The organism is Streptomyces sp. NPDC001070, from assembly GCF_053598835.1.
The window spans coordinates 171,483-227,480 of sequence record NZ_JBSFLB010000009.1; the positions used below are offsets into that span (position 1 = coordinate 171,483).

At 73.3% G+C, this 55,998-nt stretch carries 51 protein-coding genes (1 of these 51 cut by a window edge); 14 read left to right on the forward strand and 37 right to left on the reverse strand.

All coding sequences use genetic code 11. The features are described from left to right. Positions 1–457 precede the first annotated feature (457 nt). Positions 458–3,010: an FtsX-like permease family protein gene (locus tag ACWDAS_RS13825; RefSeq protein ID WP_450389507.1), complete on the forward strand. Its 2,553-nt coding sequence runs from the start codon at positions 458–460 to the stop codon at positions 3,008–3,010. Between the two features lie 520 nt (positions 3,011–3,530). Here the strand turns inward: ACWDAS_RS13825 and ACWDAS_RS13830 are convergent. Beyond that, positions 3,531–4,535, reverse strand: a complete 1,005-nt coding sequence (locus ACWDAS_RS13830; RefSeq protein ID WP_450389509.1) for an LLM class flavin-dependent oxidoreductase — start codon at positions 4,533–4,535, stop codon at positions 3,531–3,533. 336 nt (positions 4,536–4,871) lie between these two features. On the opposite strand from ACWDAS_RS13830, the gene ACWDAS_RS13835 reads away from it, so the two are divergent. Next, positions 4,872–5,369, forward strand: a complete 498-nt coding sequence (locus ACWDAS_RS13835; RefSeq protein ID WP_450389511.1) for a DUF1877 family protein — start codon at positions 4,872–4,874, stop codon at positions 5,367–5,369. A gap of 233 nt (positions 5,370–5,602) precedes the next feature. Here ACWDAS_RS13835 and lepB read toward each other — a convergent pair whose 3' ends face one another. Continuing rightward, positions 5,603–6,286, reverse strand: a complete 684-nt coding sequence (gene lepB / locus ACWDAS_RS13840; protein WP_450389513.1) for a signal peptidase I — start codon at positions 6,284–6,286, stop codon at positions 5,603–5,605. Positions 6,287–6,399: 113 nt separating this feature from the next. Here lepB and ACWDAS_RS13845 point away from each other — a divergent pair, with 113 nt between their 5' ends. After that, positions 6,400–7,875 carry a glycosyltransferase family 39 protein gene (locus ACWDAS_RS13845; RefSeq protein ID WP_450389515.1) on the forward strand — a complete coding sequence of 492 codons (1,476 nt, stop codon included), beginning with the start codon at positions 6,400–6,402 and terminating at the stop codon, positions 7,873–7,875. A gap of 551 nt (positions 7,876–8,426) precedes the next feature. Here ACWDAS_RS13845 and ACWDAS_RS13850 read toward each other — a convergent pair. From ACWDAS_RS13850 to ACWDAS_RS13920, 15 genes are all read right to left on the reverse strand, one after another. Further along, positions 8,427–9,182, reverse strand: coding sequence for a sirohydrochlorin chelatase (locus ACWDAS_RS13850; RefSeq protein ID WP_450389517.1), 756 nt, complete (start codon positions 9,180–9,182; stop codon positions 8,427–8,429). A gap of 2 nt (positions 9,183–9,184) precedes the next feature. Beyond that, a complete protein-coding gene (locus ACWDAS_RS13855; protein ID WP_450389519.1) occupies positions 9,185–10,078 on the reverse strand; it encodes an ABC transporter permease in 894 nt (297 codons plus the stop codon). Then, positions 10,065–10,859 carry an ABC transporter ATP-binding protein gene (locus tag ACWDAS_RS13860; RefSeq protein ID WP_450389521.1) on the reverse strand — a complete coding sequence of 265 codons (795 nt, stop codon included), beginning with the start codon at positions 10,857–10,859 and terminating at the stop codon, positions 10,065–10,067. Before ACWDAS_RS13860 ends, ACWDAS_RS13855 begins: the two co-directional genes overlap by 14 nt. A 53-nt stretch (positions 10,860–10,912) precedes the next feature. After that, positions 10,913–12,040, reverse strand: a complete 1,128-nt coding sequence (locus ACWDAS_RS13865; RefSeq protein ID WP_450389523.1) for an ABC transporter substrate-binding protein — start codon at positions 12,038–12,040, stop codon at positions 10,913–10,915. Positions 12,041–12,265: 225 nt separating this feature from the next. Further along, the gene (locus tag ACWDAS_RS13870; RefSeq protein ID WP_450389525.1) at positions 12,266–13,615 is read right to left on the reverse strand and encodes a sulfate adenylyltransferase subunit 1; all 1,350 of its coding nucleotides are present in this window, start codon (positions 13,613–13,615) and stop codon (positions 12,266–12,268) included. Between the two features lie 2 nt (positions 13,616–13,617). Further along, complete coding sequence (gene cysD / locus ACWDAS_RS13875) at positions 13,618–14,553, reverse strand: sulfate adenylyltransferase subunit CysD (protein ID WP_450389527.1); 936 nt, start codon at positions 14,551–14,553, stop codon at positions 13,618–13,620. Positions 14,554–14,698: 145 nt separating this feature from the next. Next, entirely contained in the window at positions 14,699–15,277 is a 579-nt protein-coding gene (gene cysC / locus ACWDAS_RS13880) for an adenylyl-sulfate kinase (RefSeq protein WP_450389529.1), read from the reverse strand. Beyond that, a complete protein-coding gene (locus ACWDAS_RS13885; protein WP_450389531.1) occupies positions 15,277–15,984 on the reverse strand; it encodes a phosphoadenylyl-sulfate reductase in 708 nt (235 codons plus the stop codon). The genes cysC and ACWDAS_RS13885 overlap by 1 nt, the downstream gene beginning before the upstream one ends. Continuing rightward, positions 15,981–16,160, reverse strand: a complete 180-nt coding sequence (locus ACWDAS_RS13890) for a hypothetical protein (protein ID WP_450389532.1) — start codon at positions 16,158–16,160, stop codon at positions 15,981–15,983. Before ACWDAS_RS13890 ends, ACWDAS_RS13885 begins: the two co-directional genes overlap by 4 nt. Then, positions 16,157–17,851 (reverse strand): nitrite/sulfite reductase, encoded by a 1,695-nt coding sequence (locus tag ACWDAS_RS13895; protein WP_450389534.1) that lies wholly within the window; start codon positions 17,849–17,851, stop codon positions 16,157–16,159. Before ACWDAS_RS13895 ends, ACWDAS_RS13890 begins: the two co-directional genes overlap by 4 nt. A gap of 170 nt (positions 17,852–18,021) precedes the next feature. Then, a complete protein-coding gene (locus ACWDAS_RS13900; RefSeq protein ID WP_450389609.1) occupies positions 18,022–18,105 on the reverse strand; it encodes a putative leader peptide in 84 nt (27 codons plus the stop codon). Positions 18,106–18,198: 93 nt separating this feature from the next. Beyond that, positions 18,199–19,236 (reverse strand): carbohydrate kinase family protein, encoded by a 1,038-nt coding sequence (locus ACWDAS_RS13905; RefSeq protein ID WP_450389536.1) that lies wholly within the window; start codon positions 19,234–19,236, stop codon positions 18,199–18,201. A gap of 26 nt (positions 19,237–19,262) precedes the next feature. Further along, positions 19,263–19,841 (reverse strand): GNAT family N-acetyltransferase, encoded by a 579-nt coding sequence (locus tag ACWDAS_RS13910; RefSeq protein WP_450389538.1) that lies wholly within the window; start codon positions 19,839–19,841, stop codon positions 19,263–19,265. 85 nt (positions 19,842–19,926) lie between these two features. Next, positions 19,927–21,219: a GAF domain-containing protein gene (locus ACWDAS_RS13915; protein WP_450389539.1), complete on the reverse strand. Its 1,293-nt coding sequence runs from the start codon at positions 21,217–21,219 to the stop codon at positions 19,927–19,929. 356 nt (positions 21,220–21,575) lie between these two features. Then, a complete protein-coding gene (locus ACWDAS_RS13920) occupies positions 21,576–23,225 on the reverse strand; it encodes an acyl-CoA dehydrogenase family protein (RefSeq protein WP_450389541.1) in 1,650 nt (549 codons plus the stop codon). Between the two features lie 18 nt (positions 23,226–23,243). On the opposite strand from ACWDAS_RS13920, the gene ACWDAS_RS13925 reads away from it, so the two are divergent. Beyond that, on the forward strand, positions 23,244–24,401 hold the full coding sequence (locus tag ACWDAS_RS13925) for a YihY/virulence factor BrkB family protein (RefSeq protein WP_450389543.1): 1,158 nt from the start codon (positions 23,244–23,246) through the stop codon (positions 24,399–24,401). 42 nt (positions 24,402–24,443) lie between these two features. After that, positions 24,444–25,124 carry a helix-turn-helix domain-containing protein gene (locus ACWDAS_RS13930; protein WP_450389545.1) on the forward strand — a complete coding sequence of 227 codons (681 nt, stop codon included), beginning with the start codon at positions 24,444–24,446 and terminating at the stop codon, positions 25,122–25,124. A 46-nt stretch (positions 25,125–25,170) separates the two neighbouring features. On the opposite strand, the gene ACWDAS_RS13935 is transcribed toward ACWDAS_RS13930, so the two are convergent. From ACWDAS_RS13935 to ACWDAS_RS13955, 5 genes are all read right to left on the reverse strand, one after another. Continuing rightward, positions 25,171–25,563: a VOC family protein gene (locus ACWDAS_RS13935; RefSeq protein WP_450389547.1), complete on the reverse strand. Its 393-nt coding sequence runs from the start codon at positions 25,561–25,563 to the stop codon at positions 25,171–25,173. Between the two features lie 156 nt (positions 25,564–25,719). Then, the gene (locus tag ACWDAS_RS13940) at positions 25,720–26,205 is read right to left on the reverse strand and encodes a hypothetical protein (protein ID WP_450389549.1); all 486 of its coding nucleotides are present in this window, start codon (positions 26,203–26,205) and stop codon (positions 25,720–25,722) included. After that, positions 26,189–26,692, reverse strand: a complete 504-nt coding sequence (locus ACWDAS_RS13945) for an RNA polymerase sigma factor (protein ID WP_450389611.1) — start codon at positions 26,690–26,692, stop codon at positions 26,189–26,191. The genes ACWDAS_RS13940 and ACWDAS_RS13945 overlap by 17 nt, the downstream gene beginning before the upstream one ends. 100 nt (positions 26,693–26,792) lie before the next feature. After that, a complete protein-coding gene (locus ACWDAS_RS13950; RefSeq protein WP_450389551.1) occupies positions 26,793–27,428 on the reverse strand; it encodes a class F sortase in 636 nt (211 codons plus the stop codon). Then, positions 27,425–27,754 carry a sortase-dependent protein gene (locus ACWDAS_RS13955; protein ID WP_450389553.1) on the reverse strand — a complete coding sequence of 110 codons (330 nt, stop codon included), beginning with the start codon at positions 27,752–27,754 and terminating at the stop codon, positions 27,425–27,427. The genes ACWDAS_RS13950 and ACWDAS_RS13955 overlap by 4 nt, the downstream gene beginning before the upstream one ends. A 782-nt stretch (positions 27,755–28,536) precedes the next feature. Between ACWDAS_RS13955 and rsgA the strand changes: the two genes are divergently transcribed. Continuing rightward, entirely contained in the window at positions 28,537–29,658 is a 1,122-nt protein-coding gene (gene rsgA, locus ACWDAS_RS13960) for a ribosome small subunit-dependent GTPase A (protein WP_450389554.1), read from the forward strand. Positions 29,659–29,701: 43 nt separating this feature from the next. Here the strand turns inward: rsgA and ACWDAS_RS13965 are convergent, their stop codons facing one another. From ACWDAS_RS13965 to ACWDAS_RS13985, 5 genes are all read right to left on the reverse strand, one after another. Next, positions 29,702–29,830 (reverse strand): hypothetical protein, encoded by a 129-nt coding sequence (locus ACWDAS_RS13965; protein ID WP_450389556.1) that lies wholly within the window; start codon positions 29,828–29,830, stop codon positions 29,702–29,704. Between the two features lie 212 nt (positions 29,831–30,042). Further along, on the reverse strand, positions 30,043–31,449 hold the full coding sequence (locus ACWDAS_RS13970; protein ID WP_450389558.1) for a GH1 family beta-glucosidase: 1,407 nt from the start codon (positions 31,447–31,449) through the stop codon (positions 30,043–30,045). 601 nt (positions 31,450–32,050) lie between these two features. Further along, positions 32,051–32,965 carry a carbohydrate ABC transporter permease gene (locus tag ACWDAS_RS13975; RefSeq protein ID WP_450389560.1) on the reverse strand — a complete coding sequence of 305 codons (915 nt, stop codon included), beginning with the start codon at positions 32,963–32,965 and terminating at the stop codon, positions 32,051–32,053. After that, complete coding sequence (locus tag ACWDAS_RS13980; protein WP_450389562.1) at positions 32,962–33,921, reverse strand: carbohydrate ABC transporter permease; 960 nt, start codon at positions 33,919–33,921, stop codon at positions 32,962–32,964. Before ACWDAS_RS13980 ends, ACWDAS_RS13975 begins: the two co-directional genes overlap by 4 nt. 127 nt (positions 33,922–34,048) lie before the next feature. Further along, entirely contained in the window at positions 34,049–35,353 is a 1,305-nt protein-coding gene (locus ACWDAS_RS13985) for an ABC transporter substrate-binding protein (RefSeq protein WP_450389563.1), read from the reverse strand. A 482-nt stretch (positions 35,354–35,835) separates the two neighbouring features. Between ACWDAS_RS13985 and ACWDAS_RS13990 the strand changes: the two genes are divergently transcribed. From ACWDAS_RS13990 to ACWDAS_RS14000, 3 genes are all read left to right on the forward strand, one after another. Next, positions 35,836–36,867 carry a MarR family transcriptional regulator gene (locus ACWDAS_RS13990; RefSeq protein WP_450389565.1) on the forward strand — a complete coding sequence of 344 codons (1,032 nt, stop codon included), beginning with the start codon at positions 35,836–35,838 and terminating at the stop codon, positions 36,865–36,867. Positions 36,868–36,927: 60 nt separating this feature from the next. Continuing rightward, the gene (locus ACWDAS_RS13995; RefSeq protein WP_450389567.1) at positions 36,928–37,362 is read left to right on the forward strand and encodes a roadblock/LC7 domain-containing protein; all 435 of its coding nucleotides are present in this window, start codon (positions 36,928–36,930) and stop codon (positions 37,360–37,362) included. Positions 37,363–37,456: 94 nt separating this feature from the next. Further along, a complete protein-coding gene (locus ACWDAS_RS14000) occupies positions 37,457–37,846 on the forward strand; it encodes a hypothetical protein (protein ID WP_450389613.1) in 390 nt (129 codons plus the stop codon). A gap of 14 nt (positions 37,847–37,860) precedes the next feature. Here ACWDAS_RS14000 and ACWDAS_RS14005 read toward each other — a convergent pair whose 3' ends face one another. The 4 genes from ACWDAS_RS14005 to ACWDAS_RS14020 form a co-directional block, all read right to left on the reverse strand. Continuing rightward, positions 37,861–38,910 (reverse strand): LacI family DNA-binding transcriptional regulator, encoded by a 1,050-nt coding sequence (locus ACWDAS_RS14005; RefSeq protein ID WP_450389569.1) that lies wholly within the window; start codon positions 38,908–38,910, stop codon positions 37,861–37,863. A gap of 133 nt (positions 38,911–39,043) precedes the next feature. Beyond that, a complete protein-coding gene (locus tag ACWDAS_RS14010) occupies positions 39,044–39,868 on the reverse strand; it encodes a polysaccharide deacetylase family protein (RefSeq protein ID WP_450389571.1) in 825 nt (274 codons plus the stop codon). A gap of 166 nt (positions 39,869–40,034) precedes the next feature. After that, positions 40,035–40,517 (reverse strand): DUF456 domain-containing protein, encoded by a 483-nt coding sequence (locus ACWDAS_RS14015; protein WP_450389573.1) that lies wholly within the window; start codon positions 40,515–40,517, stop codon positions 40,035–40,037. 80 nt (positions 40,518–40,597) lie between these two features. Beyond that, on the reverse strand, positions 40,598–41,587 hold the full coding sequence (locus ACWDAS_RS14020; RefSeq protein ID WP_450389575.1) for a helix-turn-helix domain-containing protein: 990 nt from the start codon (positions 41,585–41,587) through the stop codon (positions 40,598–40,600). Between the two features lie 226 nt (positions 41,588–41,813). Between ACWDAS_RS14020 and ACWDAS_RS14025 the strand changes: the two genes are divergently transcribed. Continuing rightward, positions 41,814–43,220, forward strand: a complete 1,407-nt coding sequence (locus ACWDAS_RS14025; RefSeq protein WP_450389577.1) for a protein phosphatase 2C domain-containing protein — start codon at positions 41,814–41,816, stop codon at positions 43,218–43,220. On the opposite strand, the gene ACWDAS_RS14030 is transcribed toward ACWDAS_RS14025, so the two are convergent. Continuing rightward, positions 43,178–46,354, reverse strand: a complete 3,177-nt coding sequence (locus ACWDAS_RS14030) for an alpha-mannosidase (RefSeq protein ID WP_450389579.1) — start codon at positions 46,352–46,354, stop codon at positions 43,178–43,180. The two genes, ACWDAS_RS14025 and ACWDAS_RS14030, sit on opposite strands and share 43 nt — an antisense overlap. A gap of 90 nt (positions 46,355–46,444) precedes the next feature. Between ACWDAS_RS14030 and ACWDAS_RS14035 the strand changes: the two genes are divergently transcribed. Further along, positions 46,445–47,863, forward strand: a complete 1,419-nt coding sequence (locus ACWDAS_RS14035; RefSeq protein WP_450389581.1) for a glycoside hydrolase family 47 protein — start codon at positions 46,445–46,447, stop codon at positions 47,861–47,863. Between the two features lie 4 nt (positions 47,864–47,867). Here ACWDAS_RS14035 and ACWDAS_RS14040 read toward each other — a convergent pair whose 3' ends face one another. Next, positions 47,868–48,362, reverse strand: a complete 495-nt coding sequence (locus ACWDAS_RS14040) for an OsmC family protein (protein WP_450389582.1) — start codon at positions 48,360–48,362, stop codon at positions 47,868–47,870. A gap of 2 nt (positions 48,363–48,364) precedes the next feature. After that, positions 48,365–49,021 (reverse strand): GntR family transcriptional regulator, encoded by a 657-nt coding sequence (locus tag ACWDAS_RS14045; protein WP_450389583.1) that lies wholly within the window; start codon positions 49,019–49,021, stop codon positions 48,365–48,367. 146 nt (positions 49,022–49,167) lie between these two features. Between ACWDAS_RS14045 and ACWDAS_RS14050 the strand changes: the two genes are divergently transcribed. After that, positions 49,168–49,617 (forward strand): ATP-binding protein, encoded by a 450-nt coding sequence (locus ACWDAS_RS14050; RefSeq protein ID WP_450389585.1) that lies wholly within the window; start codon positions 49,168–49,170, stop codon positions 49,615–49,617. Between the two features lie 95 nt (positions 49,618–49,712). Here the strand turns inward: ACWDAS_RS14050 and ACWDAS_RS14055 are convergent, their stop codons facing one another. Then, the gene (locus ACWDAS_RS14055) at positions 49,713–50,747 is read right to left on the reverse strand and encodes a DUF2637 domain-containing protein (protein WP_450389587.1); all 1,035 of its coding nucleotides are present in this window, start codon (positions 50,745–50,747) and stop codon (positions 49,713–49,715) included. Between the two features lie 386 nt (positions 50,748–51,133). Between ACWDAS_RS14055 and ACWDAS_RS14060 the strand changes: the two genes are divergently transcribed. After that, positions 51,134–51,943, forward strand: a complete 810-nt coding sequence (locus ACWDAS_RS14060) for a GntR family transcriptional regulator (protein WP_450389589.1) — start codon at positions 51,134–51,136, stop codon at positions 51,941–51,943. 21 nt (positions 51,944–51,964) lie between these two features. Here ACWDAS_RS14060 and ACWDAS_RS14065 read toward each other — a convergent pair whose 3' ends face one another. Both ACWDAS_RS14065 and ACWDAS_RS14070 read right to left on the reverse strand, forming a co-directional pair. Then, positions 51,965–52,732 carry a hypothetical protein gene (locus ACWDAS_RS14065; protein ID WP_450389591.1) on the reverse strand — a complete coding sequence of 256 codons (768 nt, stop codon included), beginning with the start codon at positions 52,730–52,732 and terminating at the stop codon, positions 51,965–51,967. Positions 52,733–53,580: 848 nt separating this feature from the next. Continuing rightward, positions 53,581–55,227, reverse strand: coding sequence for a PucR family transcriptional regulator (locus ACWDAS_RS14070; protein ID WP_450389593.1), 1,647 nt, complete (start codon positions 55,225–55,227; stop codon positions 53,581–53,583). A 282-nt stretch (positions 55,228–55,509) separates the two neighbouring features. Here ACWDAS_RS14070 and ACWDAS_RS14075 point away from each other — a divergent pair, with 282 nt between their 5' ends. Beyond that, positions 55,510–55,998, forward strand: partial view of an FAD binding domain-containing protein gene (locus tag ACWDAS_RS14075; RefSeq protein WP_450389595.1) — the 5' portion only. It continues 411 nt past the right edge of the window; only the first 489 of its 900 coding nucleotides appear in the window; its start codon is at positions 55,510–55,512; its stop codon lies off the right edge, out of view.

Genomic DNA, 55,998 nt, shown 5'->3' on the forward strand with positions numbered 1-55,998 from the left:
GCTTCGACGTCGAAAAGAGCCAGGGCCCGTTGCGAAAGTTCCGTACGGATGTGTACCTGTCCGCAGTGGTCGATCTCGACGGCACACGGCGCCCGGGTGTCGGAGGGCGTCCTGGCAGCGCCGGGCATCCCGGCGTTGAACTCCGCGGCATCCGCGCCCATTCGCTGTCCGTGAGATCGCCCCGCCCCTGACCATGCGAACGGACCGGGACACGAGGCGGTTCAAAGATCCGCCGGACAGGGCCCAGAGGTATTGCCCTGGAGAGGTTGGGGTCGCGGCTGGCTGGTGGTTGGCCCTTCAGGTGACCGGGGTAGGGGGCTGTCCCCAGGGCGGAGACGCCGGTCCGCCGCAGTGTGCCCCGTGCGCGGGGCGAGCATCGTTGAGGGCATGCCGGACGACCCCGGCCGCCGGCATCGGTTCACGGTCCGGCTCCCGCTGCGACAAGGACCGGATCACGATGTTGATGCGCCTCGCGCTGAGGACGCTGCAGGCGCGCAGGAGTGGCTTCCTCGGCGCCTTCCTCGCCTTGTTCTGCGCCTCGGCGCTGATCACCGCCTGTGGCGGCCTGCTGGAGACCGGTCTGCGCGGCAGGATCGTCACCGAGCGGTACGCCGCGGCTCCCGTCGTCGTGTCCGCCGACCAGAACGTGCACGCGATCACGGTGAGGCACAAGAAGGGCAGAACCAAGGTCAAGCACAAGGCCAAACCGCTGGCTGAACGCGTGTGGCTGCCCGCGGACCTCGCGGGCAGGATCGAGCGGGTCGCCGGCGTGGGCGCCGTGGTTCCCGACCTCACCTTCCCCGCCGCGGCGCTCGCCCCCGGCGCGGGCGGCCCCTCCTACGGGCACGGCTGGGACTCCGCGCGGCTGACGCCGTTCACCCTGGTCGCCGGGCACCGCCCGCGGACCTCCGGCGACGTCGTCGTCGACCGCGCGCTGGCCCGCCGGGCGCACCTGGCGCCCGGCGACCGCCTCACCGTCCAGTCGACCGCGGCTCCGCGCACGTACCGCGTCACCGGGGTGGCCGCGCCCGCCGGCCCCGGCGCGGCGCGGCGCGCCGGCGGCCTCGCCGACCAGACCAGCCTCTTCTTCAGCCAGGCCGAGGCCGAACGCCTGGCCGCCCGTCCGGGAAAGGTCACGGCCTTCGGCGTGCTGCCCGCGCCGGGCCGCACGCCGGACCCGGCCGCGCTGCGGCAGGCGCTCGCCGGCACCACGGCGCAGGTCCGCACCGGTGACTCCCGCGGCATGGTGGAGTTCCCCGACGCGGTCAGGGCCCGCACCGGTCTGGTCAGCATGGGCGGCGCCATCGGCGGCACGGCGCTGCTCGTCGCGGTACTGGTCGTCGTCGGTACGTTCGCCCTGTCCCTGCGGCAGCGCCACCGTGAACTCGCCCTGCTGCGGACCGTCGCCGCCACCTCCCGCCAGTTGCGCCGGCTGATCGGCCGCGAGGCGCTGCTCGTCGGCGCCACGGCCGGCGTCCTCGGTGCCGCCGCCGGAGGTCCGCTGTCGCACTGGCTCCTGGGGCGGTTCACGGCGTCGGGCGCGGTGCCGGCCACGCTGCTGCCCGCCGTCGGCCTCGTCCCCATGGCCGCGGGCGTCATCACGACCACGGCGGGTGCCTGGGCCGCCGCCCGGATCGCGGCCCGCCCGATCACAGGGGGCACCCCGGCCCAGGCGCTGGCCGACGCCGCGGTGGAGCGCCGTCCCGCCGCCGGCCGCACGGCCGCGGGACTGCTGCTGCTCGCCGGCGGCGGCGCGCTCGTGGGCGTGCTCGCCTCGCTGGACACCGAACCCGCCGCGACCCCGGTGACGTTCCTGGCCGTAGTGGTCCTTGCCACGGCGATCTCCCTGCTCGGCCCGCTCCTGGTACGGGCCGGGGCGGCGGTGCTGGCCGGTCCGCTGCGGCTCGGCCGCTTCCCCGGCGTCCTGGCGCGGCGCAACGTGCGCGGCAACGCCGCCCGGACGGCGGCCGCGGTCACCCCGCTCGCGCTGCTCGTCGCCATGGCGTCGACCGTACTGTTCACCCAGTCCACGCTCGGGCACGCCGCACACGAGCAGGTCGCCGCCGGCACCCGCGCCGACTGGACGCTGAGCTCCGCCGGCCTGGGCGTGCCCTCGGCCGCAGCCGAAGCCGTACGGCGGCTGCCCGGTGTCACCGCCGTCGCCGAGGTGGTGCGCACCACCGTCCGGGTCGGCCTCGACAAGTACCCCGCGCAGGGCGTCACCCCGTCGACGCTCGCCGGCACCTGGGACCCGGACGTCGTCGCCGGTTCGCTGGCCGGGTTCGGCAAGAGCGATGTCGCGGTCAGCGAGACCGCCGCCCGCGCCCGCGGCCTGCGGCCGGGAAGCACGCTGCGGCTGACGCTGGGGGACGGCACGCCGGTGACCTTGACGGTGGCCGCGGTGTACGCACGGGGGCTGGGCTTCGGCGACCTGACGATGTCCCACGACCTGATCTCGCGGCACGTCGACAACCCGCTGTCCGCCGCGGTCCTGGTCCGGGCGCGGCCCGGTACCGGGCTCCCCGTGCTGGCGGCCGCCGTCCGCGGCTTCCCCGGGGTGCGGGTGCAGCCCCCCGGCAGCGCCTCCGGCGTGCTGACCGCGCGGGTCCAGCGGTCCAACGCCGAGGCCCAGTTCCTCGCCATGGCGCTGGTCCTGGTCTTCACCGCGATCGCGGCGGTCAACACGCTGGCGATGTCGACGGCCGAACGGGTGCGGGAGTTCGCCCGGCTGCGACTGGCCGGGGCCACCCGCCGCCAGGTGCTGCGCATGCTCGGCTGCGAGGCCGCGGCCGTGGTCGTGCTGGCGACCGTGCTCGGCACCGCGGTCGCGCTCGCCGTCCTCACCGCGTTCAGCGGCGGCATGACCGGCAGCCCGTCCCCGGACCTGCGCCTGCTCCCCTACCTGGGCGTCCTCGCCCTCGCGGCCCTGCTGGCGGTTCCCGCGACCGCCCTGCCGGGCCGGCTGGCGCTGCGGCCGCGCGCGGTGGACGTGGCCACCGGCGTCGAGTAGGAAGGCCGTGAACGGCGCCGGGCCCGGAGGCGGATGGTGCCCCGGGCCCGGCGTCCGGCTGTGCGCCGGCCGCGGACAGCCGAACCAGCCCTGCAGGTCCGCGATCGCCTGCACTGCGGTGGAGTGGTTGCGGACCGTCACCCCGGCAGAGACGTCCACCAGCGCGAGATCAAAGGAGGTATGCCTCGCCGCGAAGTTGATCGTGGAGGGGGTGGCGCCCGCTGTGAGGCAGCCGCTGCTCTGCGCCCGCGTCCGGAGGACGTCGAGCAGGAGCACCTGGGCGTACCGCGGGATGCCGTCGCTGATGGCGCCCGGCTGGAAGTCCGAGCAAGGAGGTGATCCGGCGGCCTGGTACCGGCAGCGGTGCACGGCACGGGACGATTCCGAGGATGTCAGGGAACGCCGTACGTCGTCGTAGGAACGGCGCATGGGGCCGAATGGGAGTGGGCGCAGGCGGCGATCCAGCTCTGCGGTGGGCTCGGGCCGGCGTACGCCACGCTCCCGCTCGCCGCCGCAGAGCTCACGCGCCGGGCAGCCCGCTGACCTCCGCCAGCAGTTCCACCGACCTCAGCCACGCCGTCCGGTCGACTGCCAGGGACGCCACGATCAGTTCGTCGGCCCCGGTGAGACCGGTGAAGCGGTCCAGATAGTCCCTCACACCGCTCGGGGCCCCGACGGCGCTGTACCTCATCTCCTGCTCGACGTGCTGAAGCACCTGCTTCCCGGCCGGTGTCTCGAGTACCGTCCCCGCCGCCTGCGCAGGCACGTCCACCCCGGCGCGGCCGAGCAACTGGATCACCCGGCGGCGCTTCGCGGCCAGAAAGTGCTCCTGAGCCTCCTTCTCGGTGGCCGCTGCGACGACGTTCACGCCGGCGATGACATGGGGCTCCTCCAGTTGCGCGGAGGGCTGGAACTCCCGCCGGTACAGGGCGACGGCGTCCTCCAGGGCACTGGGGGCGAAGTGGGAGGCAAAAGCGAAAGGAAGTCCGAGGGCTGCTGCGAGGCCTGCCCCGAAGAGCGACGAGCCGAGAATGTACAGCGGTACCTCGGTACCCTTCCCGGGCGTCGCCTCGACCCCCGGGATCCGGGACCGGCCGCTCAGGTACCCCTGCAGCTCCTGGACGTCCTCGGGGAAGGTGTCGCCGGACCGCGAGTCGCGGCGCAGGGCGCGCAGCGTCTTCTGATCGCCGCCCGGAGCCCGGCCCAGCCCGAGGTCGATACGGCCGGGGTAGAGCGTCTCGAGGGTCCCGAACTGCTCCGCCACGGACAGCGGCGCGTGGTTGGGCAGCATGATACCGCCGGCCCCGAGACGGATCGTACGGGTCTGCGCGGCGACGTGGGCTATGAGCACGCTGGGCGCGGACGACCCGACAACGGACATGTTGTGGTGCTCCGCATACCAGATTCTCCTGTAACCCCATTTCTCGGCTTGCCGCGCCAGCTCCACACTGGCCCGGAAGCTGTCGACAGCACTCTCGCCGGCGTTGATGTAAGCGAGATCGAGAATGGAGAGCGAAGCAGTCACGGACCGTAAACCTTTCCTTTCGGCACCTGAGGGGGACGCGGTGCCAGTTGGCCTGTCCTGCGCAAACAGGCACATCGCCCGGTTTGTTCCGGCCGGCGTCCGGTCCCGCGCGCAGCGCGAAACCCCCCGGGGCGGCAAGGTGCCAAAGCGGCCACAAGAGCTGCCTCTGCGACGTCATTCCAGCGGCCGGCCGAAGACAGCGTCGACGACGTACGGCAAAGCCGACCCCTCGCCGCCGCTTCGGACACCTTCGCCGCGACGCCGGATGCCGGCGTCGAGTAGGTTCTGTCCCTTCGGCCCGACAGACGGGCCGCCGAACTGGGGGGACCCGTCGCCGTGAGCATCCGCATGCACATGCGCGCCGCCGCGGAATCCGAGATCCGGGACGACCACACCTGGCTTGCGGCGTTCATGTGGGAGGCTTGGGAGAACCACCCCGACGAGTACGCAGCGGGCATCGCCGTCTCGATCGACAAGGTCTGGGGTGCCGTCAATGACCTCTACGCCGCTGCCGATGTCCTTGATGCAGACGCCGACAAGCCCTGGGAGCTGCCGATTTACGGCGGCCGCCCCGTGGCGCACAGCGCTGACGCCGACCCCTCCAACCCGCCCCTGGGGATTCTGGAGCCGCCTGGGGTGTCACAGGCCGCAGGCTTCCTTGCACGTGTCTCGTTCGACGAGCTGTGGAACGTCGCCGGTGCCAAGCTCGTCTGGTCCGGCTGGGACGAGGCGCAGGTCAGGCAGGAGTTCCTCCACCATCACAGGCGCCTCCAAGGGTTCTACGGGCGGGCGGCTGCAGCGGGCCACGCCGTGGTCAGGGCGGTGTGGGCTTGAGACGTGGTCGCGTTTGCAGGTCCTCCTTTTCCTCGCCCCGGCAGCGTGCTGATGGGCCGGGTCCGCCACCGTATGCCGTCGATCAGTCGTCGCCGGGTCCGTATCGCCGACCGGCCCGGCTTCTTGCCCTTCGGCAACAGCGGCTATAGCAACGCCCACTGCGCATCCGTCAGATCTCCTCGCCCCACGAATCAAGACCATCGCGTGCTCGAGATCCACTTTTGATCCACGCACTAGCTGCCCGGCGGCACCTGGCCCCAGGCGATGGGGGCCGTCGCCGGTGCGGCCGGGTACCGTTCCCGGTGCCGTGCGACCCGCGCGAGGATGCCGAGCACCAGGCCGGTGATCGCGAGCGCGAAGCCGAGCAGCGCCGCCAGGCCCAGCACCATGAGGCCGCTGCGGTCCTCGAGCACCCGGGCCCGTACCCCTGAGGCGGGGAGCGTGCCCGACTCGTCGCCGAGGAAATAGCGGGAGTCCATGGAATCCGCGCGGTAGTCGCCGATCAGGAAGAGCCTCCCCCCGGGCACCGTGATGTCGAAGGCGGGCGCGCCGCCCGACGGATCGCCGTTCTTGACGTACGGCTCGGACAGCTCCTTGCCGTTCACCGTCACCGGTCCGCCGCTCCGCTCCGCCACACGGTCGCCGCCCGTGCCGATCACCCGCTTCAGCACCGGCCCGCCCTGGTAGCGTTCCGGTGCCGCGATCAGCACCACGTCGCCGCGCCGGACCTCGTCACCGTCGATCCGCTCGAACAGGACGTGCTGACCGGGGGAGTAGGTCGGCTCCATGGCCCGGCTCGAGATGGTGGCCGTGGTGTAGCCCGCCCTGACCAGGGCCACCGAGCCGACCGCGAGGACCAGCCCCACCGGCCCCAGCACCCAGGCAGCGATGCGCCGTCGTCGTCCCGCCCGTCCCATGGCCCCTCCCGAATCCGTGTACGAGGACACTACCGACCGGCGTCCGGCCACCGCGCATGGCCCCCGGGCCCGCCTCCCGGTATCTTCGTCGGGGGAACACCGGGGGGTGGGGGATGACCGGTACGCACGTCCGCGCGGAGACGGCGTCCTTCGCCGCAGCGCCGGTTCTGGGAGTCGCGGCCGCGCTCGCCGCCGTACTGACCGCGCTGTCCGGCCGCTACGGCTTCCACCGCGACGAGTTGTACTTCCTCGTCGCCGGCGACCACCCCGCGTGGGGCTACGTCGACCAGCCCCCGCTGACCCCGCTCGCCGCCCGGCTCTCCACCTCCGTCTTCGGCGACACACCGGCCGGGCTGAGGGTGGTCGCCACCCTCGCCTGCGCCGCGACGGTCGTGGTCGTCGCCCTCGTCGCCAGGGAACTCGGCGGCGGGCGGGCGGCGCAGGTGCTCGCGGCGGCGTGCACGGCGGTTTCCGGATTCGTTGTCGCCGTGGGCCACATGGTCTCCACGGCCACCTTCGACGTCCTCGCCTGGGTGGTCCTGTGCTGGCTGGTGCTGAGGCTGCTGCGCACCGGCGACGGCCGCCTGTGGCCCGTGGTGGGCGCGGCCGTAGGCATCGGCATGGAGAACAAGTACCTGGTGGGCCTGCTGGTCCTCGCCCTCCTGGCGGCCCTGCTCGCCACCGGCCCGCGGCATGCGCTGCGCGGCCGGTGGCCGGTGGCCGGGGCAGCCGTCGCGCTCGCGGTGGCCCTGCCCAGCCTGTGGTGGCAGGCGGCGCACGGCTGGCCCCAGCTGACGGTGGCCGGCGGCATCAGCTCCGACGACGGCACCGAGAACCGCGTCCTGTTCGTGCCCCAGCAGATCGTCTTCCTCTCACCGGTGTTCGTCCCGGTCTGGATCGCGGGCGGGCTGCGGCTGTGGCGTGACCCCGCGCTGCGCTGGGCGCGGGCGTTCGCCCCCGCCTACCTCGTCCTCGCCGTCCTGGTCGTCGCGGCCGGCGGCAAGCCGTACTACTGCCTCCCGCTGCTGCTCGTGCTCCTTGCCGCGGGCTGCGTCACGTTCGCCGACCGGTCCCGCGCCATGTGGGCGGGCGTCGCGGTGACGGCGGCCGTCACCGCCCTGCTGTCGCTGCCGGTGCTGCCGCCGGGCGCCCTGTCCGTCGTGAACGCCGTCAACGAGGAGCAGGGCGAGCAGATCGGTTGGCCGCAACTCGCCGAAGCCGTCGCGGACGCCTGGTCCGGCATCCCCGCCGGTGATCGTGCCCGTGCCGTCGTCCTCGCCCAGAACTACGGCGAGGCCGGCGCCCTCGACCACTACGGTCCCCGGCTCGGTCTGCCCGCCCCCTACTCCGCCCACATGAGCTTCGCCGACTGGGGCCCGCCGCCGGACTCCGCCACCGGCCCGGTACTGCTGGTGCGTCAGGAGAACGCCGGCGGCGTCGAACGCCACTTCACCGGCTGCCGCCGGGTCGGCCGCGTCGACAACGGGCAGGACGTCGACAACGAGGAACAGCACGCCGCGATCGTCTTGTGCACGGGCCCGAAAGGGCGGTGGTCACAGCTGTGGCCCGCCCTGCGCCACTACTACTAGGCCGGCACGGAAACGAGCGGGCCGGGCCGGGGAGCCGGGGTACGGTGGCCGCACTCGGTGATCACGCTCCCGGAACGACGCCGCAGAAAAGGAAGGGCACGCCCGGCCCCGTCTCATCGCCCAGGCCGATGTCGCCCTCGGACCGGACGAGGTGGTCACCGCGGCCCGCCAGAACATCCGCGCCTACTACGCGTTCAGCGGCTTCGCCGACCCAGTCGCGGAGGGGCTCCTGACCACCCCGGAGCAGATCCGCGACGCGGTCGCCGGCTACGGCGGCATCGGCGCCGACGAAGTGATGCTCTACTGCTGGTCGTCGGAACCCGGCCAGGTCGAACGCCTGGCGGACGTCGTGTCCGGACGGCGCGCCGCCCGCCGGTTCGGAGTCCGTCGACGCAAGCCGGCGGCTCTCCCGGCCCGGGGGAGCCACGGGGAGCACGCCGCGAGGGGGACGCCCCCTCGCCGTCCGGCGGCCCGTAGGCACGTCGTGCGACCTGCCCGGCCGCACCTTCGGCGAGCACGCAGGCGCCCACGTCGCCGCGCCCCGTCCCGCCTCAGGCCAGCGCCAGCGACAGCCGCGGCAGCAGCACCTCGTCGAAGCGGCGCAGCAGCAGCCGCGCCACCTCGGGGGCGTCGCCCAGGACGCCGGCGAGGACGTCCGCACCGGCGGCGCGGGCCCCGCGGGCGATGCGGTCGGGCAGGAAGCCCGGCGCGACGACGTACGGCGCGACCGCGACCTGCCGTACGCCCTCGGCGCGCAGCTTGCGTACCGCCTCGTCCGTGGTGGGAAGGGATGCGGAGGCGAACGCAGGCCGCACGGCACACCAACCGGTGCGCCGCCACTCCCGCGCGATTTCTGCGATCACTGCGATCGCCTCCGGGTCGGAGGAGCCCGCCGAGGCCAGGACGATCCCGGTCGAGGGGCGGTCGCCGGGGCCCAGCCCAGCTTCCCGCAGCCGCCGCTCCAGGGCGGACAGCAGCAGCGGTGAGGGGCCGAGGACATCGGCCCGGCGGACCCGCAGCCGGGCGTGGCGCGCCGCGGACTCGCGCAGGACCGCGGGGATGTCGGCCTTGGCGTGGAAGGCGCGGGTCAGCAGCAGCGGCACGGCCACCACGTCGCGTACGCCCTCCGCGGCGAGGCGGTCGACGACCTGCGGCACGCTCGGCGCACAGTGGTCGAGGAACGCGGTCTCGACCCGCAGGCCCGGCCGGGCCGTCCGGACCCGCTCGGTCAGGGCGTGGACGGTCGCGGCGTGCCGCGGGTCGCGGCTGCCGTGGGCGACGACGAGGAGGACGGGGTGCGCGGTCACGGTCAGCCCCGTGTGAACAGGCCGCGGCTGCGCAGCACCGACCGCTCCAGCGGTGCGAACACGAGCAGTTCGATGCCGATGCCGACGACCAGGATCAGCAGGATCGCGGCCAGCACGCTCGGCATGTCGGACAGTTCGCGCCCCTGTTCCAGCAACTGGCCGAGGCCGACGCCCAGGTCGGGGGAGGTGGCGATGAGCTCGGCGGCCATCAGCGAGCGCCAGGAGAAGGCCCAGCCCTGCTTGAGGCCGGCGAGGTAACCGGGAAGGGCGGCCGGCAGCAGCACATGGCGCACGGCGTGGATGCCGGTGGCGCCGATGGTGCGGCCCGCCCGCAGGAACAGGGGCGGGATCTGGTCGACGCCCGCCACCAGGCCATTGGCGATCGACGGGACCGCGCCCAGCAGCACCACGCAGTAGATCGTGGCGTCCGTCAGGCCGAACCAGATGATCGACGCGGGCACCCACGCCACCGACGGCAGGGACTGCAGACCGGACAGGATCGGCCCGATCGCCGCCCGCACCGGCCGGACCCGCGCCACGACGAGGCCGAGCGGCGTGCCGATGGCGACGGAGGCCACGAAGCCCAGCGCGCCGCGCGACAGGCTGGTCCAGACGTAGCCGAGGAGGGTGCCGTCGAGCCACCTGTCCTGCAGGGCCCGGCCGACCTCCGCCGGACTGGGCAGCTGATAGTGCGGCTTGACCTCGAAGTGGTACGCGAGCTGCCACACCACCAGGACCAGCGCGATGGCGACGACCGGGGGAACGGCCTTCTGGAGCAGTACCCGGGCCGGCGGCACCCGGGTCGCGGACCGGGTCTCCAGCGCGTCGAGCCCGGCCTCCAGTCCCGCGAGGTCGCCGCCCGGCCCTGCCTCTGCCTTCGTCTCAGTGCTGGCCATGACGGCGGATCTCCCCCCGGAGGTGCTCGGTGATCTCGACGGACAGCTCGGCGACCGCCGAGTCCTCGATACGGCGCGGCTGCGGGATGTCGACCGTCCACTCCCGGGCGATGCGTCCCGGCCGCGAGGAGAGCAGCACGACCCGCTGCGCGAGCCGCACCGCCTCGCGGACGTTGTGGGTCACGAAGAGCACCGAAAGGCGGGTCTCGGCCCAGATGCGGGTGAGTTCCTCGTGCAGGACGTCCCGGGTGATGGCGTCGAGCGCGGCGAACGGCTCGTCCATCAGCAGCAGCTGGCTGTCCTGTGCCAGCGCCCGGGCCAGCGCGACACGCTGCCGCATGCCGCCGGACAGCTCGTGCACCCGCTTGCCGTACGCGCCCCTCAGACGGACGAGCTCCAGCAGCCGCTCGGCCTCGGGGCGCCGTTCGGCGCGCGGAACACCGCGCATGCGCAGGGCGAGTTCGATGTTCCTGCCGGCGGTGAGCCACGGGAACAGGGCGTGCTCCTGGAACATCAGGGCCGGTCGGCCGCCGGGGGTCTCGATGCCCCCGGCGGTCGTCCGGTCGAGTCCCGCGACCAGGTTGAGCAGCGTGGACTTGCCGCAGCCCGAGGCCCCCAGGAGGCAGACGAACTCGCCGGGGGCGACATCGATGCTGATGTCGTCCAGCACGTGCGTCTCCGCGCCGGGGCGGCCGAAGGACTTCGAGACGTGCTCGAGCCGTGCGGCGTAGGGAGCCGCGTCGACCGTCACGGCGGGCTGCTTGGTGAGTGCGGTGGCCATGGCGTCACCTCCTGAGGGCTGGGCTGCGGGCTTTGTCGGGGCTTGGCCGGGCGTCAGCCGCCGAGACCGGCGTCGTCGATCTCGGTCTTGCCCTCGGACGTGAGGATCTTGTTGAGGATCGTCAGGTCGTAGATGCCCTTGAGGGAGGGCTTCTCCAGCAGGCCGGCGGTGACGGCGTGGTCGGCCTCGGTCTGCAGGGTGGACGCCAGCGGGTCGTCGATGACCTGGATGCTCTGCCACGCCGGGTCGATGACGTCGGCGGGCAGCGGCTTGCCGGAGAGCTTCTCCAGCTGGGCGTTGGCGTCGTCCTTCGCCTTGTCCGGGTTCGCGTCGATCCAGGCGTTGGTCTTCACCGAGCCGCGCAGCACGGCCTCGACGACGTCCGGGTGCTCCTTGAGGAACTTCTGGGAGACGATCACGTTCGTGATGACGAACTTCTTGTCCGGCCACAGGGTGCTCTCGTCCAGCAGCACCTTCGCGCCCTCCGCCACCAGCTTGGACGCGGTGGGCTCGGGGACCCAGGCGCCGTCGATGGAGCCGGACCTGTAGGCGTCGGGGGTGATCTTGTTGTCGGTGCGGACGACGGAGACGTCGCCCTTGCCGCTGGTGGCGTCGACCTTCCAGCCCTGCTCGGAGATCCAGTTGAGGAAGGCCACGTCCTGGGTGTTGCCGAGCTGCGGGGTGGCGATCTTCTTGCCCTTGATGTCCTTGAGGGACTTGATCTTCTCGGGGTTGACGACCAGCTTGACGCCGCCCGAGGCCGAGCCGGAGATGATCTTCAGGCTCGTGCCGCCCGACTTGGTCCAGCCGTTGACGGAGGGCGAGGGGCCGATCCAGCCGATGTCGATGGAACCGGCGTTGAGGGCCTCGATCTCGGCGGGCCCGGCGTTGAAGACCGACTCCTTGATGGTGGTGCCGGAGCCGAGCTCGTCCGCGAAGAAGCCCTCCTTGAGGCCCACCAGCGCAGTGGCGTGCGTCAGGTTCGCGAAGTAGCCGATCTTCACCGTCGAGGCGGACAGCTTCTTGCTGGTGCCGCTGCTCGCGGCCGCGTTGGTGGTGTCGTCCTTCTTCTCGGAGCCGTAGCCGCAGGCGGCCAGCGCCAGCAGCGGCAGAAGGGCGGCGCCCGCTATGAGGCGGCGGCGGGCGGACGTTCTCGGGGCAGTGGTGCGATCGGCAGTCACGGGAGGTGTTTCCTCTCGGTGGCCCCGGCTCGCGCTCTCTAGGGCGCGCCAGGGTGGTGGCTGTCTGGTTTTCGGTGGTGCGGTGCCGCGGGCGCGGCGCAGGTGCGGAGCTCAGACGAGGTCAGCGCGCACATCGCGTCACCCCGCCCGTGCCGCTGCCCAGACAGCCGCTGCCGACGCGACCGCCCTCCTTGGCGAATCCGGCGAAGGCGTCGTCGAACGCCATCAGAAGTCCCACCCCTCGTCGTCACCGGCCGCGTCGCCCGCGGCCGTGGCGTTGCGGGCGGCGAAGGCCTCACCCGCCATGCCGGCGGTCAGCGTGGTGCCGTCCGCCGGGTCGATCAGCAGGAAGGAGCCGGTGAGCCGGGAGTCCGCGTACGCGTCCAGCGGCAGCGGCTCCGAGGTGCGCAGCACCACCGTGCCGATGTCGTTGACGCCGAACTCGCCCGGCTCGTCCTCGTGCTCGAGGCCCCGTGTCAGGTCGATCCGGTACGGGAGCCGCTTGACGATCGCCTTGACCGTGCGCGTGCTGTGCTTCAGCAGGACGCGCGCGCCGACCCTGAGCGGCCGTTCGTGCAGGTGGCACACGGTCGCCTCGACGTCCTGGGTGGTCTCCGGGGCGGCGGCGGCCGGCGCGATCAGGTCGCCGCGGGAGATGTCCAGGTCGTCGCTGAGCAGCAGCGTCACCGACTGCGGTGCCCACGCCACGTCGACCGCCGTGCCCAGCGCGTCGATGCCGGTGATGGTGCTGGTCAGCCCGGACGGCAGCACCGTCACGCGGTCGCCGACGCGCAGCACGCCCGAGGCGATCTGTCCCGCGTAGCCGCGGTAGTCCGGGTGCTCGGCGGTCTGCGGGCGGATGACGTACTGCACCGGGAAGCGCGCCGGGTGGCTGCTGGGGTCGGTGCCGACCGGGACGGTCTCCAGGTGCTCCAGGATCGTCGGGCCGCCGTACCAGTCCATGTTCGCCGACGGGGTCACGACGTTGTCACCGGCCAGGGCCGAGATCGGGATCGTGGTGATCTCCGGGACGCCGATCGACGCGGCGTACGCGGTGAACTCCTCGGCGATGGCGGCGAAGACGGGCTCCGACCAGTCGACCAGGTCCATCTTGTTGACCGCGAGCACGACGTGCGGGACCCGCAGCAGGGCGGCGACCGCCGCGTGCCGGCGGGTCTGCTCCACGACGCCGTTGCGGGCGTCCACCAGGATCACGGTCAGCTCGGCGGTCGAGGCGCCGGTGACCATGTTCCGCGTGTACTGCACGTGCCCCGGCGTGTCCGCCAGGATGAACCGGCGCCGCGGCGTGGCGAAGTAGCGGTAGGCCACGTCGATGGTGATGCCCTGCTCGCGCTCGGCGCGCAGGCCGTCGGTGAGCAGCGCCAGGTCCGGTGCGTCCTGGCCGCGGCGGGCGGAGGCGAGTTCGACGGCCTCCAGCTGGTCGGCGAGCACGGACTTGGAGTCGTGCAGCAGCCGGCCGACCAGCGTGGACTTGCCGTCGTCGACGGAGCCCGCGGTGGCGAAGCGCAGCAGGGAGGTGGCCGAGAGCTGCTCGGCGGTGGTGCCGGTGGTCATGGCTAGAAGTACCCCTCGCGCTTGCGGTCTTCCATCGCGGCCTCGGAGAGCTTGTCGTCGGCCCGGGTGGCGCCCCGCTCGGTGAGCCGGGAGGCGGCGATCTCGGCGATGACGGCCTCGATGGTGGCCGCGTCGGAGTCCACCGCGCCGGTGCAGGACATGTCGCCCACGGTGCGGTAGCGGATCAGCCGGCTCTCGACGGTCTCGCCGTCCTTGGGGCCGCCCCAGTCGCCCGCGGTCAGCCACATGCCGGCTCGCCGGAACACCTCGCGCTCGTGGGCGTAGTAGATCTCCGGCAGCTCGATGCCCTCGCGGGCGATGTACTGCCACACGTCCAGTTCGGTCCAGTTGGACAGCGGGAACACCCGGACGTGCTCGCCGGGGGCGTGCCGGCCGTTGTACAGCTGCCACAGCTCGGGGCGCTGGCGACGCGGGTCCCACTGCGAGAACTCGTCGCGCAGCGAGAACACCCGCTCCTTGGCACGGGCCTTCTCCTCGTCCCGGCGGCCGCCGCCGAAGACCGCGTCGAAGCGCTCGTGCTGGATGGCATCGGTCAGCGGGACCGTCTGCAGCGGGTTGCGGGTGCCGTCGGGGCGCTCGCGCAGCCGGCCGTCGTCGATGTAGTCCTGCACCGAGGCGACGTGCAGCCGCAGGGAGTGCTTCGCCACGGTCCGGTCGCGGTACTCCAGCACCTCGGGGAAGTTGTGGCCCGTGTCGACGTGCAGCAGTGAGAAGGGGATCGCCGCGGGGGCGAAGGCCTTCAGCGCCAGGTGCAGCATGACGATGGAGTCCTTGCCGCCGGAGAAGAGGATCACCGGCCGCTCGAACTCGCCCGCCACCTCGCGGAAGATGTGCACCGCCTCGGACTCCAGCGTGTCCAGGTGCGACAGCGCGTAGGGGTTCCCGGTGCTCTCGTCGACTGCGACCACCGTGGTCACGCTGCGCCTCCTTCATTCTCCCCCAGAGCTCGCGCCTGGGTGGTGCCCCCATGTCCGCCCGCGCGGCGAACGCGCTGCCGGCCGGTCGGGTGCGGCCCGGTGGCCGCGCGTGCTCCCCCGGCTGTCGCCGGGAGGTGCCCCCAGCTCACACGAGTCCCCTCTCGACAAGCAGCGCCGTCAGCAGCGCCGCTGAGTCCTCGACGGTGTGGTCCTGGGTCTCGATCCGCAGATCGGGGGTCTCCGGTGCCTCGTACGGGTCGTCGACACCGGTGAGCCCTGATATCTCGCCCGCGGCCTGCTTGGCGTACAGGCCCTTGACGTCGCGCGTGGAGCAGACCTCCACCGGGGTGGCGACGTGCACCTCCAGGTAGGCCGTGCCCTGAGCGTCATGGCGCTTGCGGACGGCCTCGCGGCTGTCGGCGTACGGCGCGATGACCGGGACCAGGACCTTGACCCCGTGGGAGGCGAGGAGTTCGGCGACGAAGCCGATGCGCTGCACGTTGGTGTGCCGGTCCTCGCGGCTGAAACCGAGGCCCGCGGAGAGGAACTCGCGGATCTCGTCGCCGTCCAGGACCTCCACGCGGTGGCCGTCGCCGCGCAGCCGCTCCGCCAGCGCGTGGGCGATAGTGGTCTTGCCCGCGCTCGGCAGACCCGTGAGCCATACCGTGGCCCCTGTGCCGCTCACGCTCATCCGCCGCTCCCGAGAAGTCTGTTCCGTCGTCATCAGCCGTGCAGCCCGCACTCGGTCTTGGCCCGTCCCGCCCAGCGGCCGGCCCGGGCGTCCTCGCCCTCCAGCACCCGGCGGGTGCAGGGGGCGCAGCCGACCGAGGCGTAGCCGTCCATGAGCAGGGGGTTGGTCAGCACGCCGTGTTCGGCGATGTACGCCACCACGTCCTCCTGCGACCAGCGCGCGATCGGGGAGACCTTGACCTTGCCGCGCCGGGCGTCCCAGCCGACGACCGGCGTGTCCGCCCGGGTCGGGGACTCGTCGCGGCGCAGGCCGGTCGCCCATGCGTCGTAGCCGGTCAGGCCCTCCTCCAGCGGCCTGACCTTGCGCAGCGCGCAGCACAGGTCGGGGTCGCGGTCGTGCAGCTTCGGTCCGTGCTCGGCGTCCTGCTCGGCGACGGTCTGACGCGGCGACAGTGTGATGACCTCGACGTCCATGACGGCGGCGACGGCGTCGCGGGTGCCGATCGTCTCCGGGAAGTGGTAGCCGGTGTCGAGGAAGACCACGTCGACCCCGGGAGCGACACGGGAGGCCAGGTGCGCCACGACCGCGTCCTCCATCGAGGAGGTGACGCAGAAGCGGGGCCCGAAGGTGCCGGCGGCCCAGCGCAGGACGTCCAGGGCCGGGGCGTCCTCCAGGTCGCGGCCCGCCTGCTCGGCCAGCGCCTGCAGTTCGTCCGCGGTGTGCCGTTGCGCGGTGGTCACGAAGGGCCTCCATCACGGGGTTCGGCCTGCAGCCCCCGGGCCAGCAGGCCCAGGAACTTCAGCTGGAATGCGCGGTTGCAGGAGCGGCACTCCCAGGCGCCATGGCCCTGTTCGGCGGGGTGCAGATCCTCGTCCCCGCAGTAGGGGCAGTAGAACGGCGCGGCGCGCTCACTCACGACAGCGCCTCCTCGCTCGCCCGGGCCGCCCACTGCGCGAAGCGCTCGCCGTCCTGACGCTCCGCCTGGAAGCGCTTCAGGACACGCTCGACGTAGTCGGGCAGTTCGTCCGAGGTGACCTTCAGTCCGCGGACCTTGCGGCCGAAGCCGGCCTCCAGGCCCAGGGCGCCGCCGAGGTGGACCTGGTAGCCCTCGACCTGGTTGCCGTCGCCGTCCAGGACCAGCTGGCCCTTGAGGCCGATGTCGGCGACCTGGATACGGGCGCAGGCGTTCGGGCAGCCGTTGATGTTGATGGTGACCGGCTCGTCGAACTCCGGCAGCCGGCGCTCGAGTTCGTCGATCAGCGCGGCACCGCGCGCCTTGGTCTCGACGATGGCCAGCTTGCAGAACTCGATGCCGGTGCAGGCCATCGTGCCGCGCCGGAAGGGGGAGGGCCTCACCTGGAGGTCCAGCGCCTCCAGGCCCGCGACGAGCGAGTCGACCCGGTCCTGCTCGACGTCCAGCATGATCATCTTCTGCTCGACGGTGGTCCGCAGCCGGCCGGAGCCGTGCGCCTCCGCCAGTTCCGCGATCTTGCTGAGCGTGGTGCCGTCCACCCGGCCGACGCGCGGCGCGAAGCCGACGTAGTAGCGGCCGTCCTTCTGGCGGTGCACGCCCACGTGGTCCCGCCACTGCTGGACCGGCTGGTCGGGGGCGGGGCCGTCGGCCAGCTTGCGCCCCAGGTACTCGTCCTCCAGCACCTGGCGGAACTTCTCCGCGCCCCAGTCGGCGACCAGGAACTTCAGCCGGGCGCGGGTGCGCAGCCGGCGGTAGCCGTAGTCGCGGAAGATCGAGATGACACCCTCGAAGACGTCCGGGACCTCCTCCAGCGGCACCCACGCGCCCAGCCGGACACCGATCCTGGGGTTGGTGGACAGGCCGCCGCCGACCCACACGTCGAAGCCCGGGCCGTGCTCGGGGTGGCGGACGCCAACGAAGGCGACGTCGTTGATCTCGTGGGCCACGTCCAGCAGCGGCGAGCCGGAGATCGCCGACTTGAACTTGCGGGGGAGGTTGGAGAATTCCTTGTTGCCCACGATCCGGCGGTGGGCCTCGTCCACGGCCCAGGTGCCGTCGATGATCTCGTCCTCGGCGATCCCGGCGACGGGCGAGCCCAGGATGACGCGCGGGGTGTCGCCGCAGGCCTCGGTGGTGGACAGGCCGACGGCCTCCAGGCGCTGCCAGATCTCGGCGACGTCCTCGATGCGGATCCAGTGCAGCTGGATGTTCTGCCGGTCGGTGATGTCGGCGGTGCCGCGGGCGAACTCCTGGGAGACCTCGCCGATGACGCGCAGCTGCTCGGTGGTCAGGCGGCCGCCGTCGATGCGGACCCGCAGCATGAAGAACTTGTCGTCCAGCTCCTCCGGCTCCAGGATCGCGGTCTTGCCGCCGTCGATCCCGGGCTTGCGCTGCGTGTACAGGCCCCACCAGCGCATGCGTCCGCGCAGGTCCGCGCCGTCGATGGCGTCGAAGCCGCGGTACCGGTAGATCGTCTCAATGCGCGTCCGCACGTTGAGACCGTCGTCGTCCCGCTTGAACTGTTCGTTGGCGTTGAGCGGCGTCATGTGGCCGACCGCCCACTGGCCCTCGCCGCGGTGGCGGCTCACCTTGCGGCGCGCGGCGGCGATCGGCTGGTCAGGGGTGGAAGCCATGGCGATGCAGTCCTTCTGGCAGGCTGGAACAGGGTTGGTCGTAGCCCGAGGAGCCCCCTTGGCCTGCGGATACGCCGAACCGCCGCGAGCAGCGGGAAGCGTCGGCGCGTCATCGCGCCCGCGAGGCCGGGGACGGCCGGGTCAGTGCTGGGTGAGGCGGCGGCGGGTGCTCAGCACGCCCGACAGATGGCGCTGGACATGCGTCCGAGATCGACGTGCAGCCGACCTATCAAGGCGATTCCAGTGCGAGACATGTCGAAAGCGTGTCACGGGGATCTCCGGGCAGTCCACCGCTATCCATTATGTGGACCTGATCATCTCGCATGCCGGGACGTTTGTGGTGGCCGTCACCTGACAGGGCTCGGCGGGCGGAGGAAATCGGCCGCGATGGCCCGAAATCCGCCGTGCCCGCGGGTCCCCACATGACGCAGTTTGTGACCCGCCAGCGCCGAACCCAGCCGCACCCCCGCGCCGATCAGGGCGCGGTCCGCGACCAGCGCCGCCAGCAGACCCGCCGCGAAGACGTCGCCCGCCCCGGTGGCGTCCTCCACCTGGCTGTCCGGAAGCGGACGGTGGGCGTAGCGCTCCACGGTTCCGGGCCGGTGCACCTCCACCCGGTCCGGGTACTTCACCACGGCCGCCCCGTCCCGGTGCGGCCGCAACCGGCCGAGGTCCGCGAACTCCCGGCCGTTGAGCAGCAGGTAGTCGCTCATCGCCGCCATGGCCAGCACATCGGGCGTCGGCTCCGCCGACCAGGCGTGGCCCGGGTCGAAGCTGATCAGCGTCCGGGGCGAACGCCGCCGCACCTCCACGAGCAGCCGGTGCAGCGCCGCCCCGCCGTCCGGGTCCAGGAAGGAGGTCACATGGACCACCCGGGCCGACGCCAAGTACCCGGCGATCTCCTCGAAACGCTCCCGCACATGACCGGCGATGCCGGTGTTCGCCCCCGTGTGCGTCAGCAGCGTGCGCTCCCCGCCGTCGTATACGGACAGGCAGATCCCGCACAGCCGGTCCGGGTCGGCCGCCACCATCCGCCGGTCGATGCCGAGCCCGTCGAGGACGGCGACGGGGCCGGTGGCCCCCAGCGGGCTGCGGCCCGCGACGCTCACGTACCCGAGCCGCAATCCGCGGCCCAGCCGGGCCAGCGCGTGCAGGGTGTTGAAGGCCGAGCCGCCCGGCTCCGGGGTGAGAGGCACCCCCTCGGCCCGCAGCCACTCCAGGCCCGCGCGGACGGCGGGTTCGTCCACGATGCGCTCGCCGCCGCTCACCGGCGGCGGGCGCAGCCGCATGTGCTCGCCGAGCCGGGCGAGCACGGGGCTTCCGTTCAGGGCGGACGCCCCCGTGATGAGGTCCAGGTTGAGCGCCCCGACCCCGACGACATCCATGCCCGCCCCTCTCCGCCCGCCGGTCCCTACCGGGCTCCGGGCCAGGGCCCGGTGACGGGCCTCTCCTCCTCTTCCCCCGTCTCGGTGCGGAAGATGCGGAAGCCGCGCTTCTCGTAGTTCCCCAGCGCGTGCGGCCCGTCCAGGCTGCAGGTGTGCACCCAGACCCGCTTCGTCGGCGTCCGGTCCGGCCAGCGCTCCGCCAGGTCCCAGGCCCGGGCGATGCCGACGGACAGCAGGTGGCCGCCGATCCGCCGCCCCCGGAAGGCGGGCAGCAGCCCGAAGTACGCGATCTCGACCTGGCCGTCGTCCTGCGGGTCCAGCTCGATGTAGCCGGCGGGCGTGTTGCGGTCGTAGGCCACCCAGGTCTCGACCCCCGGGCGGTCGAGGAAGGCCCGCCACTGTTCGTACGTCCACGGCAGGCGGTCCGTCCAGGCGCAGTCCGCGCCCACCGAGGTGTAGAGGAAGCGGCTGAACTCCGGGGACGGCACCTCGGCCCGCATGATGCGGATGCCCGAGGTCGCGGGATCCGGCTCCAGCGAGGGCCGCAGATCGGCGTGGGACGTCTGCTCCAGGGACCACGTGGTCACCGTGACGGTAGTGCTCATGCGCCACATTCTGCGGCCTCGCGGGCGCGTGCGGTCCACGGCTCGCTGCCGTGGCTGATCGAGGCAGCGGATCCCGGGGCCCGGGTCAGTCCCCGAAGCGCGCGCTGCGCACCGCCGGTGCCGCGGAGTGCGGCAGCAGGTCGGCGGGGTGGGCGGGACGCAGCAGTTCGACCTCGACGCCGTCGGCGAAGCGGTAGGGGCGGTGGTCGAGCACCCCGGCCAGGGTGCGGCGCAGCCGGGACATCTCCGCCCGCACGGTCACCGTGCGGGAGGGGTCGCCGAACAGGTCGCCGGCCAGTTCGGCGGCACTGCGCCCGTCGCGGTGCAGGGCCAGGACGAAGAGGAGTTCGGCGTGGCGCGGGCTGAGCTCCTGCGACCAGCCGCCCGCCGCACCCGAGACGCTCACCGTCCACGAGCGGGGGCGGCTGAGGTCCAGCACCACGTGCCCGGGTGCCGGGCGCTCCTCCTCCGGCGCGGCGACCCGCACCAGCCAGCCGCCGGGCAGCGGTTCGAGGGTGCACGTCCCGAGCGCGGGCACCCACGTCCGCCCGGCGCTCGGCGCGGTGGGCAGGGTGATGCGGTCCACCGGCGGCATCCCGGTGACGGCGGCCGTCCAGCCGTTGGGGTCCACGACCGCCGCCCGGCCCGGCAGCCGGGCGAGCAGCGGGGCCGCCACCGAGCGCAGCCGGTCGACCGCCGCCCAGTGCCGGCTGCGCAGCTCGCCCTCGGCGACCTTGGTCACCGCGGTCACCAGCGACAGCATCGCGGGGTGCATCCCGGCCGCGGGCCCGCTGACGTCGACCGCGCCCAGCAGCCGCCCGTCGCGCGGGTCGTGCAGCGGGGCCGCGGCGCAGGTCCACTGGTGGTGCACCCGTACGAAGTGCTCGGAGGAGTGCACCTGCACCGGCCGTCCGGCCACCAGGGCGGTGCCGATCGCGTTGGTGCCGACGGTCTCCTCCGACCACGAGGCGCCCTCGGCGAAGCCGAGCCGGTCCGCGCTCCTGCGGACGGCGAGGCTTCCGTCCCGCCACAGCACGCGGCCCTCGGGGTCGGTGACCACCATGATGTGCCGGGCCTCGTCGGCCACCGACACCAGGCCGTCGCGCAGCGCGGGCAGCACGTCGCCCAGCGGCGTGCGGCGCCTGCGCACCTCGATCTCGTCGGCGGTGAGCATGCCCGTGGGGCTGCCGTTGTCCGGGTCGACGCCGCGGTCGAGGGCACGCCGCCAGGAGTCCTGGATGATGGGTCTGGGCACCGTGCCCCCCGATCCGCCGCCCAGTGCGGCTTCCCGCATGTCGGCCAGCAGCCGTGCGGAACGGCGCGGTTCCTGGACGGACTGGACCGACAACGACCGAGCGTCGATCGGATCCTGGCTCATGGTGCTCCCCGCGTCCGTGTGCGCAGCGCGTTCTGCGCTCCGGCAGTGGCCGCGGCGGTTCTCCGCGGCCACACCATGTGCATATGGTGCCGCCGGTCCGGTCCGTCCGGTGGGATATCCGGCCAATACCTTGCAACTGTCTGCAACGGTTGCGAATATGCGCGCATTCGACGGACAGTGACGGCGCATCACGCTACTCGTACGGAACCCTGAATCCGTACGACGGTGAAGCGAGACCGGGGGTGGTGCCGAGTCGGCGCGGCACCACCCTCTGTGCGGCGCGGCGGCGGAACGTTTCCCCGGGGTCCCGGTCCTTCCGTGGGGACCAGGGGGAGGCCCGCCGCCGCAACCGCCCTTCACGCCGCCGGGCGCGCCCGCTCCACGATCGCCTTCACATCCAGGCCGCGCGGCAGCGTCCCGAAGGTCGCCCCCCAGTCGCCGCCGAGCCGCGAGGCGCAGAACGCGTCCGAGACCTCAACCGGGGCGAAACGCACCAAAAGGGCGCCCTGCAGCACCAGCGCCATCCGCTCCACCACCCGGCGGCCCCGCGCCTCGATGTCCTCCAGATCGGCGAGTTCCGTCAGCAACGACCTGATCGCGGCGTCCAGCCGGTGGTCCGCGCCGCGCGCCAGGCCGATCTCGCCCAGGAAGGCGTTCAGCGCCGGCGGCTCCCTCTGCAGCACCCGCAGCACGTCCAGCGCCTGCACATTGCCCGATCCCTCCCACACCGAGTTCAGCGGCGACTCCCGGAACAGCCGCGGCAGCCCCGAATCCTCGACGTAGCCGTTGCCGCCCAGGCACTCCAGTGCCTCGGCCACCAGCGTCGGGCAGCGCTTGGTGATCCAGTACTTGGACACCGCCACCGCCAGCCGCCGGAAGTGCCGCTCCTGCTCGCTGTCCGCGTCGTACGCGGCCGCCAGCCGCAGCACCGTCGCGGTGGCCGCCTCCGACTCCAGCGCGAGGTCCGCCAGCACATTGCGCATCAGCGGCTTGTCGATCAGCAGCCCGCCGAACGCGCTGCGGTGCCCGGCGTGGTGCACCGCCTGCGCCACCGCCTGCCGCATCAGCGCCGCGGAACCGGTCGCGCAGTCCAGCCGGGTGGCCGCCACCATCTCGATGATGGTCGCCACCCCGCGCCCCTCCTCTCCGACCCGGCGCGCCCATGTCCCGTCGAACTCCACCTCCGCCGAGGCATTGGAGCGATTGCCGAGTTTGTCCTTGAGCCGCTGGAGCAGGAACACGTTGCGCGAGCCGTCCGGCAGCACCCGCGGCAGCAGGAAGCAGGTCAGGCCCCCCTTTCCCGCGGAGGGGGACGCCTGCGCCAACACGAGGAAGGCGTCCGACATCGGCGCCGAGCAGAACCACTTGTGGCCGGTGAGCAGATATGTGCCTTCCTCCGCCAGCGGCTCCGCGCGCGTGGTGTTGGCCCGTACGTCCGAGCCGCCCTGCTTCTCGGTCATCCCCATGCCGAACAGCGCCCCGGGTTTTTGCCCCGGCGGCAGCAACCGGGGGTTGTAGACGCGCGACCCGAGCCGCGGCTCCCACTCCGCCGCCAGCGCCGGGTCGGTCCGCAGGGCCGGCACCGCCGCGTGCGTCATCGACACCGGGCAGCCGTTCCCCGCCTCGGCCTGCGACCACACCAGGAAGCCCGCCGCGCGCCGCAGGTGACCAGCAGGGCGCGACCACGCGTCGGTCAGGCCAGAGGAGACCGCCCGCCCCAGCAGCCGGTGCCAGGCCGGATGGAACTCGACCTCGTCGATCCGGTTGCCGTACCGGTCGTGGGTGCGCAGCACGGGGGGATGGGAGTTCGCGGCCTCCGCCCACCCCTGTGCCTGCGCCGAACCGGCCACCCGGCCGATGTCGCCGAGCTCCCGGTCGACCTCCTCGCGGAGTCCGGGCGCCACGTGCCGTGCCACTCCCTCCACCAGGGCGGCGTCGGCGGCGTACACGTCATACCCGACCAGGGGCGGAGCCTGATTGGTCACGGTGTGTGTGGGGGGACTCATGCCAGTTACGGTAGGCGCGTGCAGGCAGCAGACGAAACACCCGAGCGGCCCAGGCGAGGCCGTCTCCACCGGGCGCGGGCCCTCTACAGGAACGTATCCAAGCGCAAGGTGGGCTGGCTGCTGCTCAAGGACACGGTCGACTCCTGCATGGAGTACCGGGTCACCGGACTCGCAGCCGAGGCCGCCTTCTTCGTGCTGCTGTCGCTGCCGCCGCTGCTGCTCAGTCTCGTCGGCGCCATCGGCTACGTCGACGAGGTCATCGGCACCGACACGATCGACAACATCCGCCGCAACATCCTCACGGCCGCCGCGACCGTCCTGTCCGACAAGGGCGTCGACCAGCTGATGCGGCCCCTGGTCGACGACGTCTTCGGCGGCGGGCGGCCCGATGTGATCTCCATCGGCTTCGTCATCGCCCTGTGGTCCGGATCGCGCGCCCTCAACGTCTTCGTGGACACGATCACGATCATGTACGGGCTGGAGGGCAGGCGCGGCATCATCAAGACGCGGCTGCTGGCCCTGCTGCTCTACATCGTCGCCCTGGTCATCGGCGCGGTCGTCATGCCGCTGATGGTCGTCGGCCCGGACGCGGTGGTGTCGTTCCTGCCGTGGAGCGAGGCGGTGATCCGGATACTGTACTGGCCTGTCGTCCTCGTGCTCTCGATCGCGTTCCTCACCACGCTCTACCACGTCTCCGTGCCGGTGCGGTCGCCCTGGTACGAGGACATGCCGGGGGCGGCCGTCGCCCTGCTGATGTGGGTCCTGGGCAGTTTCGTCCTGCGCATCTACCTCACCCACACCGTCGAGGGACCCACCATCTACGGATCGCTGGCCGCGCCCGTCGCCGTGCTGCTGTGGATCTTCGTGTCCGCCTTCGCGGTGCTCGTGGGCGCGGCCGTCAACGCCGCCATCGACCGGGTGTGGCCGTCGATCGAGACCGCGGCCGCGCGTGAGGAGAACGCCCGGGCCAGGGAACGCGCCGCCGCCGACCTCGTCGCCGAGGCCGCCGCCCGCCGTGCCGCCTTCGAGTCCGCCCCCGACGACGAGGTCGGCCCGGAGGACCCGCCCGCCGAGTTCCCCGAGCGCTGGGCGGGCTTCCTGCCGCCGGAGGACGTACGGTCGCGGCTGCGGGGCCGGCGCCCCTCGGGCAAGGGCGGCGGCAAACCCCGAGGGTGACGGCCCCTGCGCGGTGTCGGTGACCGGTGCCATGCTGGAGCCGTGTACAGGGAGCGGCCCTCGACGGTCCCCGGCGCCGTGCTGTGGACGAAGACGGCGGGTGCCGGGGCCGCACGCGTGCTGCCGGACGGCTGCATCGACCTGATCTGGGGCGAGGACACCGGGCTCTTCGCGGCCGGCCCCGACACCGCGGCGCACCTCTCCACCAGCCCGCCCGGCACCCGCTTCGCGGGTCTGCGCTTCGCCCCCGGCGTGGGCCCCGCCGTGTTCGGCCTGCCCGCGCACGAACTGCGGGACCAGCGGGTGCCGCTCGACGCGCTGTGGTCAGGTGCCGAGGTATGCCGCCTCACCGAGTGCGTCGCGACGGCCGCCGACCCCGGCGCGGCTCTGGAGTCCCTGGTACGGGCCCGCGAGGCCCCGCGCGCGGTGACCCCGCGGGCCCCGGAGATCGCCGCGGGGCTCGCGGCCGGGGCCGGCGTCGGCACCGTCGCCGAGGCCGTCGGGCTCAGCGAGCGCCAGCTCCACCGCCGCTGCCTGGACGCCTTCGGCTACGGCCCCAAGACCCTGGCCCGCATCCTGCGCCTGCAGCGCGCGCTGCGGCTGGCCCACCGCGGCCACGCCTTCGCCGACGTCGCCGCCCGTGCCGGCTTCGCCGACCAGGCCCACCTGGCCCGCGACGTCCGTGCCCTGGCCGGGGTCCCGCTCGGTGAGCTCCTCGGGTAGAGGCCGTGGGGGCCCGCGCGGCTCAGGACGTGGCACCCCGGGGTGCTCAGGAGAGCACCGCGCAGAGGTCGACCGGGTTGCCGTCCGGGTCGAGGACCGCGGCGTACCGCATGCCCCAGGGGGCGTCGAAGGGCTTCAGGTGCCCCGTGTATCCGGCCCCGGTCAGCTCGGCGAACGCCGCGTCCACCTCGGCCGGTCCGTCGCACGTGAAGGCCAGCGCCATCCGGTGGCCGCCCTGCGGCGGCGTCCAGGAGGAGTCGAAGGAGCGGATGGTCTCCACCGTGTCCCAGGCCAGCCGCAGCCCGCCGGGCAGCGCCGCCTCCACGTGCGGCTCCGTGTCCGCCCCGGCGGGGATCTCCAGCCCGAGCCTGCGGTAGAAGGCCAGGGAGGCGGCCATGTCGGCCACGACGATCTCGACGACGTCGATACGAAGAGTCATGCGGCCCACGGTAGGGGCGGTGTGGCCGGGCCGTCTTGAAGGAATCGGACGCGCTCCTCGACCGTCGCCGCGCATCGGCGGCGGAGCGACTCCGGCCGGTACACCGGGGGGCCGGCCGCCCTGCTCCGGAAAGGACCGGGGCAGGGCCGTGCGGGGTCAGCGGCGGGGGCGGGCAGTCGGCTCGCTGGTGACGCTGCGGATCGGGGTCGGCGGAACGGACCGCGACTGGCCGGCGCTGGAGGCCGTACGGCGGCGCGCTTCGGGACCGACTGCCGGGGCGCCGGTGCTGTGGCGCGGCCCCGGCGTCTCCGTAGGCTGCGGCGTCGGCGTCGGCGACGCGGTGGGCGGAGGCGGTGACGTCGGGTCGGCCGCCGGGGGGACGGTGACCGCGGGAGCGGGAGGGCTGATGGCCGGCCGCGATCCCGGGACCGGCAGCAGCTGCAGCGGCAGGGCGACGACCGCCGCCACCGCCAGGGACACCCCGGCCCCCGCGGCCGCCCGCAGCAAGCGGCGCCGTGCCGCCGCGCGGCGGACCTCCCGGAACCGGCCGGGCGGCGGCCCGAGGAGGACCGCTCCGGGCTGCAGCAGCGTGGCCAGGGCCGGGTCGCGTTCCTCGTCCCGGCCCTCAATGGGTGTGATCAAGGCTTCTCCTCAGTCCGGCTCGCAGCTGTTCCCTGGCCGCGTGGAGATCGGCCTTCACGGTTCCTTCCTTCCGTCCCGTCAGCGCCGCCACCTCCCGGACCGGCATGTCGGCGTAGTAGTAGAGCAGGATGGGCACCCGCAGCCGTTCGGGCAGCGACTGCACGAGCATCCGCACCGACGGGTCGGTCTGCCCGTCGCGTCCCTCGCCCTGCCCGTCGACGAGCACCTCCGCGGTGGCACGCCGCACGGCCCGGCGTTCCCGCTCCAGTTTCCGCCAGTGGTCGCGCACGATGTTGGCGGCCGTGACGTAGAGGAAGCCGCGCGGCTCGTCCACCTTCGTCCAGCGCGCCCACAGCCGGGTGAAGGCCTCCGAGGCGATCTCGTGGGCCGTCTCGTCGTCGTCGACCAGCCGCCGGCACCAGCCGGCGAGGCGGGGGTAGAGGGCGGCGAACAATTCCGACGCCGCTTCGTCCCGGGACCGTTTCAACACTCTCCACATTCCGTCGTTCATCATGCCCGAGGCGCCTCGCCGGGCGGCGGGGCCGGCGGGCAGTGCGCCCACCGGCCCCGCCACCCGCGCCCCGGCCCTAGGGGCGGCTCGCCGAGGCGAGGGAGGCGTACACCACGACGTTGTCGCGGTAGCCGCTCCCGTCGGCGGTGCGCGGGCCGCCGCAGGTGATCAGGCGTAGTTCCGGGCGGTCCACGTCGCCGTAGACCTCCTGCGTCGGGAAGTGCGCCTTGGCGACCGTCTGGACGCGGTCCACGGTGAACTCCGCCGACGCGCCGTCCCGGAGCCCGGCCACGACCCGGTCGCCCGGGCGCAGCCGCGCGAGATCGCGGAACACCCCGTCGCCGTACCGGCCGACGGTGACGTGCGCCAGGAGCACGGACGGCCCGGTCTGGCCGGGCGTGGGGGAGTGGCGGTACCAGCCGGCGGGCGAGTCCCGCGCCACCGGCGGGACCTCCACCGTGCCGTCCTGGGCCAGCCCCAGCTCCATGACCGGCGTGTCGACCCCGATGGCCGGGATCTCCAGCCGTACGGGGACCGAGCGGGCGAGCGGGCGCGGCGGCGGTGACCCGTGGGTCCGGGCCGCCGCGGGCGGCGCGGTGGCGACGGGCAGTGCGGCGGCGGTGCCCTCACCGGAGCCGCCCGCGCATCCGCCGGCCCAGGGCAGCACGGCCACGACCGCCAGGACCGCGGCCCACCTGGCGCCCGGGCTCATCCGGCGGTGGTGCGCCTGCGCCGCGTCACCACGACCGTGCCGCCGGCCAGGAGCAGCAGCCCGCCCGCGGCCGCCGCCACCACCATGCCGTCCGGTGCGCCGGCCGTGGCCGGCGACTGCACACCGGTGTCGGGCGCGCCCGCCGGGACCGCACCGACCTGACGCGAGGTCGGCACGGGGGACGGCGCCTCGCTCGTGCCGCGGACGGGCGCCGAGGTGGGGGCCGGCGAGGGCTGCGCGCTCGGCCCGTCGGCGAACGCGGGTGCGGCGCCCGCCAGCACCGCGGCGCACGCGACGGCCGCGGCGGTGAGAACACTCCTGCGCATGTATCGCTCTCTTTCGTCACCCCGCCGCGGCCCCCGGGCGGGGGCGGCGGGCGGGTTCTGGCAACTGATCGCGCGGAGAGACGAGGCAGCTCGGGACGGGGTTGTAAAGAGAAGGCAAAGTCCCGCTCGTGGGGCCTTCGGTGAACGGTGGGCGACGCGGCGGAGACCGGTTGGAGCCGCCGTCCCGCCGGGCGTCATGGTTGGGCAACACCGCGCTCGCGGCCGCAGCCCGGTGCTGGCGCAAGCCGCTGCGGCTGCGGGTCGGCCGGGCCGGCATCGGCATGCGCGAGGTCACCCGCGAGGAGTCGTTCTTCGCCTGGAACGAGATCGCCGCCGTCACGGTCGGGCGCCCGCCGACCACCACCGACTCCCGTCCGTGGCTGGTGGTGTGGCCGCTGCCGGGCACCCGTCCGCACGCGCATCCCAGCTACCTGGTCGACGGTCACAAGGCCTTCGCCCCTGGTGCGCCTCGACCGACTGCCGGGCGGCGCCGAGGCGGTCGTCCCGGTGATACGCGCGTACGCGGGGGAGCGCTACGCGGAGACGGCGTGAGCCGCCCGCGGAAAATGAGTTGCGGGGTCTCCCGGCACACCGGCTATGGTGACGCCGTCAGACCACGAGCAGACCGGGAGGTGTTGGACCGATGACTGTCGTCGCGCTGGGCGCTGCCCGCATTCAGAAGATCATCAACCCCACCTCAGCGGTCGCCGGCTGACCCCGCCCGTCACGACGTAACCGACGGCACAGCCGCGCGCGACCGCCCTCCCGAAGGGCTCCCCCCGTTGAACAACGGATCCGTCCCGCAGCCGTCCACCGCGCTCACCGCCTACGGCTGGGACTCCACATTCGACTCCGACTTCGCCGTCCAGGCGGAGCGGGGACTCACACCCGGCCGCATCGTCCGCGTCGACCGCGGGCTGTGCGACGTCGTCCTTCCCGACGGCTCCGGCGGTCTCAGGACCGTACGGGCCGACACCGAGGACGTCTTCACCCGCGACCCCATGGGGATCGCGTGCACCGGCGACTGGGCCGCCGTCGACGAGACCCCCGCCGCCGGTCCTGCCGTCCGCGCGCTGCTGCCGCGCCGCACCACCTTCGTGCGCTCCACCTCCTCCAAGCGGTCCGAGGGCCAGGTCCTGGCGGCCAACGTCGACCACGCGGTCATCGCGGTGTCGATCGCGGCCGAACTCGACCTCGGGCGGCTGGAGCGCTTCGTCTCCCTGGCGTGGACGAGCGGCGCGCAGCCGCTGGTCGTCCTCACCAAGGCCGACCTCGTCGACGACCCCTCCCACCTGCTCGACGACGCCCGGAACGCGGCGCCCGGTGTGGAGGTCCTGGTCGTCAGCGCCGCGACCGGCGCGGGCGTGGAGGGCCTGGCGAAGGTGCTCACCGGTACCACCTCCGTGCTGCTCGGGCAGTCGGGCGCGGGCAAGTCCACGCTGACCAACGCCCTGCTGGGCCGCGAGGTCCAGGAGGTGCAGGCGATCCGCGACAGCGACGGCAAGGGCCGGCACACCACGACCACGCGAGACCTGCTGCCGCTGCCCGGCGGCGGGGTGATCATCGACACCCCGGGGCTGCGCGGGGTCGGGCTGTGGGACGCCGACGCGGGTCTCACCCAGACGTTCTCCGACATCGACACGCTGGCCGGCGAGTGCCGCTTCCACGACTGCTCGCACACCTCAGAGCCCGGCTGCGCGGTACTCGCCGCCTTGGAGGACGGCATCCTGACCCACCGCCGGCTGGACAGCTACCGCAGGCTGCTCCGCGAGAACGCGTGGATCGCGTCCCGCACCGATGCCCGGCTCCGCGCCGAGATGCGCCGCGAGTGGAAGCAGCGCTCCGCCGCGGGGCGGGAGATGTACGAACGCAAGCGCGGCGGCGGCCACCGCAAGGTGTACTGACCGGATCCGGCCCGGCTCCCCCCTCGGGGAGCCGGGCCGGCGGTCATCCGGCGCCGTTGTGGCGCTCGTCGCGGCGCAAGGACAGCGGGACGCCCTCGTGCCAGAAGGTGTAGACGATGCTGCCGAGACCGAGCGCGACGATGACGACGCCGAGGACGATCGTGTAGACCATGGCTCCTCCAGCCCGTTGGGGGCGCGATTTACCGCACCTTCACGTTCGATTCCTGCCCGTGACCTTCCCGTGGCCGGACCCGCTCACACGTGGTGCGGACCAACTCAGCTGTCAACGGCCCGGGTTGTCGGTATCCGTCGGGGTGTGCAGGACCGCGGTGAATCGCGCCGCGCGGCAGCGGGGCTGTCGCGGCGCGTCCGCCGCTCCGCGGGTCAGGCCGGCGGCAGACCGCCCCGGGCGATCACCCCGGCGTACCAGCGGGCGCTGTCCTTCGGTGTGCGGCGCTGGCTCGCGAAGTCCACGTGCACCATGCCGAAGCGCTTGCCGTAGCCGTACGCCCACTCGAAGTTGTCCAGCAGCGACCACAGGAAGTAGCCCCGCACATCGACGCCGTCCGCGATCGCCCGGTGCGCCGCGCCCAGATGCGAGCGCAGATAGGCGATCCGCTCCGGGTCGTGGACCGCGCCCTCCGGGTCGGCGTAGTCGTCGTACGCGGCGCCGTTCTCGGTGATCAGCAGCGGGGTCTCGGGCAGTTCGTCCCGCAGCCGCGTCAGCAGCTCGTACAGGCCCTCGGCGTCCACCGGCCAGTCCATCGCGGTCCGCGGTCCCGGCGCCGGCACGAAGCGCACGTGCCGCTCTGCCCCCGGCCACGGCGAGGGCCCGTCATGACCGCCCGCCGCGACCACGGTCGGGGCGTAGTAGTTGAGGCCCAGCACGTCGACCGGACGGGAGATCACCGCGAGGTCACCGTCCTTGACGAAGGCCCAGTCCGTCAGCGCGGCCGTGTCCCGGAGCAGATCGTCCGCGTAGTACCCGTGGAACACCGGATCGAGCCAGATCCGGTTGGCCAGCGCGTCCACCCGGCGCGCGGCGTCCACGTCGGCGGCGCTCGCCGTGTGCGGGCGCACCGCCGCCAGATTGAGCGTCAGCGACACCTCCGCCCGTACCGGCAGCCGCTCGCGCAGCACGCCGACGGCCAGCCCGTGCCCCAGGTTCAGGTGATGCGCCGCACGCAGCGCCGCCTCCGGTTCCACCCGCCCCGGCGCGTGCACGCCCTCGGCGTACCCGAGGAACGCCGAGCACCACGGCTCGTTCAGCGTCGTCCACAACGGCACCCGGTCGCCCAGCGCGTCCGCCACGAGCCCGGTGTACTCCGCGAACCGCTCCGCGGTGTCCCGCTCGGGCCAGCCGCCGGCGTCCTCCAGTTCCTGGGGGAGGTCCCAGTGGTACAGCGTCAGGACCGGGCGGATGCCGTGGGCGAGCAGCTCGTCGACGAGGGCGCGGTAGAAGTCCAGCCCCTTCTGCACCGCCGGGCCCCGGCCCGTCGGCTGCACGCGCGGCCACGACACGGAGAAGCGGTAGTCCGTGAGGCCCAGCTCCGCCATCAGGGCGACGTCCTCGCGCATGCGGTGGTAGTGGTCGGCCGCGATGTCCCCGGTGTCCCCGTTCCGCACCTTGCCGGGCGTGCGACTGAACGTGTCCCAGATCGAGGGTGTGCGCCCGTCCTCCCCGGCGGCTCCCTCGATCTGATACGCGGCCGTCGCCGCGCCCCACCGGAACGCGGGCGGGAAGGTGAGGGTGTGCGGCGTCGCCTCGATGTGGGGGGCGGTGGTGGTCATGGATGCGTGCTCCTTCGCATACGTGTTCGGGGTCCCTTGCTGCCCGGTGTCGTTGTGTGCGGGTCGTCGTTCGTGGTTGCGGTGGGGGTGTCCGGCGCGGTCAGTGCGGGCCTGCGCACCGTGCGCCTGCCGGTGCCGCGCCGGGGTCCACCCCCAGTCCTCGGCCGGGGGTGCCCCCACCTCGGCGCTCGCGGCGCTGCCCTACGTCATGGGGTGCCGCGTGCACCGCTCGTCTCCTCCAGCTGCCGCTGGAAGGTGCCCCCATGGGCGGACCCCGCCACGCCCCCTCCTGTCGTGGGGGCGACTGACGGCCGGTGGGGGTGCAGTGAGGCACTTGCGGCGCCCCCGGACCGCCTTCGCACCCCCACCCACCGGCGGTCAGTCGCCGACGAGGGGGAGGGGCGGGGGAGTTGGGGGCACCCCCGGCCGGAGGCTGGGGGGTGGGCGTTCTCGACGCTGACGCATATGTGTGTGCGGCGTCCGGGACGGATCGAGGTGGTGCCCGCCATGCACGTGAATATGCGGTCCGGAATGGCCGGCCCCAAAGGCCCCGACCCCGGCCAGGGACGAACAGGGCGCCAGGGCCACTGACCGCGGCGACCTACCCCTTCACCGCCCCCTGCATGATCCCCCCGACGATCTGCCGCCCCAGCAGTCCGAAGACCGCCAGTACCGGCAGCGTCCCCAGCAGGGTGCCCGCCATGATCACGGACTGGTCGTGGACGTACCCCCCACCGAGCTGCCGCAAGGCAACCTGCACCGTCGGCTCCTGCGACGTGAGCGCGATGATCGGCCAGAAGAAGTCGTTCCACGAGGCCATGAACGTGAGCATCCCCAGTACCGCCATCCCGGGCCGGGCGATCGGCACGACGATGCTCCAGAAGATCCGCGCCGTCGACGCCCCGTCGACCCGTCCCGCCTCGATCAACTCGTCCGGCAGCGACTGCACGAGGTACTGCCGCATGAAGAAGACCCCGAACGCCGACACGAGCCCCGGCAGGATCACGGCCTGGAGCTGGTTCACCCAGTGCAGTTCCGCGATGAGCATGAACAGCGGGATCACCCCCAGCTGCGGCGGGATCATCATCGTGCCCACCGTCAGCGCGAGCAGCGCGTTGCGGCCCCGGAAGCGCAGCTTCGCGAAGGCGAACCCGGCGAGCGTGGAGCACAGGACGGTCCCGACCGTCACCGACCCCGACACGATCAGCGAGTTGAGCAGCGCCTTGCCGATGTCGGCCTGCTCCAGCACCTGCTGGAAGTTGTGCATCAGGTTGCCGCCGGGCAGCAGCGACGGCGGGGTCTTCGCCAGCTCCGCGTTGGACCGGGTCGCGGCGACGATAGTCCAGTAGAAGGGGAAGGCGGAGACCAGCGCCGCGAGGATCAGGATCGCGTAGGCGACGCGGCCACCGTGGTGCTGCCGGCCCGCACGGGACGACCGCGGTCGCGGCACGGTGCGCTGGGCACTCGTCTCCTGCCCGGACCTGCCGGACCCGGGCCGCGTGAGAAGCGTGCTCATCGACCTGCCCCCTTCCGCGTGCGCCGCCGTGCCAGCGCCGTGTTGCACAGCACCAGCAGCACGATGAGCAGGAACATCACCCAGGCGATGGCGGCGGCGCGTCCGAGGTGGAAGTAGCCCCAGCCCTGCTCGTACATGTAGAGGCCGAGGGTCTGGTACTGGTGGGAGATGCCGCCCGAGATGCTCCCCTCGAACAGCAGCGGCTCGCCGAAGAGCTGGGTGGCGCCGATCGTGGAGACCACGATCGTGAAGAGGATCGTGGGTCGCAGGCCGGGCAGCGTGACGTGGAGGAACTGCCGCCACCGCGAGGCGCCGTCGAGTTCGGCGGCCTCGTACAGGTCCCCGGGGATGGACTGCATCCCGGCGAGGTAGATCAGCGCGTTGTAGCCGGTCCAGCGCCAGGTGACGATCGTGGAGACGGCGATCTGCGAGGCGACGGTCCCGGACTGCCAGTCGACGGGGCCGACGCCCGCCAGCCCCAGCAGCCAGTTGATCAGCCCGAAGTCGCGGCCGAAGAGCTGGGCGAAGACCAGGGTCGCGGCGGCCACGGACGTGGCGTACGGCAGGAGCATCGTGACCCGGAAGAAGGTCCGGCCGCGCAGCTTGTAGTTGAGCAGGTGGGCGAGGCCGAGCGCCATGAGCAGCTGCGGCACCGTGGAGATGACCCCGATGGTGAAGGTGTTGCGCAGCGCGGTCCAGAAGAAGCCGTCGCCGGTGAGGGCGGTGTAGTTGTCCAGGCCCCGCCATTCCATGTCGCCGGGGGTCTGGAGCTCGACGCGGTAGAGGGATACGTACGCGGTGTAGAGCAGCGGGAACAGCCCGAACGCGGCGAACAGCGCGAAGAACGGCGCGACATAGGTGTACGGCGACAGCCGGGCGAGCAGTCGCCGCGGCGGGGGCGTCTGGGCGGCCGGGGGCCGGGCGGCGGGCACCGGCGCGGTGGCGGTCAGGGTCATGGGGCGGGACCTTCGGGTCGGTGGGGGCACCGGGGCGGTGCGGGGTCACCCCGGGTGCGTCGGGGGCGGTGCGGGGGCCGGGCGCGGAGGGCCGGGGGAGGGTCCTGCGCGCCCGGCGGGCTGCCCGTCAGCCGACGGCGTTCTCGACGCCCTTCCTGGCGTGGCTCCACGCCGTCGCGGAGTCCGTGCCCTTGCGCTCGACCTCGCCGAGCGCGTTGGTGATCTGCTGGTTCACGTCACCGTCGTGCACGCCGAGCACCTGGACCGGCGACGTCTCGGCCGCGGCGCCGAAGATCTGGCCGATGGGCGCGTTGCTGAAGTACGGGTCCGTGACGCCCTTGACGGACTCGATCGCCCCGACGTTGGAGGGGAAGCTGCCCTGCTTCTTGAAGAGCTCGGCCTGCTGCTCCGCGGCCGTCAGCCACTTGATGAGGGCGAAGGCCTCCTTGGTGTGCGGGGAGCCCTTGGGGACGGCCAGGTAGGAGCCGCCCCAGTTGCCCGCGGCGCCGCCTGGGAGCGGGGCGACGTCCCACTTGCCCTTGCCGGTGTCCCCGGCCTGGCCCTTGATGTAGCCCAGCATCCAGGCGGGGCAGCCGATGGTGGCGAAGGAACCGCTGCTGAAGGCCTGGTTCCAGGCGGGAGTCCACTGGGCGAGCTTGGCGCTCAGACCGTCCTGGGCCGCCTTCACGGAGATGTCCCAGGCCGACTTGACCGCAGCGTTGTCGTTGTAGATCAGCTTGCCGGAGGCGTCGTAGTAACGTTCCTTCTCCTGGCCGACGATGACGGAGTAGAGGCTGCCGACGCTGTCCACCCAGGCGCTCTTGGCCCCGGCCTTCGCCTTGTACTGCTTGCCGAGGTCGAGGTAGCTGTCCCATGTGGACCACTTCTGCGCCAGCTCGGTCCGGTCGGTGGGCAGGCCGGCCTTCTTGAACAGGTCGGTGCGGAAACAGATCGCCTCGGGGCCGACGTCGGTGCCGAGCCCCAGGGTGCGGCCGTCGGGGGTCGTGGCGGCGGCCCACTTGGCGGCGGAGAAGTCGTCCTTGAGCTCCTTGGCGCCGAGGGCGTTCAGGTCCTCGAACTTGTCGGCCTGCTGCTGGGTGACCGAGGCGATGCGGCCGACCTCGATGCCCTGGACGTCGGCGAGGCCGCCGCCGCCCGCGAGCCGCGTCTGCAGGGCCTTCCAGTAGTCGGCCTCGTTCTCGGTGCTGCTCTCCTTGATGGTGACACCCGGGTGGAGCTTCTCGTACTCCTTGTACAGGCCGGCTTCCTTGTAACCGAAGGTGCCGAACAGGTCGACGGTGAGCGTGACCTGGCCGTCCTTGTCCGCGGATGTGCCGGACGAGCCGGATCCGCATGCGGCGAGGAGCGCCCCGGCGAGCGCGACCGCCCCGAGTCGGAGGGTGGCGCGTCTGGCGGCTCGGGCGATGGGCATGGAAGCCTCCCATGGCTTCGGGACGGGTGAGAGGGCCCTCGGTTGCGATTCTTGAGAGCGCTCTCAAGCGATGCCCAGGAGATTGCCGCCGCACCCGGTGGTTCGTCAAGAGTCGAACTCGTAACGGCCGGTGGGGCGGTCCCGCGCCCCGCTGGCTCCACGTCTTGACGGCGCCGCGCGCCGGGGGCGTGACGCTTCGCGACCCTCTCCGGATGCCTTCGTCCGGAGGCACGGAAAACGGTCGTGGAAGCGCACGAAATTGACATCTGCAGGGCTCGAGTATTCGTCCCCGGCCATGTCGTGTGATGGCCGGAGAGGCGCGTCGGAGGGCTGCTAGAAATTACCCGCCGGCGTGAATGTTCGTGCGTATGTACGGCTTTTCCGCGCCGTTCGTCCGTATGCCCGCGAGCCGTAGGCCCGTATGCCCGAATACCCGAATACCCGCAGCAAGGGGAGCGATGACCTCGGCACCATCCGGTTCCGTGCCCGCCCGGAATGCCGCTCACGGTCTGCTCGGCCGAGCGCTGTCCAGGTGCCGCGACGAACGGGCGACCGGTGTGCTGCGGGTGCAGGGCAGCCCCGGCGGGGCCTTCCATCTGCTCGATGGCGCGGTCGTGGCCGTGGAGAGCCCGGGGGCGCCCGGGGTGGGCACCCTGCTGGTGCGGTCCGGGCGCATCGACGCCGACGAGTGGATCGCGGCCCACGAGGCGGCCGGCAGCGGACTGTGGCCGGGGGCGGCGATCGCCGGCGGCGGCCGGCTCGGCACGGCCGAGTTCCAGGTGCTGCACATGATGGCCGTTCAGGACGCGGTCTTCGCCGTACTCGCCGGGCGGATGGACAACTGCGCCTTCGACCTCGCCCCTTCGGACGGGTCGCGAGGCCCCCTCCCGCCCGGCGTCGGCCCCGGCGTGGGACCGGAGGAACTGCTGGTGGAAGCCGGTCGCCGGCTCGGCGCGCTGGCCGCGCTGACGTATCCGGTCTCGCCGGACCGGGACCGGGTCGTCGCCGTGGGACCGCCCGCGTGGGCGGACGAGCCGCTGGCTCCCGTCCGCCGGGAGATCCTCGGCTGCGCGAACGGGCGGCGCAGCCCCAGGGACATCGCGTTCCTCATCGGACGCGGGGTCTACACGATCACCGTGGAGGTCTCCCGGATGTGCGCCGAGGGTCTCGTCGAGACCGTTCCGGCCGCGGCGGCGTACCCCGCACCGCCCCCTGCGGCGGCTCCCGCCCCCGGCCCGTTCGGCCGCCCCCCGGTGGAGCCGACGGGGCCCGCCGCGGCGCGTCCGCCCGCCGGTTCCGCGTTCGACGCCCCGGACCCGTGCCCGCCCCCGCCCCCAGGCGGGCCGGAGTGGGACCCCGGGGACGTGCCCGTCGCGGCTCCGGCCGACGAGGGTCTGCCCCGCCGTGAACCGGGCGCCAGCGGTATTCACGAAGCACTCGACGCGACCCGCCCGCAATCGGGCTGGAAAGGATTTCTCCGGCCGCGAGGACGGAGCCGCCCCGATTCCCCGTGACCGAAATAGCCGGGGACCAACGGAACATCGACCGAGTGGAATTCAAGGAGGTGCACGTGCATGAATCATGACGCCCTGGTCGCCGAGATGCGCGCATTGCGGGACCAGGTGGTCGGCGTCACCGACACGGTCGTGGCGGCCGTCGACGGCCTGCTGATCGCCGCCGACACCGAGGACGCCATCGACCCCAACGGGCTCGCAGCGCTGGCCGCCGCCAGCCTCGGGCTGGCCCGGCGGATCGCCGCGGCGGCCCTGCGGGGCCCGCTCCGCCGGACCGTGACGTGCAGCAGCGGCGGCTACACCGCCGTCTACGCGGTGGGCGAGACCGGGCTCCTCATCGTCGTGGGTGACGAGGGCATGAACGTCCCTCAGCTCCATGTGGAGGCCAGGGCCGCCATCGAGCGCATCGGCGCGATCCTGCTCGAACCCGATCCAGGACCGGCCGTCGAGCCCCTGCCGCAATCCGCACCCGATCCCGAGGGAGTCCTCGGATGACGACCGAAGAACCGGAAGAGCCGGAAGAGACCGAAGAAGGAGTGCTGTGAGCACCACCGGAAAACGCCCGCACGGCAACCTGTCCGACCAGGTCATGGTCCTGGTGAAGAGCCTGCGCCAGGAGGTGCCGGACTGCCTTGCCGCGGGGATCGTCGACATGTCGACCGGCATGCTGCTCTCCGTCGACACCGTCGACAGCCATCCCCCGGAGGTCCTGGACCTGCTCGCCGCGGCGACCCTCGACCTGTTCCAGGGCCGTACGGTGGTGATGATCGAGGACGTCTTCAAAGAGCGCCGCGGGGTCACCACCGACCAGCACTACTTCCAGGAGATCCTCGTCAACAGCGAGAACCTGACCCACCTGTTCCTGCGCAACAACACCAAAGAGGACATCGTCGCCGTCGTCGTCTGCCGTCGCTCGGTCAATGTGGGCATGCTCTTCGCCCAGACCCGCCGTGTGGTCAAGGAGCACGGCGTGTTCTGAGTCCCGCCGCCTGGTCAGGCGCTGGCACGCCGGACCAGGCGGGTCGGGGTGACGAGCGAGGACAGCGGACGGCCGCCGCTGTCCTCCTCCGCCCGCCGCTCCAGGCCGCGGACGAGCAGCCGGACCATCAACCGGCCCATCTCCTCGATCTCCTGACGGACCGTCGTCAGCGGGGGATCGGTCAGCTCCGCCACCGAGGCCATGTCGTCGAAGCCGACGACCGCGACGTCCTCCGGTACCCGCCTGCCCCGGTCGCGCAGCACCCGCAGCGCCCCGGAGGCCATCAGGTCGGAGGCGACGAAGACGGCGTCGATGTCCGGCGTCCGGTCCAGCAGGGCGACCATGGCCCGGGCCCCGCCCGCCTCGGAGAAGTCGCCCTCGGCGATCAGCCGCGGGTCGGCGTCCATGAGGATGTCGTGGTAGCCGTCGAGCCGGTCCACCGACGCGGTCTGGTCCAGGGGCCCGGTGATGGTGGCGACGCGCTCCCGCCCCAGCGAGACCAGATGCCGCACCGCCTCGCGGGCGCCGCCGCGGTTGTCCGAGTCGACGTACAGGACGCTGCGGTCCCCGTCCGCGCCGGGCCAGCCGGGGCGCCCGCCGAACACGGTGGGCAGTCCGATCCGGCGGATGATCCCGGGCAGCGGGTCGTCGGCGTGCAGGGAGAAGACCAGCGCGCCGTCCACGTGGCCGCCGGCCAGATAGCGCCCCACCCGGTCGTAGTCGGCCGTGCCCTCCACCAGCAGCAGCACGAGCTGCGAGTCGTGGACGGCCAGCTCCCGGCTGATGCCGAGCAGCTGCTCGGCGAAGAAGGGGTCCGCGAAGACCCGGCTCTCCGGCTCCGCGACGATGACGGCGACCGCCCCGGTGCGCCGGGTGACCAGCGACCGGGCCGCCTGGTTGGGTACGTAGCCCAGCTCCTCGACGGCCCTGCGGACCTTCTCCACCAGCGCCTCGCGCACACCCGTCCCGCCGTTCACGACCCGTGAGACGGTGGCCCGGGAGACACCGGCCCGTTCGGCGACGGCTTCGAGGGTCGGGCGCGCTGCGGAGATCTGGTCGGACAAGGGGTGCTCCTCTCGGGACGGGAACAGCGTAGTCCCTCCGGGAAGCGGGGAGAGAGCGCTCTCTCCCCGCTTCCCGGAGGGTGGCCTGAGAGCGCTCTCTGCGGCTCTTCGCGCTCTCCGGCCACCGCCGCGGTCACCGCACCGGGAAGCCGAAGACGTAGCCCTGCTGCTTCAGCCAGGGCAGGATCTGCCGCAGCGCCTCCACCGTCTGGCCACGGTCGCCTCCCGCGTCGTGGAAGAGCACGGTGGGCCCGTTGTGGATCTCGTTCTTGACGGTGGAGACGAGCGTCCCGGTGCCCGGCTGCTTGAAGTCCTCGGAGTCGACGTTCCAGCCCAGCGGCCGCATGCCGCGGGAGGCCGCGAGCTGACGGCTGTACGGGGTGAAGGCGCCGCCCGGCGCGCGGTAGTAGAGGGGCCGTACGCCCCCCGAAGCGCGGGTGATCATGCGCTCGGCGTCCAGGATCTCCTTGGCCTGGTACTCCCGCGGCCTGGTGTTCATCGTCGTGTCGTGCGTGACGGAGTGGTCGCACAGCCGGTGCCCGGCGGCCACCACCGCCTTCACCAGCTCGGGATGGGCCTCGGCCTGGGTGCCGACCATGCAGAAGGTCGCCTTGACCCCGTTGTCCTTCAGCACCTGGAGGACCTGCGGGGTCCAGTCGGGGTCCGGCCCGTCGTCGATGGTGATGTTGACGCCCTTGGGGCCCTTGTCCGAGGCGTGGGCGATGTCCATGTTCACCGCGGGAGCGGCCAGTTGCGCGTCCGGCACGGAGGTCTGCCCGGGTATGGGCCGGGGCTTCGCGGAGGCGGCGGGCTTCGCCTGGTGCCGCGCCGCGGCCTCCCGCGCGTCGGCGGTGCCGGCCTGGGCGGTCCACACCGACGCCAGGGCCGCCGCCCCCGCCACCCCCACGGCCGCCGCCAGCACGCGGCCGTTCGTCCCGCGTATCCCGCTCCACCCCATGTCCGCCCCACTCCTCGTGTGCCGTGATCCGGTCGTGCACACGGGAGGACGGGAGCGGGGCGCGGGGGGATCCGGCTGTTACCGATCTCTGACAATTCCGCCGGAGTACGGCGACGAAGCGGCGCGAACGAGCTTGCTCGCACGTCCTGTTCACGCACCGCGGGACCTACGGCGCCAGCACCGCCCCCAGCCACACCCCCGCGACCAGCAGGCACGCGAACAACTCGACGAGCACGGCCGTCCCGGTCGCCCGCATCGCCGTACGGGTGGAGGACCACGCGGCGCCATGGCTGCCGAGCCGCAACCGCTCGCCGCCGTACAGGGAGAGGACGAAACCGGCGGGCGCGCCGACGACCGGCAGCAGGAGGAATCCGGCGACGGCCCACAGCCCGGCGACGAGGAAGGCGCGGCGCGTGACACCGGAGTCCCGCACGGAACGGGACGGCAGCAGCAGTCGTACGGCCTGGCCGAGCAGCAGCACAGCGGTGGCGGCGGCGAGGACGCCCCAGGACAGCGGGGTGTGCAGGTGGGTCGCCCACCACAGGACGGCGGCCCAGCACATCGCGGGGCCCGGCGCGCCCGGCACGAGCACACTGAGCAGCCCGGACAGCATGACGGCGCCGATCAGGCACAGCTGTCCGGACCCCATGGGCCCAGAGTGCCGGAACCGGAGGCCCGGCGCCTCCGGGTTTCCGGCTTCGCGGCCGTCCTCCCCGCGGTTCCCGGGGGTCAGCCGGGGGTGCGGGCCACCCAGCCGCGGTCGTACGCGTGCCAGCCCAGCTGCAGCCGCGTCGTCACCTTGGCGAGCTCCATCAGCCGCTTGACCCGGCGTTGCACCGTCCGCAGTCCCAACTCCAGCTGCTTGGCGACGCTCGCGTCAGTGAGGCCGGCCAGCAGCAGGGAGAGGATCTGCAGATCGAGGGCGTCCGGCGCGTCCGGGGACTCCTCCTCGAGGGCGCCCTCGGTGTCCAGGCGGATCGGCAGGGCCTCGCGCCAGACGTTCTCGAAGAGCGCCATCAGCGAGTCCAGCAGGCCGCTGCCGTGGACGACCAGGGCGGCGGGGCCGGCCGAGTCGCGGGCCATCGGCACCATCGCCAGCGCGCGGTCGGCCACCACCAGCTTGGTGGGGACCCGGTCCACCACCCGCACCTGCTCCTCGCGGCCGAGCGCCGCCATGAGTTCGGCGATGCCGTTGGGCCCGCTGATGACCTCGCGTTCGATGACCACACGGAAGGTCACACCGCGTTCGACCGCGCGCTCCTCGGCGGTGTTCTCCATCCCCGACACGACCATCGGGGTGCCCGTCACGAGCGCGCACACCTCCTTCTCCGCCCCCAGCTGCAGCTGGTTGAAGCGGTGCGCCACGGCGCTCGCGCCGGTCACCACCTCCACCAGATCGTGCGCCGAGGGCTCGGCCGCCTCGGCGCGGTACTCCTGCGCCAGCACGGCGGCCGTCAGTTCGGCCTGTTCCAGCCGGTGCCGCTGCTGGGTGAGCAGCGCGCCGAGCGCCACGGTGGGCGGGGCGACGACCCAGCGGTCCGGCCGGGCGGAGGACTGCGCGACCAGGCCCTGCCGTTCGAGCAGCCGCAGCGTTCTGGCAGCTTGGTCCTCGGGCACGCCGAGCCGGTGCGAGAGGTCGACGACCTCGGCGGCACCCAGGCCCACGAGGGCGCGGTACGCAGCCTCCTGGGCATCATCCAGCCCTATGGCACCGAGCACGGGCGCCCCTTCCCCGAATCTGGCGGACACAACACGCGGACGTGGCGGAAATGAGCCATGGCGTAATTCCGCCGCACGTCATCATCCCTGTTCGAACCCCTGTCCTGGCAAGGTGTCCCCACTGGATCGTCCGACGTGCGGCCCGAGGAGGGGGCCGGCCGCCCGTCGGACCATTCGCGTACCCGAACCCTGTGTCCCCGCGCGCCTCCCGGTGGACAATAGGGGCATGAGTCAGCAGGGGGAGACGGACCGCCGCCAAGAGGACGAGTGGTGGGGGCAGTTGTACGGGCAGCCCGACCCCGGGGACCGGGAGCCCGGCGACACGCTCGACGACCGCTACAGCTCGGCGGTCAGCGCGCTCGGCGGGGAACGGGACGGCGGCGACACGGTGCCGGCGCAGGCCACCCCGCAGGACGCGCCCCCGGCGGCCGGCGCCGCCCCCGCGCCCGACGGCAGCGGATCCGAAGACGCCCGGCCGGGCATCACCCCGTCCGACAACGCCCCGTCCGGCACCACGATCCCCGACACCGCAGCCCCCGACGAGGCGGGCCCCGACGACTCAGGGCCGCCCGACACCCTGCGGCTGCGCCATCCGGCCGCGCCCCCGGCCACCGCCCCGCGCCCCTGGCAGTACCAGGGTCCGCCGCACCCCCGGGCGTTTGAACCCGCCTCCGAACCACCCGGACTGCCCCCGGGCTGGGCCCCCGCCGACCGCCCCGCCGGGCCCGAGGCGCCGCCCCTCCCGCCGGAAGCCACCGTCACCGTCACCGACGCCACGTACATCGGGGACGGCCCGCCCACCTACGACCCCGAGCCGACCGCCTGGCCGCTCGCCGACCCCGCCGACCTCGACGACCTCGTACCGGACACGGTGCTCGACGGGGCGCGCTACGGACTGCTGACGGTGCGCACGGCCTCGGTGCGCGGCGACTCCGCCCGCTACCGCGGCGAGCCGCGCCGCGACGCCGTCCTGACCGCCCGTTTCGGCGCCGGCGACGACGCGTTGCTGCTGATCGCCGTCGCCACGGGCCCTCGGACCTCGGATGCCGCCCACCGGGCGGCCCGGGACGCCTGCACCTGGATAGCGGCGGCGGTGGGCCGCAGCCAGGCCCGGCTCTCCGAGGACATCCGCACCTCCCGCCGGGGCTCCCTGAAGTCCGGGCTGCACCGGCTCACCGACCGCTGCTACGGACGGCTGCGCGCCCGCGGCGAGGATTTGGGACTGGATCCGGCCGAGTACAGCGCCGGCCTCCGCTGCCTGCTGCTGCCGGTCGACCCGGACTGCCGTATCCGCCTCTTCTTCGGTGTCGGCGACGGCGGGCTCTTCCGCATCCGCGGCGGGGAGTGGCAGGACCTGGACCCCTGGCGGCCCGACGAGCGCGCCGAGACCGAGGACAGCCCGGCCGTACGCTTCCGCTTCCGCGCCTCCGTGGCGCGCTCCGGCGACACCCTGCTGCTGTGCAGCGGCGGCCTGGCGGGGCCGCTGCGCGGCGAACCCGCGCTCGCCGCACGCCTGGTGCGGCGGTGGGGTGCCGCCGAGCCCCCGGGCCTCCCGGCCTTCCTCGGCGACACCCAGACCCGCGTCAAGGGCTACGCGGACGACCGCACGGCGGTCGCCGTCTGGGACGCCTGACGCGCTGCAGGCGTGAGCCGCAGCGTCAGGATCTGGAACGGGCGCAGCTCCACGGCGACCGCGTCCCCGTCGCGCGGGGCGTCCTCCAGCGGTCGTTCCAGCAGGTCGGTGACCCGGGCGCCGGCGAGCGGGAAGCCCGCCGTCAGTTCGCCCGAGGCGCGGCCGCCCCGTGACTCGTACAGGCGCACCACCACGTCGCCGGATCGGTCGTCGGCGAGCTTGACCGACTCCACGGTGATGCCGGGGTGACCGACCCGCAGCAGCGGTTCGACCGGCGGCAGCGACGTCGCCCGCCGCAGCGGCAGATTGAGCGCGAGTCCCTCCGCGACGGCATCGCCGACGGCCGCGCCGGGCAGCAGGGCGTAACTGAAGCGGTGTGTGCCCTGGTCGGTCTCGGGATCGGGGCTGTGCGGGGCGCGCAGCAGGGTGAGCCGGACCGTGGTGTCGGTGCCGGACCGGCCCGCGTCGTGGCCGTAGGTGGAGTCGTTGAGCAGCGCGACGCCGTAGCCGGGCTCGCCGACGTGCAGCCAGCGGTGGGCGCAGATCTCGAACCGCGCGGCGTCCCAGCCGGTGTTGGCGTGGGTGGGGCGGTGCACGTGCCCGAACTGGATCTCGGCGGTGGAGCGGTCGGCGAGCACGTCCAGCGGGAACGCCGCCTTGAGCACCTTCTCCGACTCGTGCCAGTCGACGTCCGTGAGCACGTCCAGCCTGCGGCTGCCCGTCGTCAGCCGCAGCTCCTGGACGAGGCGGCTGCCGCCGAAGGCCCGTACGACCCGGACGGCCGCCCGCAGCGGGCCCTCCTCGACGAGCTCGACGGACTCCGCGGCCGTCAGGTCGGTGTGCCTGCGCCGGTAGTGGCGGTCGATGTCCCAGGCGTCCCATTTGTTGGGGTGGTCGGGGTGCAGCTGCAGCAGATTGCCGCGCGCCCCTGGGGCGAGCACCTCCCGGCGGGCCACCAGGTCGCGGACGGAGGCCAGCAGCCCGTCCGCGTCGACGGCCACCCGCAGCAAGCCGTTCTCGAGGACGATCCTGCCGTCCTCCCGCCAGGCCCGCACCGGGTCCGCCGCGGCACCGGATGCCGGGGCCCCCGCGGCCGCCGCGCCCAGTGCCGGGACGGTCACGGCCACCGCCGCCCGGCCGTCCGCCAGGGGCTGCGCCCCGGTGCCCGGCGGCAGGGCTGCCGCCGCCGCGGCGTCCAGCTCCACCACCTCGTGGCGCCCGTAGGGCGAGGCGTTGAGCAGCACCGCGGAGCCGTGGGGCCCGTCGCCCCCGCCCAGCGCCCGCACCGCCGTCCCGACGAGCGCCTCCAGCTCCTCCCGCACCGCCGCGTAGGTGTCCCGGGCCTCGCGGTGCACCCAGGCGATGGAACTGCCCGGCAGGATGTCGTGGAACTGGTGCAGCAGCACCGTCTTCCAGACCCGGTCCAGCTCCTCGTACGGGTAGGCGTACGAGGACGGCGCGTGCAGGGCGGCTGTCGTGCACCACAACTCGGCCTCACGCAGCAGGTGCTCGCTGCGCCGGTTGCCCTGCTTGGTCTTGGCCTGCGTGGTGTACGTCGCGCGGTGCAGTTCCAGGTACAGCTCGCCGGACCAGACCGGGGCCCGGTCGCCGTACTCGGCCTCGGCCGCCGCGAAGAAGGCCGCGGGCTTCTCGATCTCCACCCGCGGCGCGCCCTCCAGGGAGCGCAGCCGGCGGGCCTTCTCCATCATCTCCCGGGTGGGACCGCCGCCGCCGTCGCCCCAGCCGAACGGCACCAGGGACCGGGTGGCACGCCCCTTATCCGCGAAGTTGCGCACCGCGTGGGCCAGTTCGCGGCCCGAGAACTGCGAGTTGTAGGTGTCGACGGGCGGGAAGTGGGTGAAGACCCGGGTGCCGTCGATGCCCTCCCACCAGAAGGTGTGGTGGGGCATCTTGTTGGACTGGTTCCAGGACAGCTTCTGCGTGAGGAACCAGCGCACTCCCGCCAACTTGGCGAGCTGCGGGAACGCGGCGGTGTAGCCGAAGGAGTCGGGCAGCCAGATCTCCTCCGTCTCCACGCCCAGTTCGTCGATGAAGAAGCGCTTGCCGTGGACGAGCTGCCGGGCCAATGCCTCGCCACCGGGCATGTTCGCGTCGGACTCGACCCACATGGAGCCGACCGGCGCCCAGTTGCCGCTCCTGACGGCCTGCTGGATGCGCTGCCAGACCACCGGCTGGTGCTCCTTCACCCAGGCGTACTGCTGCGCCTGCGAACAGGAGAAGACCAGTTCGGGGTAGTCACGGGCGAGCGCGGTGACATTGGCGAAGGTGCGGGAGGCCTTGCGCACGGTCTCGCGCAGCGGCCACAGCCACGCCGAGTCGATGTGGGCGTGGCCGGTCGCCGAGAGGCGGTGCGCGCTGGCGTGCGCGGGCCGGGACAGTGCCTCTGCCAGTTCGCGGCGGGCATCGGCGGCGGTGCCGTGCACATCGTGCAGGTCGAGCGCGTCGAGGGCGTCCTCCAGGGAACGCAGGATCTCGTGGCGGCGCGGATCGTGGAAGTCGAGCTCGTGCATGAGGCCTTCGAGGACCTCGACGTCCAGGACGAGGTGCCAGACGTCCTCGTCCAGGACCGCCAGTTCCGCCGTGTCGAAGCGGTAGAGCGGCTCGGACCCGGCGGTCAGGACGTCGCCCAGCCTGGTGGGCCGCCAGTCGCGCAGCACGGCGGGGTTGGCGGCGGCCTCCAGCAGCAGGCCGACCCGCTCGCCGCCGGTGGCGGGGTTGGCGACCGGGACATGGCGGTTGAGCGGGTGGACGCCCTTGACGGGCACCCCGTCGGCGTCGTAGACCAGCCCCTCGGCCACGAATCCCGGGCCGTCGTTCCCGAATCCCGGGTCGATGACGGCCTCGACGCGGCGGCCCGCCCAGGCCGCCGGGACGGTGCCCTCCAGCCGGAACCAGCTGGTCGACCAGGGCGGCCCCCAGGGCGTACCGGTGGTGAAGGGCTCGAACGCGCCGTTCGACGAGGCCTTCAGGGCCTCCCCGACCGGCACCGGCTCCCCTTGCACATGCCACACCGACATGCCCAGCGGCACCCGGTCGGCGTAGAGGGCGGGCCTGACGAACTGGTTCATGGCCCTGGTCAGACGGCCTTCGACCAGCAGACGGTCGTCGTGCATCTCAGCTCCTCGCGTCGGCTCACCGGATGGATTCCCCGTCGATGCGGTGGTGTCCCGTAACGCCCGGAAGGCGGACGGGGTTTTCGGGGCATGAGAAAAATCGCGCGTCCCGGCGGAGTCTCCCGGCGCAGATTGCTCGGTGCCGCCGCCCGGCTCGCCCCGCTCGCCGCCGTCCCGTCCGTGACTCTCTCCGGTACGGCGGTCGCCGCTCCCGACCCGTACGGCGCGCTCGCCCGGGAGGCCGTCACCGAGTTCCGCAGCGCCTGGGACGCCTACCGCAGGCTCGCCTGGGGGCGGGACGAGCTGCGGCCGCTCAGCGGCGCCGGATCGGACTTCTTCATCCCGGGCAGCACGCTCGGTCTGACGATCGTGGAGGCGCTGGACACGCTCTATCTGATGGAGCTGGACGAGGAACTGGACGCCGGCGTCCAGTGGGTGCGCAATGACCTCGTGCTCGACCAGAACGCCCCCGTGCAGGTCTTCGAGACGATCATCCGCCTGGTCGGCGGGCTGCTCTCGGGGCACCTGGCCACCAAGGACCCGGTCCTGCTCGACCGTGCCCGCGAACTGGCGGACCGGCTGCTGCCCGCCTTCGCCCGGTCGCCCACCGGCGTCCCCTACCGCTATGTGAACCTGGCCACGGGCGCGGTCTCGGGGACGGAGAACTACCTCGCGGAGATCGGCACCTGCGTCACCGAGTTCGGCGAGCTGTCCCGGCTCACCGGCGACCGCAGGTACTACGACGCCGCGAAGAAGGCCCTGCGCGCCGTCTACGACCGCCGCTCCCGAGTGGACCTGCTCGGTACCGGCATGAACGTCGAGACCGGCGCGTGGACCGGCACCACCGCCACGCTCGACCCGCCCGTCGACTCCTTCTACGAGTACCTGTGGGACGGCTGGGAGCTGTACGGCGACCGGGAACTGCACGCCTGGTATACCACCCTCACCGCCGGCGTCTTCAAGTACCTCGCCGAACGACGCTCCGGCCGGCTCTGGTTCCGGCAGGCCGACATGCGGACCGGTGGCACGACCGGGCACGCGCAGTCCGAGCTCACCGCCTTCTATGCCGGCCTGCTCGCCCAGAGCGGCCGCGTCGCCGACGGCGAGGCCTACCACGACAGCTGGGCCGCCGTCCTCGGCTCGTTCCGACTGCCGCCCGAGAGCCTCGACTACCGCAGCATGCGTGCACTGGACCCCTCCTACCCGCTGCGCCCGGAGTACGTCGACTCCTGCCTCTTCCTGTGGCTCGCCACGGGCAAGGAGGTCTACCGCCAGCGGGCCGCCGAGATGTTCCGGCGCCAGAAGCAGTACTGCAGGGTGGCCAACGGCTACACGACGGTGCGCGACGTGACCGCCCGGCCCATGAAACTGGGCGACCTGACCCCGGCCTACTGGTTCAGCGAGAACGCCAAGTACTACTACCTGCTGTTCGCCGGGGCGCGCCGCTTCGACTACCGCGCCAACTACCTGACCACCGAGGGCAACGTCCTGCGCGGACTGCGCCGGTGAGGCTCTAGGCGCCGACCGCGGCGGTCACCTCCGCCTCGTGCCGCACGGGGAAGTTCACGGAGTTGGCGATGAAGCACAGCCGGTGGGCGTCGGCGTGCAGCTTGACGGCCGCGTCGACCATGGCGGCGGAGGCCACTTCGACCCGGGGCCTGAGCAGGGCCTGCGTGAAGTGGCCGCCGCCGTCGGCGGTCTCCTGCATCGTGCCCTCGGCGCGGTCGGTGTAGGAGGTGACCACCACTCCGGCGACGGTGCACACATGCAGATACGACAGCATGTGGCACTGCGACAGCGCGCCGAGCAGCAGCTGTTCGGGGTTCCAGCGGGCGGGGTCGCCGCGGAAGGCGGGGTCCGAGCTGCCGGATATCGGCGGCACGGGCAGACCGGGCGCGGTGAGTTCGTGCTCCCGGCCGTAGCCGCGGTACGTGCTGGTGCCCGTGCCCCGGTTGCCCGTCCAGGTGACCTCGGTCGCGTAGGTGTGGCGCTTGCTGATGTCGGGCACGGCTACCGCTCCTCTTCCTGTGTCCCGTCCCGCTCGTAGGCGGCACAGGTGTCCATGACGTGCTCGCGGGCGGCCGCGTGGGCCTCGGGGGCGTTGCCCGCGGCGATGGCGCCGAGGAGCCGTCGATGCTGCGCGGCGACCTGGTCGGGCCGGTCCGGGGCGGCCAGCGACCGGCGCGTGGAGACCTGGATCTGGTCCCACAGCCGCTCCAGCGCTCCGACCGCGACCGGGTTCGCCGAGAGTGCGGCGATCCTGGCGTGGAAACGCCGGTTGTGCCGGACGGCCTCCACCAGCCGGCCCGCGGCCGTGGCCTCCTCCGCGTCCGCCGCGAGGCGTTCCAGCGCGGTCAGTTCGGCGGGCGCTATCTCCCCGCGCCGCTGCCGCTCCGCGGCCAGCTCCGCCGTCAGCCCCTCCAGGACCCCCCGTACCTGATACGCGTGCCGCAGCGCGTCCGGCCCCAGTTCGACCACGCTCACCCCGCGCCCCGCCGAGCGCACCAGCCCGTCGGCGACCAGCGCCCGGAACGCCTCCCGCACCGGCGTACGGCTCATCGCCAGCGCCGCCGCCGCCTCGAGCTCGGTCAGGCGCTGGCCGGGCGCGTACACCCCGTCCAGGATCAGTTCCCGCAGCCGCGTGCGCGCGGCGTCCGTCTGCTGCACCCCGTCAGTGTATCCATTGCATGCATTGCATGCAATGGATACGAACGCGCTCCGTCCCGGTCCATGACTGGACGTGGCCGCGGTGGGGCATGCATTGCGCGTAGATGTTCGAACCCGAAAGGGCGTCAGCGGCCGGAGCGGAGCCGATGGAACGTCAGCCTGCCCAGTCGGGCGGTCGGGAGGCCGGGGGCCCCGTCGAGGCGCGCCGGCTGCACCGGCCTCTGCAGCACGCCGACCTGCCGGCCGTCGCCGAGGTCCGCAGGCTGTTACGGGAGGCGTTACGGCACTGGGGCGTGCCCGCCCTCGCCGACACCGCCGAACTCCTCACCACCGAACTCGTCACGAACGCCCTCCGCCACACCGACCGCGGCGCCGTCCTCACCGTGACGCTGCTGCCGGGGACCGGGCACCGACTGCGCGTCGAGGTCCGTGACTTCACGACCCGCCACCCGCGCCTGCGCGCCCCCTCGGACCGTCGCACCTCCGGCCGCGGTCTGCTGCTCGTCCAGTCGCTCGCCGTGGCGTGGGGCGTCCGCCCCGACGGCGACGGCACGGGCAAGATCGTCTGGTTCGAACTCGACGTCGAGACCCGCTGAGTCGCCCGGCCCGCACCCGCCCCGGACACGCCGCTGCCCCGACCTGAGGTCCGGACCGGGGCAGCGAGGTGATGAGACGTGACGGATGCCGGGGCTCAGCCGTACTGGCGCTCCAAGTCGGCGAGCTTGCGCTCCAGGGAGTCCAGTTTGGGGAGTGCCATGGTGTCGTCCTCGGCCGTGAGGTCGATCGTGGCACGAGCGACCTCCTCACGTACGGGCGACAGGACGGGCCGGGAGCGCACGGGCAGTTCGGCCTTCTCCGGTTCTATGGCAGGCTCCGCGTTGGCCTGGGAGCCGGCGGCGGAGCCGGGCAGTTCGTACGTGCTGCCTCCGCGGTTCCAGATCCGGTGCTGCCGGTTGATCGCCTTGATGCGGGCCCGCTCCAGGCGCTCGTGCTCGCGGCGGCGCACGGCCTCCTGCTCCTTGCGGGCGCGGTCCTCGCGGACCTCCTCGACGGCCTCGTCCAGGGTGCGGACGCCCTCGAGCAGCATCAGCGACCAGGCGCCGTACGTCTCGCGGGGCGCGCGCATCCAGCGGACCATGCGGATCTGCGGCAGCGGCCGCGGGATCAGCCCCTGCTCGCGCAGGGCGGCCCGGCGGGTCTGCTTCAGGGCGCGGTCGAAGAGGACGGCCGCGGACAGCGACATGCCCGCGAAGAACTCCGGGGCGCCCGCGTGGTCGCCGCCGCGGGGCGCGTGCACCCAGTTGAACCAGGCCGCGGCGCCGGCGAACAGCCACACCAGGAGGCGCGAGCCAAGCGCCGCGTCACCGTGGCTCGCCTCGCGCACGGCGAGCACCGAGCAGAACATCGCCGCGCCGTCGAGACCGAACGGCACCAGGTACTCCCAGCCGCCCGACAGCCCGAGATTCTGGCGGCCGAAGCCGACCAGGCCGTGGAAGGACAGGGCCGCGGCGACCGAGGCGCAGCCGAAGAGCAGGACGTAGGAAGCCGTGCCGTACACGGCCTCCTTCTTGCGGCGCCGCTCTTCCGAGCGCTCCCAGGAACCGGCCTGACTCGTTTCCTCCTTGCGGGCCTTGCGGTTGCGCAGGAACACCGCCGCGGCGGCGAGGACCGCCAGACATGCGGCGCCCGGCAGCGCCCAGTCCAGCGTTATGTCCGTAAGTCTCATCGTGCGATTCCTTGCGTCGCAGTACCGTCGCGCTCGGGCCGCGAGACGGCGTCCGCGCGCCATCCTGGCGAACGCCTCGGACGCGTGATGCGGTTTCAGGGCAAGAGAGCGCCAACGGAGGGGTGGCGTGGGCCGAGATCGACAGAATGCTCGAACTGGAGAGCGTGATTGGCTCAGTTGCCCGAGTGGAACCCCGTGTCCTGACGGGCCGTCGGGGGCATGGTTGAAAGACCCGCATGAGGTGTGCCCCGCCTTGTTCGATCTTGTCCGGAGGCAGCCGCCGCACAGGGGTCTCGAAGCCGGTCGCGGAGCGTGTTGCAATAGGAGGCGGCGCATATCCTCCGCAGGAGTGCGCCAGGCGCACATGACCGTCCGAAGGAGCCAGTGTGGAGTACGCCCCCCGCGCCGCGCGGCGCCCCGCGGCGCCCGCCGCCGCGGCCTCCGGGCTGCCCCCCGGCCACGACGAACGGGTCCGGGGCGCCCACCCGCACGCCGAGCCCGGGGCCGCCCCGGACCGCGCCGAAGGGATCCCCCGCCCACGCCGCCTGCCCGAGCGGCACACCGTGCGCGACCAGGTCCTGAGTGCGCTGCGTGGTGCCCTGGTCACCGGTGAGCTCCGGCCCGGGGCCGTGTACTCCGCGCCTGCGCTCGCCGAGCGCTTCGGGGTGTCCGCCACCCCTGTGCGCGAGGCGATGCAGCTGCTGGCCCGCGAGGGCGCCGTGGAGGCACTGCCCAACAAGGGCTTCCGGGTCGCCGAGCGCAGCAGCCGCGACCTCGCGGAGCTCGCCGAGGTACGCGCGCTCCTCGAGGTCCCCGTCGTCCTCCGGCTGGCCCGCACCCTCCCCGCGTCCCGCTGGGAGCAGCTGCGCCCGCTCGCCGAGGCCACCGTCGTCGCCGCCGCGCTCGGCGACCGCGCGGCCTACGCCGAGGTGGACCGCGCCTTCCACCGGGCCCTGCTCGAGCTCTCCGGGAACCGTCAGCTCGTCGCCGTCGCCGACGAGCTGCACCGCCGCTCCCAGTGGCCGGTCGCCGAGGACCACGCGCACGCCCGCCCCGGGCGCACCGCTCCCGCGCGCGGCATCAGCGCCGAGCTGGTCGCCGACGCCACCCAGCACGCCGTCCTGCTGGAGGCGCTGGTCTCCGGCGACCTCGCCGCCGTCGAATCGCTGGTACGGGAGCACTTCTCCGGCGCGTGACGCGGCCGCGGCCGGGGCGGCTCAGTCGCCGGCCGCGGCCAGGTCCCCGGCGAGCCACACGGGCACGCCGCCCAGCATGCGGAAGAGCCGGGCCGCCTCTGCGCGCAGCCGACCCGCCTCGGGCTCCGGCTCCACACGGGCCAGCGCGGCGAGGGCGGGCGCGACCCCGACGACGTAGCCGAGCTCCACGCGGATCCTCAGCGACTCGGCGAAGCCGTGCCGCGCCTCGGCGATGTCCCCGTCGCGGGCGGCGAGCCCGGCCAGGTGCCGCCAGGTGTACGAGGTCAGCAGCACGTCGTCGTGGGCCACCGCCCCGGCGTGCGCGCGGCGGTACGCGGCCCGCGCCGAGGCCGGGTCGTCGCCCAGGTTCTCCGCGATCAGCCCGCGCCGGAAGTCCAGCAGCGGCCGCCCCGCCGCACCGGGTGCCAGCAGCGTGGCGCTGCGCATCAGGGCGGCCCGCGCCTCGTCGGCCCGGTCGCGGATCCCGAAGAGCGTCGCGAGGTACGCCAGGTTGCCGCGTTCGCAGGCGGCCTCGCCGCGCTCGTCGTCGGTACGGGCCAGCGCCTCCGCTGTGCGCAGGGCGTCCTCCGCCTCCGCCCAGCCGTCCAGGGTGAACATGCAGCGCTCGATCAGCAACGCCGCCCGCCGTGTCGCAGCCTCCGGCTGCCGCTCCGCGTGGGGTGCCAGCAGTTCCGCGGCCTCCGTCCAGCACCCGCGGCCGCGAAGCCGCGCGACGTCGGGCGGCGTGCCGCCACCGGGCACCTTCGGTTCCACCTCTGCGTCCGACATGGCGGTGTCCGCCACTTGTCCTCCCGAAGCGCGTCATCGAGCCGGTTGGGCCGAAGTCCAGCACGACACCGGGTGCCACGCCAAGAGGGCGGACGGCGCGTGATCGATTTCCTGCCCGTCCGGGGCCCCCGCCGACCGCCACCGCGACGCAACTCCTGCGTCCCCGAGGCGTTTCCGGCAGCCCCGGCCCCGGCGCCGTTCACCGGACCCGTCGCGGTGCCGCCGCCCGGTACCGCTCACAACTCCGCTGCCGGGACGGGCCGTCCGGGTGCGTGCCAACGCGTGCCGCCCCTGCGCGGGACAAGACCGGCCCCGGAGTGGGCCCGAGGAGCTCCGGCCTTGCCGCGCGTCGCCCTCCCGCCCCCTCGCAAGGGGTGGCCCGGGGCCGCACTGGGTGCGCGCGATCCACCGGACCCGTGCCGCCCGTGCCGCTCGTCCCGGCGAGCCCGCCGCGCCGCACGGACAGCCCCGGCACGCCTGCGACCGCCGGTGCGGAGGGGGCGATCCACGGCACCGCGTGGCCCGCACGGCCGGGGTGGGGTCACGCGGCGCGAACGCGGCGTCGCGGACTGGCATCCCGACGCGGGCGCGCGCTGCGCGCCGATGGGCCCGGGTCGCCGGCGATGCCCCCTGGACCCGTCCGCGTCGTCCGCGTGCGTCCATGGTCGCGACCGAGGTGGTGGCGGGGCGTCGGATCGCCGGCGGCTTCGGCGACACGCGCCCGGGGTGCGGTCGCGCGGCGCCGGCGCGCGGTGGTTCCGCCGCGCCGGGCGCCGCCACCCGGATGCGCGCCCCCGGAGCCGGGCCCGGGCGGCCCCGGCCGGCCCCGGCTCGGAGGGACGGGGGCGTCAGCTCATCCGCAGGGCCAGGAAGAAGTCCAGCTTGTCCTCCAGGCGCGACAGGTCGCGGCCCGTGAGTTGCTCGATCCTGCCGACGCGGTAGCGCAGAGTGTTGACGTGCAGATGCAGTCGGTTGGCGCAGCGCGTCCAGGAACCGTCGCACTCGAGGAAGGCCTCGAGGGTGGGGATGAGCTCCGCGCGGTGCCGCCGGTCGTATGCCCGCAAGGGGTCCAGGAGGCGGGCGGTGAAGGCGCGGCGGACGTCGTCGGGGACGAAGGGCAGCAGGAGGACGTGGGAGGCCAGCTCCTCGTGGCCCGCGACGCAGACCCGGCCCGGACGGGCGGCGGCCACCCGGCGGGCGTGGCGGGCCTCCTCCAGGGCGCCGCGCAGCCCCTCGGCGGAGTGGACGGTGGCGCTGACGCCGATCGTGAGCCGTCCGTCCCCGTCGAGACCCCGCGTGAGAGGTCCGCGCAGGACGTCCAGCAGGCCCTGGGCGGACAGCTCGGGGGCGGGGCCGTCGGACTCGAGCGACGACAGGGGCACGAGGGCCATCGCCTCGTCCCCGGCGTGGGCGACGGCTATGCGGTCGGCCGGGTCGGGGCCGACCGCAGCGGGATCGACCAGGGCCTCCTCCAGCATGGCCTGGGCGACCGGACCCGCGGCGGGCCCGCCGCCCGCCCAGTCGACGCGGGCGACGACGATCTGCCAGTGCGGGGCGGTGCCGAGCCCCGGCACCAGCACGGGTGCGGCGACCCGCAGCCGCGCGGCGATCTCGCCCGGCGGCGCTCCGGTCTGCACGAGGTCCATCACCTCGGCGGCCAGCCGGCGGCGCACGGTGCGCGCGGCGTCCCGCCGGTCGCGTTCCACGGCGATGAGCTGGGTGACGCCGTCCAGCAGGTCCAGGCGCTCGGCCGGCCAGTCGCCCGCGTCGGCGTCGACGGTGAGGAACCAGTCCGACAGCAGGGTGCCGCGGATGTCGTCGGCCGGGTCGCCGCTGCGGATGGGGAAGAGCGAGTAGTGGCGGCCCGCGGTGAAGGCGCGGTGCGGCGACGGGCGGCCGGTCCGCGCGGCGGCCAGGTGCTCGCCGGCGAGCTCGGCGCGTACCGCGCCGGGCAGCGGGTGGTCCGAGCCGGCGATCCGGCGGCCGGTCGGGGAGAGCACCCAGGCCCGCAGGTCCAGGTCGCTGCCGAGCAGGTCGAGGACGGCGTCGGGGCCGCCGCCCGCGGGGCCGGAGGTCATCAGTCTCCGGTGCCGTTCGACGACGGCGGCCAGGTCCCCGGCGCGCTCGGTGGACACCTGGCGCACGACGTGCTCGGTGATGGAGGCGAAGGCCACGTCCTCGTCGACCGCGAACAGCGGCAGCCGGTGCCGGGCGCAGGCCAGCACCAGGTCGTCGGGGACGGAGCCCAGTTCGGCCTCTCCGGCCGCGAGACCGGCGACCCCGGCCCCGGCCAGGATGCGCACGAAGCGCTCCGAGTCCTCCGGCTCGCGGCGCCACGCCAGCCCGGTCAGCACCAGCTCGCCGCCGGAGAGGTAGCGGCTGGGGTCCTTCAGGTCGGTGGTCATCACGCCACGGACCTGACGGTCCAGCTCCTCCTCGCCGCCGAGCAGCCGCAGGCCGAGGGCATCGGTGTCCAGCAGTGCGCGCAGCCGCATCGTCGTCGCCTTGTCTCGAACGCTTCCTTGTCTGAGGCGGTACCAGGGTGGCGCCCGCTCGGTTGCATCGGTGTTGCGGTGTCGATGCCGACAGGTTTCAGGTCCGCGTCTTTCAGAGGAATCTACAAGACCAGCCTACCGACCAGCCAAGTGCTTCATGTGTTCGGTGACTGCACCCGGGAGGGTGCCCGGACGTGTACTGGGTCACACAGCGTGAACAGGACATGAACCAGCCATCCCGTCCCTCGTCGAAGTGCAGACGAAGAGAAGAAGAGAGCGCTCATGGACTTCCTGCGTCCCGCAAGCTGGGAGGAGGCACTCGCCGCCAAGGCGGAGCACCCCGCGGCCGTGCCCATCGCGGGTGGCACCGACGTGATGGTCGAGATCAACTTCGACCACCGGCGGCCCGATGTCCTGCTGGACCTGAACCGCGTCGGCGACCTGTACGAGTGGGAGGTGGGGGAGGAGACCGTCCGGCTGGGCGCCGCGGTCCCGTACACCCGCGTCATCGAGGCACTGGGCAGGGAACTGCCGGGTCTCGCGCTGGCGGCCCGCACCGTGGGCTCGCCGCAGATCCGCAACCGCGGCAGCGTCGGCGGCAATCTCGGCGCCGCCTCCCCGGCGGGGGACTCCCACCCGGCGCTGCTGGCCGCCGGGGCCGAGGTGGAGGCCGTGTCCGTGCGCGGCACCCGGCTCATCCCGGTCGAGGAGTTCTACACCGGCGTGAAGCGCAACGCGCTCGCCCCGGACGAGCTGATCCGCGCCGTGCAC

Excerpts from the sequence above, each read along its gene's own strand:
- lepB (WP_450389513.1), bottom strand. The coding sequence starts at position 6,286 with ATGGGACGGGCGGGACGACGACGGCGCATCGCTGCCTGGGTGCTGGGG.
- ACWDAS_RS14070 (WP_450389593.1), bottom strand. The coding sequence starts at position 55,227 with ATGCGGCTGCGCGCACTGCTGGACACCGATGCCCTCGGCCTGCGGCTG.
- ACWDAS_RS13995 (WP_450389567.1), top strand. The coding sequence starts at position 36,928 with ATGAATCATGACGCCCTGGTCGCCGAGATGCGCGCATTGCGGGACCAG.
- ACWDAS_RS13950 (WP_450389551.1), bottom strand. The coding sequence starts at position 27,428 with ATGAGCCCGGGCGCCAGGTGGGCCGCGGTCCTGGCGGTCGTGGCCGTG.
- ACWDAS_RS14050 (WP_450389585.1), top strand. The coding sequence starts at position 49,168 with ATGGAACGTCAGCCTGCCCAGTCGGGCGGTCGGGAGGCCGGGGGCCCC.
- ACWDAS_RS14035 (WP_450389581.1), top strand. The coding sequence starts at position 46,445 with ATGAGAAAAATCGCGCGTCCCGGCGGAGTCTCCCGGCGCAGATTGCTC.
- ACWDAS_RS13870 (WP_450389525.1), bottom strand. The coding sequence starts at position 13,615 with ATGACCACCGGCACCACCGCCGAGCAGCTCTCGGCCACCTCCCTGCTG.
- ACWDAS_RS13860 (WP_450389521.1), bottom strand. The coding sequence starts at position 10,859 with ATGGCCACCGCACTCACCAAGCAGCCCGCCGTGACGGTCGACGCGGCT.
- ACWDAS_RS13975 (WP_450389560.1), bottom strand. The coding sequence starts at position 32,965 with ATGAGCACGCTTCTCACGCGGCCCGGGTCCGGCAGGTCCGGGCAGGAG.
- ACWDAS_RS13910 (WP_450389538.1), bottom strand. The coding sequence starts at position 19,841 with ATGAGCACTACCGTCACGGTGACCACGTGGTCCCTGGAGCAGACGTCC.
- ACWDAS_RS14000 (WP_450389613.1), top strand. The coding sequence starts at position 37,457 with ATGGTCCTGGTGAAGAGCCTGCGCCAGGAGGTGCCGGACTGCCTTGCC.
- ACWDAS_RS13855 (WP_450389519.1), bottom strand. The coding sequence starts at position 10,078 with ATGGCCAGCACTGAGACGAAGGCAGAGGCAGGGCCGGGCGGCGACCTC.
- ACWDAS_RS14065 (WP_450389591.1), bottom strand. The coding sequence starts at position 52,732 with ATGTCGGACGCAGAGGTGGAACCGAAGGTGCCCGGTGGCGGCACGCCG.
- cysC (WP_450389529.1), bottom strand. The coding sequence starts at position 15,277 with ATGACGACGGAACAGACTTCTCGGGAGCGGCGGATGAGCGTGAGCGGC.
- ACWDAS_RS13955 (WP_450389553.1), bottom strand. The coding sequence starts at position 27,754 with ATGCGCAGGAGTGTTCTCACCGCCGCGGCCGTCGCGTGCGCCGCGGTG.
- ACWDAS_RS13920 (WP_450389541.1), bottom strand. The coding sequence starts at position 23,225 with ATGAGTCCCCCCACACACACCGTGACCAATCAGGCTCCGCCCCTGGTC.
- ACWDAS_RS13895 (WP_450389534.1), bottom strand. The coding sequence starts at position 17,851 with ATGGCTTCCACCCCTGACCAGCCGATCGCCGCCGCGCGCCGCAAGGTG.
- ACWDAS_RS13985 (WP_450389563.1), bottom strand. The coding sequence starts at position 35,353 with ATGCCCATCGCCCGAGCCGCCAGACGCGCCACCCTCCGACTCGGGGCG.
- ACWDAS_RS13915 (WP_450389539.1), bottom strand. The coding sequence starts at position 21,219 with ATGAGCCAGGATCCGATCGACGCTCGGTCGTTGTCGGTCCAGTCCGTC.
- ACWDAS_RS14055 (WP_450389587.1), bottom strand. The coding sequence starts at position 50,747 with ATGAGACTTACGGACATAACGCTGGACTGGGCGCTGCCGGGCGCCGCA.
- ACWDAS_RS14015 (WP_450389573.1), bottom strand. The coding sequence starts at position 40,517 with ATGGGGTCCGGACAGCTGTGCCTGATCGGCGCCGTCATGCTGTCCGGG.
- ACWDAS_RS13845 (WP_450389515.1), top strand. The coding sequence starts at position 6,400 with ATGACCGGTACGCACGTCCGCGCGGAGACGGCGTCCTTCGCCGCAGCG.
- ACWDAS_RS13935 (WP_450389547.1), bottom strand. The coding sequence starts at position 25,563 with ATGACTCTTCGTATCGACGTCGTCGAGATCGTCGTGGCCGACATGGCC.
- ACWDAS_RS14025 (WP_450389577.1), top strand. The coding sequence starts at position 41,814 with ATGAGTCAGCAGGGGGAGACGGACCGCCGCCAAGAGGACGAGTGGTGG.
- ACWDAS_RS13980 (WP_450389562.1), bottom strand. The coding sequence starts at position 33,921 with ATGACCCTGACCGCCACCGCGCCGGTGCCCGCCGCCCGGCCCCCGGCC.
- ACWDAS_RS14010 (WP_450389571.1), bottom strand. The coding sequence starts at position 39,868 with ATGGGGTGGAGCGGGATACGCGGGACGAACGGCCGCGTGCTGGCGGCG.
- ACWDAS_RS14030 (WP_450389579.1), bottom strand. The coding sequence starts at position 46,354 with ATGCACGACGACCGTCTGCTGGTCGAAGGCCGTCTGACCAGGGCCATG.
- ACWDAS_RS13965 (WP_450389556.1), bottom strand. The coding sequence starts at position 29,830 with ATGGTCTACACGATCGTCCTCGGCGTCGTCATCGTCGCGCTCGGTCTC.
- ACWDAS_RS13970 (WP_450389558.1), bottom strand. The coding sequence starts at position 31,449 with ATGACCACCACCGCCCCCCACATCGAGGCGACGCCGCACACCCTCACC.
- ACWDAS_RS13825 (WP_450389507.1), top strand. The coding sequence starts at position 458 with ATGTTGATGCGCCTCGCGCTGAGGACGCTGCAGGCGCGCAGGAGTGGC.
- ACWDAS_RS13900 (WP_450389609.1), bottom strand. The coding sequence starts at position 18,105 with ATGTCTCGCACTGGAATCGCCTTGATAGGTCGGCTGCACGTCGATCTC.
- ACWDAS_RS13905 (WP_450389536.1), bottom strand. The coding sequence starts at position 19,236 with ATGGATGTCGTCGGGGTCGGGGCGCTCAACCTGGACCTCATCACGGGG.